This is a genomic window from Pantoea sp. SGAir0184 (genome assembly GCF_043544755.1).
In genome coordinates, this window is record NZ_CP028050.1 from 4,111,948 (window position 1) to 4,167,927 (window position 55,980).

Sequence of the window (55,980 nt, forward strand, 5' to 3'; positions counted from 1 at the left end):
CGTTAAACGCCGGGATCACCAGATATTCGGCGAAGCAGCCCTGACGATTGACCCCGACACCCACGGTATTACGGCATAAATGGGTACGGCCGGCGCGACAGTTGCGGCAGTGGCCACAGGTGATGTGACCTTCGCCTGATACGCGATCGCCGATGGCGAAACCCTTCACTTCCTGACCGATACCGACCACTTCGCCCACGTATTCGTGGCCGGTGATCATTGGCACCGGAATGGTTTTGCGCGACCAGTCATCCCAGTTATAGATATGCACATCGGTGCCACAGATGGCGGTTTTGCGGATTTTAATCAGCAGATCGTTATGACCGGGCTCCGGCACCGGCGCGTCGTGCACCATCCAGATCCCCTCTTCCGCTTTCAGTTTAGCCAGTGCTTTCATCCGTTGGCTCCTGCAGTGATAACCCCTAACTGATGTCCGATGCGCGTGAAGGCCGCCACCGCGTGCTCCAGCTGCGCCTGAGTGTGGCCGGCAGAAATCTGCGTGCGAATTCGCGCCTGGCCCTGCGGCACCACCGGATAGAAGAAGCCGGTAACGTAGATGCCTTCCTGCTGGAGCAGGCTGGCAAACTGCTGCGCCACTTTGGCATCGCCCAGCATCACCGGAATGATGGCGTGATCGGCACCGGCCAACGTAAAGCCAGCGGCGGTCATTTTTTCCCGGAAGAAGCGGGCGTTTTCCCACAGCCGCTGCCGCAGCCCATCGCCTTCGTTCAGCAGATCCAGCACGCGCAGCGACGCGGCCACAATCGCCGGTGCCAGCGAGTTAGAGAACAGATAAGGGCGCGAGCGCTGACGCAGCCATTCAACCACCTCGCGTTTTGCCGCCACGTAACCGCCGGACGCGCCACCCAGCGCTTTACCCAGCGTGCCGGTCAGAATATCCACGCGATCCATCACGCCGCAGTATTCATGCGTGCCGCGTCCGCTTGCGCCGACAAAGCCCACCGCGTGCGAGTCATCCACCATCACCAGCGCATTAAACTCATCGGCCAGGTCGCAAATGCCCTGCAGGTTAGCGATCACGCCATCCATGGAGAACACGCCGTCGGTGGCAATCAGCAGATGGCGCGCCCCCTTGTCGCGGGCCTCCTGCAGGCGCGCGCGCAGCTCAGCCATATCATTGTTGGCGTAACGATAGCGCTGGGCTTTGCACAGGCGGATGCCGTCGATGATCGACGCATGGTTGAGCGCATCCGAGATAATCGCGTCTTCCGCGCCCAGCAGGGTCTCAAACAGCCCGCCGTTGGCGTCGAAGCATGAGGAGAACAGGATAGCCTCTTCCATGCCGAGGAACTCCGCCAGCCGGCGTTCCAGCAGCTGATGGCTGTCCTGCGTGCCGCAGATAAAACGCACCGACGCCATGCCAAAACCATGCGTATCCATACCGTCTTTGGCGGCCTGAATCAGCGCCGGATGGTTCGCAAGGCCGAGATAGTTATTGGCGCAGAAGTTAATCACCGGCGGGCTATTGGCGACGTTGATTTCCGCCTGCTGCGCCGAGGTCAGGGTGCGCTCCTGTTTGAACAATCCGTCCTGCCGCGTTGTCTCAAGCTGTTGCCGGATTTGTGAATAGAACTGATCGGACATGATTCTGCTCCTCAGATAGCAAAATTTTGGCACATATTACTGATCGAAAAGCGAATGGACGACAATTCAGCCAGGGAAATCTCCGTTTTGCAGCATAGTTCACGCGGCGCGCAGGATTTGTGCAGCGCGATCGGCGTCATCTGGCTGTCCGCATCGGGCTGAAATGTTATGATGTTAGGTATTCGTGCGTGAAACCTCCTGTTTCACCCCAACTGTTTAAAGGCAAAGCATATGATTATCGTAACCGGCGGCGCGGGCATGATTGGCAGCAACATTGTGAAAGCGCTCAACGATCGCGGTCATACCGATATCCTGGTAGTGGATAATCTGAAAGATGGCACCAAATTCGTGAACCTCGCGGATCTGGACATCGCGGATTACATGGATAAAGAGGAGTTCCTCACCTACATCATGTCGGGTGAAGATCTGGGTCCGATTGAAGCGGTGTTCCATGAAGGTGCCTGTTCAGCCACCACTGAGTGGGACGGTAAGTACATGATGGAAAATAACTATCAGTACTCAAAAGATCTGCTGCACTTCTGCCTCGAACGTGAAATTCCGTTCCTGTATGCCTCATCGGCCGCCACCTACGGCGGGCGTAACGAGAACTTCATTGAAGAGCGTCAGTACGAGCAGCCGCTCAACGTGTACGGCTACTCAAAAATGCTGTTCGACCACTATGTCCGCCAGATTCTGCCGGAAGCGGATTCGCCGGTGTGCGGCTTCCGCTATTTCAACGTGTACGGGCCGCGTGAAGGCCATAAAGGCAGCATGGCGAGCGTCGCGTTCCACCTCAATACGCAAATCAGCAACGGTGAAAATCCTAAGCTGTTCGAGGGCAGCGACAGCTTCCGTCGTGACTTCATCCACGTCGATGATGTGGTGGCGGTCAATCTGTGGTGCTGGGAAAACGGCGTATCCGGCATCTATAACTGTGGTACCGGCCGCGCCGAATCTTTCCAGGAAGTGGCGGATGCGGTGCTGAAGTTCCACCAGCAAGGCCAGATCGAATACATCCCGTTCCCGGACAAACTGAAAGGGCGCTACCAGGCCTTTACGCAGGCGGATCTCAGCAAACTGCGCGCCGCGGGCTATGACAAACCGTTTAAAACCGTTGCCCAGGGCGTGGGCGAATACATGGCCTGGCTGAACCGTCACGCATAAGGAAACCGGCACCGGCGATGAAAATTCTGGTTATTGGCCCCTCCTGGGTCGGCGATATGATGATGTCGCAAAGTCTCTATCGCACGCTGAAACAGGCGCACCCTGAGGCGGTAATTGATGTGATGGCGCCGGCCTGGTGCCGGCCGCTGCTGTCACGCATGCCGGAAGTGAATCAGGCGCTGGCGATGCCGCTTGGCCACGGTGCGCTGGCGCTGGGTGAGCGCCGTCGGCTGGGCAAAGCGCTGCGGGCCAGCGGTTACGATCGCGCCTATGTGCTGCCAAACTCTTTTAAATCGGCGCTGGTGCCGTTTTTTGCCGGCATCAAACGCCGCATCGGCTGGCGCGGCGAAATGCGCTATGGCGTGCTGAATGACGTGCGGGTGCTGGACAAAGCCGCGTTTCCCTTAATGGTGGAGCGCTATGTGGCGCTGGGCTATGACCAGCCGGTTGCGGCAGCAGCACAGTTGCCGCAGCCGCTGTTGTGGCCGCAGCTGCGCGTCGACGACGATGAAAAATGCATGACCGCGGCGCAGTTTGCGCTGTCGGCCGATCGCCCGGCCATCGGCTTCTGCCCCGGTGCCGAGTTTGGTCCCGCGAAGCGCTGGCCACATTATCACTACGCCGCGCTGGCGGCACAGCTGATTGCTGAAGGCTATCAGGTGCTGCTGTTTGGCTCGGCTAAAGATCGGGAAACCGGCGAGGCGATCCTGCAGGCGCTGCCGGACACGGCGCGCGCGCACTGCCGCAATCTGGCGGGCGAAACGCAGCTGGAGCAGGCGGTGATTCTGATCGCCCACTGTGCTGCGGTTGTCAGCAATGATTCCGGACTGATGCACATTGCCGCCGCGCTCAACCGGCCGCTGGTGGCGCTGTATGGCCCGAGCAGCCCGGATTTCACGCCGCCGCTGTCCCATCAGGCGCGCATCATTCGCCTGATTACCGGCTACCACAAAGTGCGCAAAGGCGATGCCGCAGAAGGCTATCACCAGAGCCTGATTGATATTCAACCGGCACGCGTGCATCAGGAACTCAACGAGTTACTGCATCCGGTGCAGGAGTAACCATGCACGTTTTGATTGTTAAAACCTCGTCGATGGGTGATGTGCTGCACACGTTGCCGGCGCTGACCGACGCGATGCAGGCGATTCCCGGCATTCGCTTCGACTGGGTGGTGGAAGAGAATTTTGCGCAAATTCCTGGCTGGCATCCGGCCGTCGACAAAGTCCTGCCGGTGGCGATTCGTCGCTGGCGCAAACACTGGTTTGGCAGCCAGCAGCGCGAAGAGCGCGTGCAATTCAAACGCGAGCTGCAGTCACGTCAGTACGACGTGGTGATTGATGCCCAGGGGCTGATTAAAAGCGCCGCGCTGGTGACGCGCCTCGCCAAAGGCATCAAACATGGCCAGGACAGCCGCAGCGCACGTGAACCGTTCGCCAGCTGGTGGTATGACAAGCGTCATGAGATTGGTAAGCAGCAGCACGCCGTGGAACGCACGCGCGAACTGTTCGCCAAAAGTCTGGGCTATGAAAAACCGTCCACGCAGGGCGACTATGCCATTGCCGGTCATTTTCTCGCGGCGCAACCGCAGGATAGCCAACCGTACCTGGTGTTTCTGCACGCCACAACGCGCGACAACAAACACTGGCCGGAAAATCACTGGCGTCAGCTCATCGCGCGGGTTCAACCCACTGGCCTGCGCGTCAGGCTGCCGTGGGGCGCCGAACACGAGCACCAGCGCGCGCAGCGGCTGGCAGCAGGGTTTGACCATGCAGAGGTGTTGCCGAAGCTGACGCTGGAGCAGGTGGCGCAGCAGCTGGCGGGCGCCCGTGCGGTGGTCTCGGTGGATACCGGTCTGAGCCATCTGACCGCCGCGCTGGATCGCCCCAACATCACCCTGTTCGGCCCGACTGACCCGGGTCTGATTGGTGGCTATGGCAGGAATCAGCATGCGTTACGGCCCGCGCAGGGCAGCAGCAGCATGGCAGACATTCAGCCTGACGACGTGATGGCCATGCTGGCTGAGATCGCGCTGTAACGCGATTGGGCTGTTTAGCGCTGCTGGTGCTTCAGCTGCGCAAATTCAGTGAGCGTCATGCCCTGCGTCCGGGTCGCCAGCCAGCTGAACAGGCCTTCCAGATCGTCATACAGGCGTTCAATATCAGCCTCCGTTTTAAATGTGGGGCTGCCATCTGGCATAAACTCGGATGAATGCAGCATGAACTCCACATAGTCGTTGCCCTGTGCGAGCGTCTGTTCTGCCACCTGTTTCATCTGGGCCAGATTCCCCCCCACCGGACGCAGCCAGTTCACTGAAGGTCCACGCTGCCTGCCGCGGATGCCATTCCACATTTTTTTAAGCTGATTGGTCAGCGTGCCATAGCGATACTGAATGCTCATCGGAAGTTCCAGCAGCGGGCTGTCGCCCGGCCTGGAAATATCCTGTTCATCAAGGAAATAAGCGCGATCGGGGAAATGGCTGTAATCCGTTCCGCCCTGTCCCTGCGGTGCACCCTGCGCATTACGCCAGCTCACGCGCGGCGTAACCGAGCAGTCAACCAGATAGCCCTGATCGATCAAGGCGCGGGCGTACACTTCATTAAATGCCCAGCGGCCGGCGCGGTGGCTGGTCATTTTACGCTGAAAAGCGTTCTCCAGCAGATCGGTCATAAAGGCGACTTTATCGCGCAGGACGTTTTCCGGATATTCGATCAGATAAGGTTGGTAACGCCACTCATCGTCGGTCAGCGCATATTCAGGTGGACTGTACCAGGCATGTAAATGCATACCGATTTCGCCCTGACCGCGCGCCAGCAGATCGCGCCCGAACTCGACATAAGCCGGGTCACTGGCCATCTCATAGTTGGTCAGCCAGGTCGGTTTAAAAGCGTATTTCTCACACAGCGCCTGGAAGCGCGGTAAAAACCGGACGTTATGGGTAGTGACCTTGCCGCTGCGATTGCGCCACAGGTTATCCCCTTCGGTATCAAGGGTAATTAAAAAGGCAGGTTTTTCCATAACTTATCCGGTGAATTACAGTGTTATAATCGCTATGGTACGCAACGCTCCTGACGGGCGCAAACTTTTCCCATGCGGGTTCAGGGGGAAGTCGATAGCGGTATAAGATTAGTTAAACTAGAATAATTTAAACTCTTCACTGGCCTGAATTTTAGCAATTAACCGAGCGCACGTTCGTGTAAAATTACCTGGCCATAAAAATAATTAATTGAATTTTCTTATATTAAGTCCTGATAGCACCGGGAATGATAGCAGCTAAGTCTTTACAGCAGACTGGCATGTAGGGGTAAAAAATTTTGTCGAAACGCATTTTAATGGTGATTGATGGCCTGCCGGGCGGCGGCGCCGAAAAAGTCGTACTGACTCTGGCGGGGGGCTTCCTCAGTCAGGGACACCAGGTTTCGATCTTCTCATTGCGGAAGGTATGTGATTACCCCATTCCGGCTGGCGTGGATTACCAGGTGATTCTTGATCGCTGTAACCACCCGTGGCGCAAGCTGACAGAAACATGGCGCCGCGCGCGCCTGCTGGATCGTGCGGTGCGCGACAGTGAAGCGCGGCACGGCAAATTTGATCTGATCCTCTCTCATCTGCATAAAACTGACCGCATTGTCAGGCAAACGCCTGCGCTCGACGGAGACAGGACCTGGTTCTGTCTGCACGGCGTGTTTTCTGCTTCGTATCTGGCACGTAAAACCGGCTTCTCGCTGTGGCTGAAGCGGCTGAAAATCCGTCACGTTTATCAGGATCGCCAAATCGTCGGGGTTTCGCAGTACGTCATCGACGATATGGTGCAAAACATTGGCGTACAGCCCCGCCAGGCCAAAGTGATCGCCAATCCTTTCGATTTTGACAGCCTCGCCCGACTGGCGGCTGAACCCTGCCCGTTAGCCGGCACCGATTTCCTGGTGCATGTGGGACGCTTCCATGAAACCAAACGCCATGACCGCCTGCTCGAAGCCTATGCCCTGAGTGGCATCACCGCGCCGCTGGTTTTGCTGGGACAGGGAAGCGAAAAAATAACGCAAAAATTGCGTGAGCAGGCGCAGAATTCTGGCATTGCGGAGCGCGTGCGCTTCGAGGGTTTTCAGCGCAATCCGTACCCCTGGATACGGCACGCGCGCCTGCTGGTGGTCAGTTCCGACAGTGAAGGTTTTGGTAATGTGCTGGTCGAAGCCCTGAGCTGCGGCACCCCGGTGGTCAGTACGCGCTGTCCGGGCGGTCCTGTTTCGATCCTCACCGGCGAACTGTCACGCGGTCTGGCAGAGATGAATGCAACATCGCTGGCAGAAAAAATGCGAGAAATTTATACAACTCCCCCCAGGTTGCAACATCTGGACTTAAGCATTTATAGTTTGAGCGTTGTTTGCCAGCAATACCTGCAGCTTATTCAGGTGGCGGAGACGTCATTTTCAACCACGCAGCACGTTTCAGGTTAACAGGTCCCCCATGACGGTGTGACCGAATCATGGGGATGACTACTTGACGTACGTACTACTGTTTATTCTTTTTTCGCCGGTCAAATGGGTGATGAAGTTTGTTCATGGCCGCACCGGTAAAAATCTGGTGATACAGACCGCTAAAATTGGCGACTATATTAATATCACGCCGTTATTATCCCACCTGGGAAAAAGCGATGCCCTGCTGAGCTTTAGTGTCGCCCCGCTGGCTGAACGTGACGCCACGCTGGAGCACATCTGGTATATCGAAGATCACCGCTCCGGTTTGATGAAAAAAATAAAACTGGTGTGGCAGCTGCTCAATCGCTACGACAATATTTATTTGCTGCATCCCACCAATCTCAATTTATTTATTGCCGCCTGCTGCAATGCCAGCAACAAACAATTTCTTTCCAGCTATCGGCGCAAAGGCTATCAGGGCCTGTTTTATTTAACGGCCAGCGGCGTGGTTTATCACGAGAAAAATACCTTAACGCTGGAAAATTACCTGAAACTGGCCGATCGCTCTTTTACCAAAGAGAGTTATCCCAAACATGCCACTCTGCCACTGTGGCAACCGGAAACCCTGCCCGCGGAAATTACGCAGGCGCCGGGCATCCGCATTGGTATTAGCGTGACGGCAGGGAATCAGGCCAAAACCATTCCGCCGTTAATCTGGTGTCGGCTTTTCGACCACCTGAACGATCTCCCCTGCACTTTTTTTGCTTTCGGCGCACCGAATGAACAATCACGCGTTCAGGAGTTGTTTAAAGTTGCCGGTCAGCGAAACAATCTGGTGAGTCTGGTAGGTAAAATTCCGCTCGAGGCGCTGCCTGCCGCCATTAACGAGATGGATTTCTATATCGCCTCAGATTCCGGCAATGTGTATATTGCCGACGCGCAACAGGTACCGGTGATTTTAATTTATGGTCCCTGCTGCGTAGAGGAGCAAAGGCCGCTGGGTGACGTGCTCTTAATTGGCCCGAACCACATCGCGCCCTCTTCGTTTGTGTTCGCTGCGCAATACAAATTTGCCCATCCGGTTGAACAGCTGTTCGAGCTGGATGAACGCAAGCTAAATGATATCCATGATTTTATCCGCACCCGGCAGCAGCAGCGCCTGGCGCGACGGAACAACGAAGAACATGACAGCGCAGCCCGATAGCTCATCCCCGCTACTCAGTCTCATTATCCCGATGTTTAACGCTGGTGCTGACTTTACCGGCTGTATCAATGCCTTGCTGGCGCAAACCCTGACGTCGCTGGAGATCATCATTGTTGATGATGGCTCCACCGACGGTTCCGGCGAGCGCGCCGACGCGCTGGCGCAGCAGTACCCACATATCCAGGTGATTCATCAGCCGAACGGTGGCGTGTCGCGTGCGCGCAATGCCGGGCTGGCCGTGGCGCGGGGTAAATACGTCAGCTTTCCTGACGCTGACGACACCATGGACCCGGCGATGTACCAGACGCTGGTCGACATGGCGGAGCGCGATCGTCTGGACGCTGCGCAGTGCAACGCCGAGTGGTTTTTCAAGGCCAGCCAGACAATTAAGCCGATGATTCCGCGGGATCGCCTCACCAGCACCGGCGTGTTAAGCGGGCCGGAGTGGCTCGACAAGGCGCTGAAAACCCGGCGTTACCTGCACGTCGTGTGGCTCGGTATCTACCGCCGTGAGCTGATCGAACAGCTTAATCTGCAGTTTGAACCCGGTCTGCATCATCAGGACATCCCGTGGACCACTGAGTTCATGCTCAACGTACAGCGCGTGCGCTACACCGATCGGGTGCTGTATCGCTACTACATGCACGATGCGTCGATCAGCAACCGCAAGCGCACCGGCCAGCACAACGTCGACTATCAGCGTCACTACCTGAAAATCGCGCGCATGCTGGAAGAGATTAATACGCGCTATCGTCACAAGGTGAAGATTTACCCGAGCTTCCACGCGCAGATTACCCGCGAAGCGCTCAGCGTGTGCCACGCTATCCGGCGCGAACCGGACGCCGCAGCGCGCCAGGCAATGATCGCCGATCTGTTTAGCAGCCAGACGCACAAACGCATGCTGCGCAATGCGCGCGGCGCGCGTCAGTGGTATCAGCTGCTGCTGTGGCTGAGCCGCATTTATCGCTGGCGCAATAAATAAGCGCCCGCCGCGGCTTTAACCCCTCCAGGGTTTGCCCTACAATCAGCTCACTGAATTTTGAGATGATTTGAGTATGGCAAGCCCGATTCCAGCCCACTTTGCACCGCAAAATATTTTGCTGATAAAGCTGCGTCATCATGGCGATATGCTGCTGACCACGCCTGCCATCAATGCGCTGCGCCAGCGCTATCCGAAGGCCAACATTGATGTGCTGCTGTATAAAGAGACGCGCCCGATGCTGGAAGCGCATCCGGCGATCCGTCAGCTGCATATCATCGATCGCAACTGGAAAAAGGAAGGCGGCTGGCAGAAGTTTCGCCATGAGGTCGCGCTGGTACGGGCGGTGCGCGACTGCCATTACGATGTGGTGATTAATCTGGCCGATCAGTGGCGCAGCGCCATTATTACTGGCCTGTCTGGTGCGCCGGTGCGTATTGGCTTTGCGTACCGCAAGCGCGACAACGCGTTCTGGCGCTGGTGTCATAACCAGCTGGTTTCCACCGACCGTCACCATCAGCTGCACACCGTGGAACAAAACATGACGGCGCTGCAGCCGCTCGGCATTCCCACCGCCGGGGCGACAGCCTCCATGCATTTCAGCGCCGCCGACCAGCAAAAAGTGCAGGACGTCCTCGCTCAGCAGTCGATTACCGGCCCGTTTGTGGTGCTGCAGCCCACCTCGCGCTGGGTTTTTAAGTGCTGGGAAGATGAAAAGGTGGCGCAGCTGATTGATGCGTTGGCCGCTGATGGTCGCAGCGTGGTACTGACCGCCGCGCCCGATCAGAAAGAGCTGGCGATGATCGCCCATATCCAGTCGCTGTGCCGCACGCCGAACGTGGTGTCGCTGGCAGGCCAGCTCTCGCTGCCGCAGCTGGCGGCGCTGATCGACGCCGCACAGCTGTTTATTGGCGTCGATTCCGCACCGATGCACATGGCCGCGGCGCTACAGACGCCGTGCCTGGCGCTGTTCGGCCCGACCAAGCTGCAGCACTGGCGCCCGTGGGGCGACAATAACCGCGTTATCTGGGCGGGCGACTATGCGCCGCTGCCGTCACCGGATTCGATCAATACCAATACCGAGCAGCGCTATCTGTCTGCCATCCCGGTTGAGGATGTGCTTGCCGCCGCCAGGAGCCTTTTGCATGACTAAGTTACGGCTGGCGATTGTCCGGCAGAAATACCGGCCGGACGGCGGTGCCGAGCGCTTTATCTCACGTGCGCTGGAAGCGCTGGACGGCGAGCAGCTCGATCTCAACATTATTACCCGCAGCTGGCAGGGCACGCCGAACCCGGCCTGGCACCTGCACATCTGCAATCCGGCAAAGTTTGGCCGCATCTCGCGTGAACGCGGCTTTGCCCGCGCGGCGCGCGCCTGCTGGGAGCGGGAAAAGTTCGATATCGTACAGAGCCACGAGCGCATCGCCGGCTGCGATATTTTCCGCGCCGGCGACGGTGTGCATCGCGTATGGCTGGAGCAGCGCGCGCGCATTGTTTCGCCGTGGCAGCGGCTGAGCGCCAGCCTGAGCCCGTACCATCGCTATGTGCTGCAGGCGGAAGCGGAGATGTTCAATGCGCCCTCGCTGAAAGCGGTGATCTGTAATTCGCACATGGTGAAGCAGGATATTTTGCGCCACTTCGCGCTGGATGCCAGCAAAATCCACGTGATTCACAACGCCATTGATAGCCAGCGTTTTCAGCCTGCCAGCGATACGCTGCGTCACGCCGCGCGTCAGCGACTCAACCTGCCGCAGGACGCCACGGTGATGATCTACGTCGGCTCCGGCTTCGAACGCAAAGGGCTAAAGGCCGCTATCGAAGCGGTCGCTAATAGCGATCGCTACCTGGTGGTGGTCGGCCAGGACAAACAGCTGGCGCGCTATCAGCAGCTGGCGAACCAGCTTAACTGTCTTGACCGCCTGCGCTTTGCGGGCGTGCAGCAGGACGTTCAGCCGTTTTATCACGCTGCCGATGCGCTGCTGTTGCCAACGCTGTACGATCCGTTCCCCAATGTGGTGCTGGAGGCGATGGCCTGCGGGCTGGCAATCATTACCAGCACCGGCTGCGGCGGCGCAGAATTTATCACCAACGGTGAGGAAGGTTTTGTCTGCGATGCGTTGGATATCAAAGCGTTAAACGAAGCGGTAATCGCAACGCCCGCACTTTCGCACAATCCGGCGCTGGGCGAAGCCGCACGTCGCAAAATTGAACCTTATGGTCCGCAAAGACTGGCGCAGGCGCTGACTTCGCTTTATCAGCACGTCCTGCAAACCCGTTGACGAAGTGGTATGAGCAGGCGGCCAGTTTCTGTTAACATGCCGCCTTTCCTGTGTTTTTTGACGCGAACTGGTCGTAACCTTAACTATGACGACTCTCTATACAGCCCTGCTTTATCTGATTCAGCCACTGATCTGGCTGCGCCTGTGGCTGCGCGGTCGAAAAGCACCGGCCTATCGCAAACGCTGGGCTGAGCGCTACGGCTACTGCAGCGGTAAAGTGGCGCCGCACGGCATCGTGCTGCACTCGGTTTCGGTCGGTGAAACGCTCGCCGCCGTGCCGCTGGTGCGCGCGTTGCGTCATCGCTATCCGACGCTGCCCATTACCGTGACCACCATGACGCCCACCGGCTCCGAGCGTGCTCAGTCGGCGTTTGGCAAAGACGTGCACCACGTCTATCTGCCGTACGATTTGCCCGGCTCAATTAACCGTTTCCTCGATACCGTCGACCCACGGCTGGTGATTATCATGGAAACCGAGCTGTGGCCGAACATTATTCGCATTCTGCATCAGCGCCAGATTCCGCTGGTGATTGCCAATGCGCGCCTGTCTGAACGCTCCGCCAGAGGTTATAAAAAGCTCGGCGGTTTCATGCGTGACCTGCTGCAGCGCATTACGCTGATCGCAGCGCAGAACGTTGAGGACGGCGATCGTTTCCTCAGCCTTGGCCTGAAGCGCTCGCACCTGGCCGTGACCGGCAGTCTGAAGTTTGATATCTCCGTTACGCCGGAGCTGGCAGCACGCGCGGTGACACTGCGCCGCCAGTGGGCATCGCGCCGGCCGGTGTGGATCGCCACCAGCACGCACGAAGGCGAAGAGGCCATCGTGCTCGACGCCCATCGCCGCCTGCTGCAACAGTTCCCGGATCTGCTGCTGATTCTGGTGCCGCGCCATCCGGAACGCTTTAAAGATGCCTGCAACCTGACGCAAAAACGCGGCTTCAGCTTTACCCTGCGCAGCAGCGGCGAGATTCCTTCCAGCGCCACGCAGGTAGTGATTGGCGATACCATGGGCGAACTGATGCTGCTGTACGGCATCGCCGATCTGGCCTTTGTTGGCGGCAGCCTGGTGGAGCGCGGCGGCCACAATCCGCTCGAGCCCGCTGCGCATGCCATTCCGGTGCTGATGGGCCCGCACATCTGGAACTTCAAAGATATCTGCGCCCGTCTGCAACAGGCGGAAGGGCTGATTACCGTTACTGATGTGGTGTCGCTGGAAAAAGAAGTGGCGAACCTGCTGCAGGATGACGATTATCGCCGCTACTACGGCCGCCACGCGGTAGACGTGCTGCACCAGAATCAGGGCGCACTGCAGCGTCTGCTACAGTTACTCGAACCGCATCTGCCTCCACGAGCTCATTAACGCATGTCGCAACGCCAACGTCTCTCCGTGGTGATGATCGCCAAAAACGAAGCTGAACTCCTTCCGGAGGCGCTGGCTTCCGTCAGCTGGGCAGATGAAATCATTCTGCTGGATTCGGGCAGCAGCGATGCGACCATAGAGGTGGCACGCGCGCACGGTGCGCAGGTCTATCAGGCAGACGGCTGGGCCGGCTTTGGTAAGCAGCGTCAGCGTGCCCAGGCCTTTGCCAGCGGCGATATGATTCTGATGCTGGATGCCGATGAACGGGTTACGCCAGAACTGCGCCGTGCCATTGAGCAGGTGCTGACACAGCCACCCAGCGATAAGGTTTATAGCCTCGGGCGCAGTAATCTGTTTCTCGGCCGCTTTATGCGCCACAGCGGCTGGTATCCCGACCGCGTGCTGCGCCTCTATCCGCGCCATCTGCGCTATAACGACAATCTGGTGCACGAATCGCTGGAGACGCAGGGCACGCCGGTGGTGGCGCTGCCGGGTGATTTGCAACACCTGACCTGCCGCGACCTGATCGCCTTCCAGCGCAAGCAGATGAACTATGCCGAAGCCTGGGCGCAGGAGCGCTTTCAGCGCGGTAAGCGCTGCAGTATTCTCTCTGTTTTCAGCCACACCGCAGGCGCATTTATTAAGACACTGCTGCTGCGCGCCGGTTTTCTCGATGGTAAACAGGGCTGGATTCTGGCGGTGGTCAACGCACAATACACCTTTAACAAATACTCGGCGCTCTGGGCGCTGCATCACACCTCAACACAGGGCCGCGTATGAGCACTAAAGCGATTTATCCCGGCACGTTTGACCCGATGACGCTGGGCCATCTGGATATCGTCACGCGCGCAGCGCAGATGTTTGATCGCATCGTGCTGGCAATTGCCGCCAGCCCGAGTAAGAAGCCGCTGTTTAGCCTTGATGAACGTGTCGATCTGGCGCGCCAGGTTACGGCCCATCTGCCAAATGTTGAGGTGGTTGGCTTTAGCGATTTGATGGCGAATTTTGCCCAGGCGCAGAACGCGAACGTGCTGGTGCGCGGTCTGCGTGCGGTATCGGACTTTGAGTATGAGCTGCAGCTGGCGCACATGAACCGTCATCTGCTGCCCACGCTGGAGAGCGTGTTTCTGATGCCGTCCGAAGGCTTCTCATTTGTCTCGTCGTCGCTGGTCAAGGAAGTGGCGCGCCATCAGGGTGACGTGCAGGCATTTCTGCCTGCCGTGGTGCATCAGGCGCTGCTGGCGAAGCTGGCGCAGCCGTAATCAGTGCTGGCAGCGTGGACACCAGAAGGTGCTGCGCTGACCGTGTTTACCGCTGAGGATCGGCGTACCGCAGGCGCGACAGGGCTCGCCAGTGCGGCCATACACCTGCAGCTGCTGCGCAAAATAGCCTGGCTTACCGTCGGTCTGCAGGAAATCACGCAGCGTGGTGCCGCCCTGCTCAATCGAACGCAGCAGCACGGCTTTGATGGTGTTCGCCAGCAGTTCCGCTTCCGCTTCACTCAGGCTCATCGCCGGACGATCGGGTAAGATCCCGGCGGTAAACAGCGATTCGCTGGCATAGATGTTACCCACGCCCACCACCACTTTGTTATCCATCAGCCACTGCTTGATCACCGTGCGTTTGCCGCGCGACTTTTCATACAGATACTCGCCGCTGAAGGCATCGCTCAGCGGTTCCGGACCGAGGTGCGCCAGCACGCTGCTGCCTTCAGGATCGGTAGTCCACAGCCAGGCGCCAAAACGCCGCGGATCGGTATAGCGCAGCACTTTGCCATTGCTCATCACCAAATCGACGTGGTCGTGCTTCGCAGCCGGCAGTTCGCCGGGCAGGACGCGCAGGCTGCCGGACATGCCAAGATGAATGATGATCCAGCCGTGCGGCAGCTCCAGCAGCAGATACTTGGCGCGGCGCTGTACGCTGAGCACCGGCTGGTCACTCAGCGCGTGGATTTCATGGGAAACCGGCCAGCGCAGACGCGGATTGCGCACAATGGCATGCAGAATGGTTTCTCCCACCAGGTGAGGTTCTATACCGCGTCGGCTGGTTTCTACCTCAGGTAATTCAGGCATCTCATCTCCTCAACGTAGCGCAGAAACAAAAAACCCGGCCGGAGCCGGGTTTTTCGCAAGAACACCAAAATTACTTAATTTTGGCTTCTTTGTAGATCACGTGCTGACGTACAACCGGATCGAACTTTTTCAGTTCCAGTTTCTCAGGTTTAGTACGTTTGTTCTTCGTGGTGGTATAGAAGTGACCTGTACCAGCAGAGGAAACCAGCTTGATCTTCTCACGAATACCTTTAGCCATGATTCAGTTCCTTAGTACTTCTCACCACGGGCGCGGATTTCGGCCAGAACCGTATCGATGCCCTTTTTATCAATAACACGCATACCTTTAGCAGATACACGCAGAGTAACGAAGCGCTTCTCGCTCTCAACCCAGAAACGGTGAGAGTGCAGGTTCGGCAGGAAACGGCGTTTCGTCGCGTTCATTGCGTGGGAACGGTTGTTACCGGTCACCGGACGCTTTCCAGTTACCTGGCAGACTCGTGACATTTCTATTCTCCAAAAATCAAATCAGCTCGAGCTTTAAAAACTAGGTTTTGGCCGCCTCGTCAGGCCTTAGCCCGCCCAGGCGAGTTCCATGTGAACCCGCTAAGCTGGCCCAAACGCCAAACCCGAGATTCTCAAAGGTGGCGTAGTATACGCCGCTAAGCCGAAGTGCTCAAGTCCCGAACAGATAAAGATCCCTCCGGATCGCGCAAAAACGCCGGATTTCTGCCCAGTTGACGCCGCGAATTACAGCCAGCCGCGCTCGGCGAAAGAGGTAAACTCGCCGTGACCAATCACCAGATGATCTAATAAGCGGATATTCAGCAGCGCGCAGGCCTGCGCCACCTTGCTGGTAATCTCGCGATCGGCACGGCTCGGTTCCGCCATGCCGGACGGATGATTATGCGCCAGTATCACCGCCGCCGCGTTGAGCTTTAGCGCCTCACGCACGATTTCACGCGGATGCACTTCCACGCTGGCAATGGAGCCGGAAAACATCTTCTGCGCCTGCAGAACGCGGTGCTGGTTATCCAGAAACAGCGCCATAAAGATTTCACGCTCCTGATGTGCCAGCACGCTTTGCAGGTAGTGGCGCGTGACCTGCGGATTCTCCATCACATTTTCGCGCGCCAGCTGGCTGGCAAAAAAGCGCCGTCCCAGTTCCGCAATGGCATGCAGTTGCGTCATTTTGGCGCTGCCGACGCCCTTTATCTGCCCCAGCTCCTCTTTACTGGCGGTCATGATGCGATACAGCGAACCGAATTCATTCAGCATCAGCCGCGCCAGCCCCATCACGCTGTTGCCGCGCGTGCCGGTACGTAAAAAGATCGCCAGCAGTTCGGCATCGCTTAGCGCCTCGGCGCCCAGCAGCGTCAGTTTTTCCCGTGGTGCCAGTTCCGTCATCGTTCCGCCCTCCCTGCAATGCCGCCATTCTGCGCCGGTGCATTGCAGGCCACCAGCGGCGCGTGACAAATTCCAGAGCCGGCTCGCAAAGGGCGCAGGCAGTGAAAAGGCGGGTCGCCGATTTTGTGATAAAGTTGCCTGCATCTGTCGCGCCAGGCGCGGCACTCTGCGTTGAAGTGAGGCAAACAACATGATGGGATTAGCCGGAAAAAAAATTCTGCTGGGCGTCAGTGGCGGCATCGCGGCCTATAAAGCACCGGAACTGGTGCGCCGTCTGCGCGATCGCGGCGCGGATGTCCGCGTGATGATGACCGATGCGGCCAAAGCCTTTATTACGCCGCTCAGCCTGCAGGCGGTTTCCGGCTATCCGGTGTTTGATGACCTGCTCGACCCGGCGGCCGAAGCGGCAATGGGCCATATCGAACTGGCAAAATGGGCCGATTTGATTGTGCTTGCGCCCGCAACCGCCGATTTGATTGCACGTATTACCGCTGGCATGGCAAACGACCTGGTCACCACCGCCTGCCTGGCCAGCGCGGCACCGGTCGCCATCGTGCCAGCCATGAACCAGCAGATGTACCGCGCGGCAGTCACGCAGGAGAATCTGCAGCGTCTGGCGCAGCGCGGCGTGCTGGTCTGGGGACCGGACAGCGGTAGCCAGGCGTGCGGTGATATCGGCCCGGGCCGTATGCTGGACCCGCTGGCCATCGTTGCGCATGCGCTGGAGTGGGCCGCGCCCGTCAACGATCTGCAACATCTCAACATTATGATCACCGCCGGTCCGACGCGTGAAGCGCTGGATCCGGTGCGCTATATCAGTAATCACAGCTCCGGCAAGATGGGCTATGCGGTTGCGGCGGCGGCGGCAAAGCGCGGCGCAAACGTGACGCTGATTTCCGGTCCGGTGAACTTAGCCACGCCCGCCGGCGTGACGCGCATTGATGTCAACAGCGCACTGGAGATGGAAGCGGCGGTGATGGCGCAAATCAGCCAACAAGATATTTTCATTGCCAGCGCAGCCGTGGCAGACTACCGGGCGGCAAACATTGCCGCAGAGAAAATTAAAAAACAGGGTGGCGATGATAACGTCACGCTGCAGCTGGTGAAGAACCCGGATATTGTCGCAGGCGTCGCGGCGCTCAAAGTGCAGCGCCCTTTCGTGGTGGGATTTGCTGCCGAAACCCAGAATGTGGAAGAATACGCGCGGCAAAAACGGGTGCGGAAAAACCTGGACCTGATTTGCGCCAATGATGTGGCGCAGGCCGGGCAGGGCTTCAATAGCGACACCAATGCTCTTCACCTTTTTTGGCAGGAGGGAGAGAAAGTCTTACCGCTCAGTGATAAGACGCTCCTTGGCCAACAATTAATAGACGAGATTGTCAGCCGTTATGATGAAAAAAATCGACGTAAAAATACTTGATGCGCGCGTAGGCAAGGAATTTCCACTACCCACCTATGCGACCTCTGGCTCCGCGGGTCTCGATCTGCGCGCCTGCCTTGATGACGCACTGGAAATCGCACCGGGCATGACCACGCTGGTGCCGACCGGCCTGGCGATTCACATTGCCGATCCGTCACTGGCCGCCGTCATCCTGCCGCGCTCCGGTCTCGGTCACAAACACGGCATCGTACTGGGTAACCTGGTGGGGCTGATTGACTCCGACTATCAGGGCCAGCTGATGGTTTCAGTGTGGAACCGTGGCCAGGATAGCTTCACGCTGCAGCCTGGCGATCGCCTGGCTCAGCTGGTGTTTGTACCGGTGGTGCAGGCCGAATTTAACCTGGTGGAAGATTTTGACGCCAGCGATCGCGGCGCAGGCGGTTTCGGTCACTCTGGCCGTCAGTAATACGCTCACTTTTCGCATAGCCATCTTTTTATTTCTTGTCGCCACAGGCCGCTTTATCTGTGGCAGATAAGGCAGTATTGCCTGTTTTTGGTGAATTTCAGGGGTGTTGAAGGTCATGGCAGAAAAAAAAGTCGCGAAACGGAATCGTCGCGAAGAGATTTTGCAGGCGCTGGCGCAAATGCTGGAGTCGGGCGATGGCAGTCAGCGTATCACCACCGCCAAGCTGGCCGCCAATGTCGGCGTTTCGGAAGCGGCGTTATATCGCCACTTTCCCAGCAAAACGCGCATGTTTGATAGCCTGATTGAGTTTATTGAAGACAGTCTGATTACCCGCATCAATCTGATCCTGAAAGATGAAAAAGAGACGATGGCGCGTCTGCGCCTGATCGTGCAATTGCTGCTGGGATTTGGTGAGCGTAATCCAGGACTGACGCGCATCCTGACCGGCCACGCGCTGATGTTTGAACAGGATCGCCTGCAGGGGCGCATTAATCAGCTGTTTGAGCGTATCGAAGTTCAGCTGCGCCAGGTGATGAAAGAGAAGAAGATGCGCGACGGCGAAGGTTTCCAGACTGATGAGACGCTGCTCGCTAGCCAGCTGCTGGCGTTCTGCGAAGGTTTGCTGTCACGCTATGTGCGCTCGGAGTTCCGCTATCGCCCGACCGCCGATTTCGACAGCCGCTGGCCGCTGATTGCCGCACAGCTGGTTTAATACGCACAGCGGATTTGTAGCGGCGCGATCCATCGCGCAATAAATTGCGCCGCTACGCTATCGTGCGGCGCTGAATATCGCGCTAAACCTTAAATACCGTACTCTTTGCAATCGCCCCGACCTTCGCCACCAGGTGCGCATCAATGCGCACCCTACGCCCTGGCATCCTGCGACTGTAGGGGCGCCATTCATGGCGACCGCGGCAAACCTTAAATGCCGTACTCTTTGCAATCGCCCCGACCTTCGCCACCAGGTGCGCATTAAGGTACGACCGGGCACATGGGTAACAGATCAGACCGGGCACACAGGTAACACTTTTTGTGGTCAGTCGATCCGGATAATACGCTTTTCTGCCCGGTCATAATACGCAAGGATGAGCCTGTCGAAGAGGATGACGTCAATGCCGTCGTCCACTTCCAGGAACCGCACGTACTCGCCCCGTAACGCTGCGCTCAGGAAGGTCCGCCCGTTCAGCCTCAGGTCGCCTTTTTCACCGACTTTGTACAGCTTCGCCCCCTCCGGATAACCCACCTCCGGCACTTTTCCGTTCCATTTCCGCGGTGAAGGCGTCCATATTTTTGCGGGCGGCTGCTGCCCGTGCGCCTCATGCGGCTTTTCCTGATTGAACTCGTTCCGCCATCCGCTGCACCACGCCTGCTGCTCTGGCAGCGAGCCAAAGACGTCGTGATGGCTCATGGCGACCTTCAGCGACCGGTGCATCCGCTCGTGGCGGGCGTTCTGCCCCGGACAGCCCGGCGCGGTTCTTTCCGGCTGTATCCCCAGTTTTATCAGCCACACGCTCAGCTGCGTCAGCGCGAGGATGCCCGGCGCAACGAAGGGCGAGCCGTTGTCGGTGCGGATAACGTCGGGCAGCCCGCCTTCCAGGAAGGCCTTTTCCATGCAGCCGCGCACGAACACCGTGGTCTCCGACGTGCCCGGCTCGCAGGACAGCAGGTAGCGGCTGTGGTTATCGGTGAGCGTGAAGGGGCGGCACCAGCTGCCGTCTTTCAGGCGGAAGCGCCCTTTAAAATCAGCGCTCCAGACGTGGTTATTCCTCACGGGTGTCGTGAGACTGCGCAGGTTGCCCGGCGTTCGCTTACGCGGCGTCCGCGGCTGCACCATTCCCGCCGCCTTCAGCAGGTCGCCGATGGTGCTGGCGGCGGGCACGATGAAGTCAGCGCCGTTGCTGAGGAACCAGTGGCGGATTTTTTTTGGCCCCCAGTCGGGGTGCTGCTGGCGGAACTGAACAAGGCGCGCGGCGATGTCGGGGGCGATTTTATCGGGCTGGAGATGGCGGGCGCGGGAGAGATTTTCAAGCGAGGAGAGCTCGCCGGGGTTAAAGCGGCTGAGCCACTTGTAGCCGGTTTTGCGGCTGATGCCGTGGCGGTGACACAGCTGCGTCATGGATTCCCCGCCTGCCTGGCAGGCGAGGATGAATTCAAGGCGTTGCATGGTAACAGTCTCAGTCCAGGGCATAGTGAGTCTCCTCTGCTATGCCGTTTATAACTGTTACCCATGTGCCCGGTCTAAAGTGTTACCCATGTGGCCGGTTTGTACCTTAATGCGCACCCTACGCTCAAACATCCTGCTACTGTAGGGGCGCCATTCATGGCGACCGCAGCAAACCTTAAATACCGTACTTTTTACGATACGCCTTCACTTTTGCCACCAGGTGCGCATCAATGCGCACCCTACGCTCAAACATCCTGCTACTGTAGGGTCGCCATTCATGGCGACCGCGGCAAACCTTAGATGCCGTACTCTTTGCGATACGCCTTCACCTTCGCCAGATGGTCGGCCATCTCTGGCTTCTCCGCCAGGTAATCAATCAGCTCGCTCAGCGTAATGATCGCCGTGACCTTGCACTGATAATCGCGCTCCACTTCCTGAATCGCGGAAATCTCGCCACGGCCACGCTCCTGGCGGTCGAGTGAAATCAGCACGCCGGCCAGCGTGGCGTTGTGGGCGTTGATGATGTCCATCGATTCACGAATTGCCGTGCCGGCGGTGATCACATCATCGACCAGCATCACTTTGCCCTGCAGCGGGCTGCCCACCAGTAAACCGCCTTCGCCGTGATCTTTGGCCTCTTTACGGTTAAAACAGTACGGCACATCGCGGTCATGATGATCGGCCAGCGCCACGGCGGTAGTGGTCGCAATCGGAATGCCTTTGTAGGCCGGGCCAAACAGCAGGTCGAAATCGACGCCGCCATCCACCAGCGCCTGCGCATAGAAACGGCCCAGCAGCGCTAAATCGCGCCCGGTATTGAACAGACCGGCATTAAAGAAATAGGGACTTTTGCGGCCGGACTTCAGGGTGAACTCACCAAACTTTAATACCCCTTTGTTCAGGGCGAACTCAATAAACTGACGCTGCCAGGCTTTCATTTCTCACTCCTCAAATAAAGAAAAGGCGACTCTGTGGTCGCCTGTTACATCAATCAATTAACGCCGCTTTCTGCGCCTGAATCAGCTGCTCAATGCCGCCGCGCGCCAGCGCCAGCAGCTGCAACAATTCGTCATGGCTGAACGGCTCGCCTTCTGCGGTGCCCTGCACCTCAATCATGCGGCCATCTTCGGTCATCACCACATTCATATCCGTTTCAGCGGCGGAGTCTTCGACATACTCTAAATCACACACCGCTTCACCGGCCACGATGCCGACCGAGATCGCCGCCACCATGCCTTTCAGCGGGCTGGCTTTCAGTTTACCGGCTGCCACCAGCGCGTTCAGCGCATCCGCCAGCGCCACGCAGGCACCGGTGATCGCCGCGGTACGCGTGCCGCCGTCGGCCTGAATCACGTCGCAGTCCAGCGTGATGGTGAATTCACCCAGCGCCTGCAGATCAACCGCCGCACGCAGCGAGCGGGCGATAAGGCGCTGAATTTCCAGCGTACGTCCACCCTGCTTGCCTTTGGCGGCTTCACGCGCCATACGGCTGTGCGTCGAGCGCGGCAGCATGCCATATTCTGCGGTTACCCAGCCCTGACCTTTGCCTTTGAGAAAACGCGGCACGCCCTCTTCAACGGTCGCGGTGCACAGGACTTTGGTTTCGCCGAACTCGACAAGAACCGAGCCTTCCGCATGTTTGGTAAAGTGACGAGTGAGGGTGACGGGACGCACTTCAGAAGTGCTACGGCCTGCTGGACGCATGGTTTCTCTCCGGCTTGCTTGGGTTTGGCTGCGCATTATACGGACTTCACAGGCGGCTGTCCTGCCCGCGTGCAGGCAGCGCGTGTTACAGCGCCGCGCACACCAGCGAGTCGATACGCGTCACCGGTTGTGTCGCAAAACGATGTTTAAACTTGTCGCGCAGCGCGTTAATGCTTTCGGAGCTGGCCCGATCCGCCGGATGAAGCAGTATCAGTACCTTGCGATTGCCCTGCGGGCCGCGGCCATCGTAAATCGTCAGCGGCGAGGGAAAGTGCTGCGTGATGTCGCGTTCAGCAAACTGCGACCAGGCCGCTGCGCCAGCGGAGGACGGCAGGTCAAACCACAGCGTGGTTTGCATCATCATCTCGCCAGCCCCGCACACGGCCACGGGCGCGGTGTGCGGCGGAATAACCTGCGGGGTGGGCGGAGAAGTCTGACATCCGCTTAACATCATGGCGAAGCCCAGCGGCCTCATCCATTTATTCAACATCTTAGCCTCAGAAGTTGCCTGTCTCATCTGTCACAGCATAGGCCGCCGATGACCATTCCGTCATCATTTTTGCTTTCAGCTGCAGCAGGCTTTCATCTGTTGGATAGAGAGTCAGCGCCTGACGCAGCAGCCTGCGCGAGCGCTGATAGTGACGCAGATGCCACTCAATCATCACCGCATTCCGGAATACGTTGAGGTCGTTATGGCGCTCCAGCCACAGCGACGACTGCTGCACAAAGCGCGCCAGCAGGCGCTCATCCCGCGTCTGGTTGTAGCGCATCAGGCAATGCACCATTTCGCCGAATTCATAGCGCTCGCCCTGAATCCACGGATTCCACAGCTGATCGCGTGAAGGATAGGAGAGGAACTGACCGCGCTCCGCCTGGGTGAGCAGCGCGTTGGTCTGCAGGCCGCTGAAGAAAAACAGCATCAGCGCAATCGCGCCGCCGGCCATGTTCAGGCGCAGCATGCGCGACGGCAGCCCCGGTGTCGCAGGTTCAATCATTGATCGATCTTCGGGCTGGCGTAACGCCAGATGGGTAAGCAGCATCAGCAGCCACAGATGCGGCAGCGATTGATAGAGCGGAAATTCGACCATGGTGTGCAGCATGACGGGCAGCGTCAGACTCCACAGCATCAGGCGCTGCGGCTGACTGCGCCAGCGCCACAGCGGCGTCAGCCATGCCAGCAACACGGCGGTGAAGCCTACCATCGGCAAAACACCGCCTTCCACCCAGCTATACAGCCACTCGTTATGGGGATGGGTGGCGTTGAAATCTTTCAGGTGGATCGCGTCCACCATGCGTATCCGCGAAAAATGATACTCAAACTGGCCAAAGCCCCAGCCGCTGAACGGTTTTTCCATGATCATGCGCAGCGTGTATTCCAGCAGCTGCTGGCGCGCCAGATCGGACGCCGCAAATTCACGCATGCCCGGCGCTAATTCATTGCGCAGCAGCAGGGCGCATAGCACGGCCAGCGCCATCACCATGACAATCCTGATGATTACCGCGCGCTGCCGACGAACGCATACCAGCAGCATCACCAGCAGCGCCAGCGCAAAACCAAACGCACCGGTACGCGACTGCGTCAGAAGCAGTGCCAGGCTGTTGATCAGCACTGCCGGCAGCAGTAAGAAACGGTGCCTGATGTCAGATTGCAGACAGAGCCAGACCGTTGCCGCCAGACCGGTCGCCAGAAAGCTGGCCAGCAAATTGAACTGCTGAAAAATACCGTAAGGGCGAATCTGGCCGGCGTGATAGCGAAACTCCATCAGCGTTTGCAGCTGGGCCGGAAAACAGGTTTGCGCAATCGCCAGCAGCGCCTGCAAGGTGCTGAGCAGCACAATACCGGCAATGATCCGCTGACGCTGCTGCCAGAGCTGCGGCATCAGGCCCAGCAGCAGCCACAAAATGAGTATGGCACTGAGCCCCAGTAGCCGGATAACGCCGGTCAGCAGTCCGTTATCGTTCTCCTGCAGGATCACCGCCAGCGCAAAGCAAAACAGCATCAGCAACAGCGCATGCGTCATGACGTTGTCATCAATTAAATCGCGCGGCTGGCGCCAGTTCTTCAACAGCAGCGTGGCCGCCAGCAGCGCGAGGCAGCCTGCAGTGAGCAAATTCAGCGGCAGATCAAAGCCATTGCCACCACTGTTGGGCAGATAAATCAGCGTGGGGAGGAAACAGATAAGACAGGCCAGCGAAGCGAAAGGGAAAGAGGCGACTTTCTCACCGCACTGTCCCCGACGCCGCCGCTGCAGAAATTGCTGCATCAGCAAAGGTGGCGTGACGCGCGGGTCTCGTCCGGACAGATACCACGACATAAAACAGAGAAAGAGCATAGCAAACCCAATTGCCGAAACAGGCCAAAAACTGTCTCGTTGAATAATGGTTGATAGACTTTGGCTACAGAAAATGTACGGCCAAAAAGCTGTGAATGGTGTGAAAACCCCCGTGAATCATGGTGATTCACACAGCTGTGATGATGAAAAATATTTTCAAACACCGTTAATCTGTATCGCTGCAGGTTAAGCCGATCTCCCTCTGATAAGTGTTTAACTTTAACCATCATAAAAAGATTAATTAACATTAATATCAATAACGCGGATTAAAGCATCATCAAGGCATGCTGATCAGCAATGTTGCTGAAGCATTGAATTCACCACCGCTCAGCGGTTGTCCTTTCTTTTTCACCGGGAACACGGTGATGACCTCTGAAGCCATGCCGTTGATTAACCGGACAGTAGAAGTGCCCATCGGTTTGAGAAATTGTCCTTTATGTTTAACCGCAATCCCCAGATCAGGATAGTTGGTGGCGATGAGTTCATCCGAGAAAGAGGTGGTTCCGGCGACTAAGCGTAAATTGACGTCCTGATTTAATGCAGAACTGCATTTGACTTCTAACGGCACATCTTTGTAGTTGGCGGTATTGGATACTGACTCAGAAACGGAGCTTACCGCGATGCGGTCAAATTCAACGTTAATATCCCTGCCGTTATTGATATCGCAGACAATGGGTACCGGGATGATAATGCCGTGAGGTCCGATAACGATTTTTAGCAAGGGTTTTTCGGGTCTCGGAGGATAAGGCGGGCTCATATAACCAATCGTATAAATGGTCACCATCTCTACATCAGGCGGGACAAAAATCGCTCCACCGATAATATCTTTTGTTATAATAAAATCAGTTAAAAGAAATGAAGAAGCCGAAAAAACATCATGAATCATTCCCAGCCCAGGCTTTATTGTCCCACGACCAGGATTTTTATATCTACGGTCCTCGAAAGTCATTGGATAAGGATACCAGCTTGGAGCATAGCCTTGCACCTTCACATCAACCTCATCAGTGAGTTTATAATAACCGATATTTGTAGATGAAGGGATAAAATGTGCACCCAGATCAGCCTCAATAAGTAAGTTATACCATTCATATTTACCGGGATTATTACATATGCCAGAAAACCCCCCTAATGATTCATCAAAGAATAACCTGCCGTGTACTCCTTTTACAGGAGATATGCTGTGGCTAGCCAAACGGCCTGATGTCAATACCATTACTGCTAAAGGGTCGGTCCAGCAGGCATAATCAAGACCAGCATGAGCCTGATGAGAAAAAATGCTCATAAAAAAAGCCTTAGCAATAAATAATATATATATCCTTCGCAACAAAATAATCATCATAGTCTATTCACGCACAAATAATTTAAAATAATCAAATTAGACCGTTGTTATTTTGCAAAGAATCGCAAAAGATGCCTGCCTCCTGAGAAATCAGAATCGAGCCCGACTCAGAATGTGCAATACAACAACTATCATGCTTTATTTAAACAGAGCTCAGTCTGGCGTCACAATCAAGATCGCAGAAGCAGTAAATTCACCTGATTCTAACTTGGACATTTTATTTTTTACAGGAAATATACTAAAGGCAGCATGACCTAACCCATCATATATATCCATTGGAAAAGAGTCGTACGGCTTTATTATTACCCCATTATGAAGCATGGCAAGACCTAAACTTTGATTACTTGTTGCCACCAGATTACTCGAAAATGGAGAGAACTCTGAAACCAGCTTTATTCCAACCTTTTTTGTGATACTCTCACTACACGACACGTCAATAGGAATGTCTTTGATGAAGGACGGATTTGATTCAGAATCAGAAACAGCTGCAATACTTAAATTACCAAACTCTACCTGAATTAGATTATCCTGATTAATTTTACAGACAACAGGAACTGGGATTATAACTCCTCCGCCCATAATAACACCTTGAAGAAGTGGATCTTCAGGTTTAGGTGGGTATGGAGATATAGTTAAAACTCTATACATATCGTAGAGCTTTACACCAGCCGGTATAATTATAGCCCCACCAATGATATCCCGCCTAAGTACTAAATCTATAAAACCCTCACCTGCGGCTGAAAAATTATTAACGTATATTCTTTCACCCACACCATTTGGCGTGACACCTCCGCTTACAGAATTCGGAGGAAACATAGGAAACTTATAACTTTTATAAATTGTCCCAAGAGATATTCTGATATCAACATCTTCACTTAATTTATAGTACCCTTGATTTAACTCAGAAAGAGAAAATAATGGATTCATATCCCCATAATAATGCATGCCATTCGGTGTTCCCGCAAAACTTTTATTACAATAACCAGGAAATGTTGTTGGCTCCGTCTTAAAGAAAATTCTTTTTTCTGTCCCTTTTCTATTAGAAGGGAAAGAGCCAATTGAAGTTGCTGAAATTGCCGTGATATTTACGGGCTCTCCCCAGCATGCGTTTTCATTCCTTGCATAAGCGACTACCGAATTAATCATCGTGAAAGAAATGAAGATAATAATTAATTTTCCCATTTGTAGCGCCCTTAATTTTAAAGCTTAAAAATAATGTTATTTCTTACAAATCACCGACGGATTCGCATTATTGCCAATCACATAGCGCACATTCTGCAGACGATAAATCCAGCCGTAATTGACATGGCCGGGCGCCAGGCCGGCGGAGATATAGCGTTCAATATTTTGTGGTGAGGCGCGATTGGCAAGATTGTAGGAAATGGCAGTGGTTTCGCTGCGCAGCGCGGCGCCGGAGAAGCTGTGGCGCAGTTCAAAAGAGACATCAACCGGTTCGCGGCGCTGCAGTTGCTGTTGTGGCGAGTAATAACTGATCATGCCGCTGTAATTGCCGGTGGCCTGAAACAGACTGTTTTGCACTTTCCACTGCCCATGCGACACCACCAGCTGTCCCGCCTCTCTGGAAATCAGAATCGAATCCGCTTCACAATGAGGGATACGGCGCGACAGCTGATAAATCAGGATAGCCGCCAGTACCAGCGCCAGCATCAGTAATCCCCCCTGCAACACCCAGGTTACTCGGCGACGAAATATATGGCTGACCGACATAACGCATCCTTCTGCTCGATAGGGTTTTGACAGATAAACCAGCTGTAACGGTCAGCCAGCTTGGTGCGGTTGATATAGATGTGGCGTTCCTCTTCGGCCAGCTGGATAAAGCGCGCCATGCTGTCACTCACCAGCTGCAGGTTTTGATCGATCTCTTCACGCTCGGTGGCGCTGAAGTCGTCCTGGATATACCACTGCCGGCCCTGCACGTGGCGATAGGGTGCATAGGTCACGGTGACCACGTCGCGAATCTCCAGCACCTTAATGCCGAGTAAGGCCAGCACCAGTAACAGCACTGCGCTGATCAACATGCCGATTAATACCAGTCCGGAACGGCTGCGTGGTGCCGCAGCGGGCGTTTCCTCCTCCACGGCGGCGGTGGTCGGCGGCGGCGCTATTACCGGCAGCGGCGCAGTATGCACATGGGTGGTCACCAGCGGCTGAATACGTGCTTCCGACGTAATGCGCGCTTCCTCCACGGCTTCGGCCAGCGGTAAACAGGCTTCCACCCGCACCGACTCATGCAGCCGGTAGCCCTGACGATGAACGGTGACAAAGGTTTCTCCTTCAACCCGCAGTTGCAGAAACTGTTTGCGCAGCATCGATAGCATCTGGCGCAGCGAGTTTTCCGTCACGTGCACCCCCTGGCTACGCCAGCCCTCATCCAGCAGCGTTTCGTGGCTAATGACCTCACCCGGCTTTTGCAGAAACAGCGCCAGGCAGCGTGCGCTGCTCTGGTTGAGCAGCAGCTCGTTATCATGCCGATCGCGCAACAGGCGCCGATCCGGGTCAAACGTGATATGTTGATTTATCAACCACATAACAGGCACTCAGGGATAGTTCAGATAAAAAGTAGCAATCGCCGATACGTTGCCAGGCTCAATGGTGCGCTCGGCAATCGCGCTCGCCGAAGCCTGCAGCCAGGCACTGAACTGCAGCTGGTTGTCGCCCTGCTGCAGCGGAAAATGCATCACGCCGCGGTTAATGGGCACCAGCTTTCCGTCCGCATCACTCAGCCCAATGGCCACGCCTTTGGCACCGGCATCACCGGCCAGCGCCAGCAGATCGGGCTGCTCGACATCGGCAATGCCGTTGAACACTAGCTCGACGTCTTTACCCAGTTCGGTATCACAACCGCTCAGGCGCATCACCAGCTGACGCGCCGGCGTGCGCGGATTCTGATACAGCGATTTCGCGACGATGTCGCCAAAGTTGAGTTCCAGCTGCTGCTGATCCGGTTCCAGCGAACAGGGTTCCGCCACCAGCGTGCCGTGCAGCTGCATCTCTATCGCCTGTGCCTGTGACACCAGCAGCCATCCCAGTACCAGCATTACGCCCGCTCTCATCGCTTCTCCTTACTGATATTCCAGCAGCAGCGCCGCGCTGGCGGTGAACTCCCCACCCTCCAGCGTCACGCCCGGCTGCTGTACCGGCACCGCGCCAAGATCAAGTGTGCCCGGGAAAACAATCGGCAACGTGCTGTTGACCGCCAGCGGCTTGCTGGCCAGATAAAAGCGAATACCCAGCGCACTCACGCTGCTGAGCAGCGCGCTGCTGTCGAATCCGGAAGCGGTCCCGGTCAGACGCACCTGCAATGCCGCACCCGGATCCTCGGTGCACTTGACCGGTATCGCCTTACGCTGCAGATAGTTGACGCCATCGATCTTTTTCACGCTCAGCGCATCGCCAAACTCAATCATCAGGCTCTGGTTGTCATTCAGCGTGCAGGGCGGATTCTCAATCAGCGTACCGTGCAGGCGCAGCTCCACCGCATGCAGCGGCCAGCAGATGCACAGCAGCAGGCTACCGATCAGCAGCCTGCTGTAATACTTCATCAACGGAACAAGTCGATGCTTAGTCATAGTTCACCTGTAACTGACCGCTGGCTGACCAGGCACCCGGCTGCAGCGGCAGCGCGGTGCGTTCCTCTACTGTCAGCCAGCTCAGCACATTGCTTCCGGCGCTGAGCGGCACGCGCAGATTGCGGAAGGTGGGCGGCAGCGGCTGATGGTTCTCATCAAACAATTGCAGGCCCACGCCGTCAGAGCCCTGTACACGAATCAGCTGCGGGTCGGCCAGACTTTGCGGGGCAAAAAAATCGATGCTGATGGACGGCACGTGTTGCAGCCATAGCGGATCGGCGACATTGCGGATACTGTACGGACAGTCCTGCAAATGCAGCGTTAACGCCTGCTTCATCACCTGCTCGCCAACCTGTTGCAGCGCGGCGGTCGGCGTGGTATCGAGGCCAGCCGCCTGATCATTGTTACCGACGTCAAGCCAGCATGGACTCTCCTGCAGCGCGCCATACACATGCACCACGCCGTTGGTTGCCGCCTGCAGAGTCAGGCTCAACAGCGTCAGCACCAGCAACAGCACACGCATCGCTTACTGCTCCACCTTGTTACTGACAACGCTGCAGCTGTCGCCGGCACACTTCAGCGCCAGCGTTGGACGGCCGCCGTAGTCGTTGATGTAGGTTAACAGCGGCGCGCTGCCCAGTTCTGCTGCGTTCACGCCCAGATCGATACTGGTTTTTGGCGCGACCATCACCGGTTCAAAGCTCTTCTTCAGCGACTGGCCTTTGGCCGGCTGCGCATCCACCAGCGTGATGAAGTAAGGCGTCGGATTATTCAGCTGGTAGCGTGCACCCTTGCGCGTCAGCGTCAGTTTTTCCTGCCATGGCGTCACCACTGACGGATTGCTCACCACGATCGCTTCCGGGCGATAGAACAGCTTGATACGCGTCTGCAACGCGATTTGCAGCACGTTGCTCTTCTCGCTGCGCGGCGGGATTTCACGCATGCTGAAATAGAACACCGATTCACGATCCTGCGGCAGTGCCTTGATGGCGGGCAGCGCCTGCACTTTCACTACGCTGCGTTCGCCCGGTTCGACGCGCTGCACCGGCGGCAGCAGCACCAGCGGTGACGTAATTTTTTTACCGCTGCTGTCTTCAATCCAGCCCTGCGCCAGATAAGGCAGCTGCTTGTTTTCATTGCTGATATTCAGTGAGACGTTTTTTTCGTTACCGTTAAAAATGACCCGGGTGCGATCAAGCGCAATCGCCGCGTGAGCCTGCAGCGATAGCATCAGCGTGGAGAGCAGCAAGGCGCTGCTCAGCGTTTTTACCAGCATGATTAACTCTTTCCTTACGTTGAAGAAGCAGGCGCGGCGCGGCGCGTGCAAAGTAATAACAAGTTCTGTCCTTCGTCGAGCAACTGCTGCGGCAGAGGATCGGGTAATGCCAGCTGACACTGGGTTTCGCCGTTCCAGCGCACATCCATGCTGGCACCGGCCTCAATGCCACTCAGCCACACCAGGCCGTCATCATCCAGAATGCCTACTTCGCGTCCGTTACTCTGGACGCTGGCCCCAAAGGGCGGCCAGCTGCCATCTGCCAGCCGGATGGCGGCCATGGCTTTAATGCCTTTAATCACGCCGAAACGCCGGTAACCGATGGCGCCTTCGGTCAGGGTGATCTGGGTTACCGGGCGCGACGCTTCCACGTTGTCGGCCAGTCCGGTGACATCAATACTGGCGGTGTTGCGGTAGTAGCTGTTCACATCCGAAATCACCGCTTTGCCAAAGAAATTGGTATACGTGTTACTGCCGCCACCGTTGACCGGCACGCCGGACACGCCATCGGTATCGACCATCAGACGCGTGCTGCCGGGCATGCCCAGCCGATGCAGCGCCGCGCCCTGCGGCGTGAGCGTTAAACCGCCCTGCAGTGACAGACTGGCGCTGCGGTATTGACCCTGCTGCGCGCTGGCGCTGGCCGTCATGCTGGTCAGACTGCCCTGATGACTGTAAAACCCGCTGAACGACTGACGGCGATCGTTATTGAGGCCGGCGCTCAGGCTGTAGCTGTTGTTACTGTCCAGCCGGTCATAAAAACTGGCCGAGTGGGTGGTTTGCTTACCGCTGGTTTGCTGGCTGTAGCTCAGGCTGCTGTCACCGCCAATCGGCATACTGAAGTTGAGGTAAACGCTGTCATCGTTTTTGCCGTTATATTGCGTCCGGTTGAGCGACAGACTTAAACTCAGATTCTTAAACCGGCCGACATCAAAGTAGCGCGAAGTGGAAAAGCTCCAGCGATCCAGCGGGGCACGATCCCAATAGGTCTGATGGCTGTAGCTGAGGTAACTACTCAGGTTCAGGCTGCGAAAATGCTTGTTGAGCGTAATGGTGTAGAGCTCTTTGCTGTTAGAAACCTGCTGGTTGCGATAACGCGCGTCGAGATACTGCGGCAGACTCATAAAGTTGCGCTGTGAAAAGCGGTAGCCGGCAAACGTCACCTGACCATCAAGTTCCTCGAAGCGTTTGGAATAGCTCAGGCGATAAGAGCCGCCGCTTTTGTTGCCCTGCTGCGGCAAGCCGGCCTGTGACTGGGTGGCATCAAACGAAATGGCGCCCAGCAACAGCAGATCGCGTCCCAGACCCATCGATAACGCTTTGTAATTGCCTGCGGCCAGCCCGCCGCCGTACATCGACCAGCCGTTACTGATCCCCCAGGAGAATTCGCCGGTGGCAAATGTGGGGCCCTGCGTTTTATGCTCTTCGCTGCCTGGTTTGCCGCTGGCGAATTTGTAACGCACGCGGCCCGGACGGGTCAGATACGGGATGGTGGCGGTATCGACGCTAAAGGTCTGCACGCTGCCGTCCTGCTCCTCGACGCGCACGTCAAGCTGGCCAGAGACGGCATCATTGAGATCCTGAATACGAAATGGACCGGCCGCCACCTGCGATTCATAAATCACCCGTCCCTGCTGGCTAATGGTGACTTTGGCGTTGGTTTTGGCGATACCGGTTACTTCCGGCGCATAGCCACGCAGGTTGGGCGGCAGCATGTTGTCATCGCTGGTGATCGCCGCACCAAGATAGCGAAAGCTGTCAAACATGCCGGAATCGAGATAGTTCTCGCCCAGCGTGGCTTTCGCCTGGAGAGAAGGCAGCGGCCGATAGGCGTAAAAGCGTGTCCAGGTGAATTCCTGGCGATGGCTGCCCGTGCCACGATTTTGCTGCATCTGCCAGTCCGCACGCAGGCGCCAGGCACCGGCGTTAACGCCACCGGTGCCGTTGCCGCTCACACTCTGGCTTTTAGCGCCGTATTGCGCACGCGTAGTGGAGGCAAACAGGTTGTAATCCATTAACAGGCCCGGGACGCCGTTATCCCAGCGAGACGGCGGTTCCCAGTTGGCGGCGCTGTACTCCAGCCATGCCTGTGGAATGGTTATGTTGAGGCGAGATTCACCCAGATTGCCGCGCACCTGCATGCCGGAGATGGAATCCACCGCCAGACACTGGCCGTCCTGCAGCCACGACGCGTTTTTCAGCACTTCCGGTTTCAGCGCCAGTTTATCCACCATTTCGGGTGTCAGGCAGGGCAGACTTTCATTCGGCGCATTTTCGGGCGCGTAGTAGCGCACCAGCATTTCCGGAATCTGTGTCTGGTTGACGCGCAGCTCCATCATGTATTCGCCCGGCATGATGTAGCCGGCCTGAGCAAACTGCGACAGATCGATGTTTTGCCGATCGTTGAGATCAAGAATATCGGTGTTGAATGAGACCGCACCGGCAGCGAAGAGCGGAGCACTGTAGCCGAGGGCTAACATTAACGCCACGCTGAGCGGCGTCAGCCTGATACGCTGCCTGCGCACGCATGAGACTGGCGCAGTTAATGAAGCCTTTTTCATGGCAAGCGGTGTCCGTAAACCGTGAAAGATCAGTTGTAATTAATGTGAAAACGAATCGCGGCGGCGTAACTCCCGCTGTGCAGTTGCTGCTGGTTGCTGACCAGCGTGAGCCGATAACGCAGGTCGTGCTGCTGCGTCAGATGCTGATCGATCGGCTGCGCCTCACCGGGAGCAATGGTGTTGCCCTGCGTATCCGTAATCATCAGCTCTACCCCTTTGGCATCGCCATACACAGCAAAACGCTGCTGACCCGGCGGGCCATCGTGGTCAAAGGTGATAGAAAAGGTGCGTGCCACGCCTCCCGACGCGCTGTACTCCACCGGACAATTCACCAGCTGGATAGAGAAGGGAAAACCCGGCCCTTTACCGTCACGTTGCAGGCGCGCCAGCGGCAGCACCCCCATCGCGATGGTTTGTTCAGCATCATCGACCTTAATGGCGCAGGCACCCTGATGAATGGCGCCGCGTAACGCAACGCGGCCGCGGTCGATCAACTGTTCGGCGCGGCAGTCATTGATGAAAAGCACCGATGCCGAAACTATCGCCGCAGGCATAAAACGACTCATCGCCGCAGTTCCTTAAGCGAAAAGATAGAGTGGCGGGCAAGGAAGCCCGCCAGTCTCTGACCATTACTGATAGTTCAGTGCGAAGTCAGCCACGCTCTGGAATTCGCCCGGGACGATAGTCTCAGAAGCACCGCCACCCTGCAGGAAGGCTGCGAAGGAGAGCTGGTTGTTGCCGTCCATCAGTTTTTGCGCTGGTGTGGCGGTACCCAGTTCAATTTCGGTATCGCCGAAGTTGATGCCGATCGCCGCGCCTGATGCAGTACCGGTGATAGCCAGTTTGCCCGGGATAACCTGAGAGCCAGTACCGGCAAAGGTCACGGTCACTTCTTTCTTCGTTGCGGTGTCGCAGTTTTCCAGTTTGATCTGGAATGGACGCGGTGTAGAACGGCCACCGTCTTTCAGCGCCAGGTTGGAAATCTGACCCAGCTCAACCGTCTGATCGACTGAACCTGGTTCGATGGAGCATGGCGCATCAACAATCGCACCTTTAAACGTCACAGTACCGTTACCTTCACCTGCTGCCATCGCAGAACCCGCCACCAGAGACATAGACAGACCTAAAGCCACAACGATTTTGTTCATGTTCATTTGCTGATTTCCATTTAGGTGAATAAAACAAGGAGCGCGTTCTGCGTCGGTCTTATTCAATTTGCTGTGTATAGAAAAATTTAATTACTTATATTTTTCCTGATGGCCGTCCACATCATTTTTGTGGTTGTCGTCCTCAAGTGGTGCCAACGATAGAGATCAATTTTGCCCTGCGCAACGGTATTTTCGTTATATATGATCAAAAACAACACTCACAAATCCATTATGTTTTAACGGTTATTAAAGCCATTAAAATCAATGGATTGACACAATTCACAGCTTTGCATCAGTGTTTTAATGATTTTAATCAAGGTAAAAACCCTGCCCGTTCACAAGCTGGCGATAATTACCGCAGGTCAATTCACGCAGTAGCTATTTTTTCGCCAGATTAAAATGTTATTTATCTCTGCATTCACAACCTTGATATTTTTATCGCCTGAAAACATCGGTAAATAACAATAAACGCGGTTGTCAAAGGCCTGGCACCCTGCTGTGCGTTTACGCCTATCATGCCGGGAGCACCCTCGCTATAATTCGAAGAACATTTCCTGAATGAGTAGAAGCTTATGATCCGCAGTATGACCGCATACGCCCGCCGTGAAGCCAAAGGCAGCTGGGGCAGCGCCGCCTGGGAACTGCGTTCCGTCAACCAGCGTTACCTCGAAACCTACATCCGCCTGCCGGAGCAGTTTCGCAGCCTGGAGCCGGTGATTCGCGAACGCATCCGCAACCGCCTGACGCGCGGCAAAATCGAGTGCAACCTGCGCTTCGACGCCGATGCCAGCGCCCAGGGTGAGCTGCAGCTGAATGAGTCGCTGGCTAAACAGCTGGTGCAGGCGGCGAACTGGGTGAAGATGCAGAGTGATGAAGGCGCAATTAACCCGCTGGATATTCTGCGCTGGCCGGGCGTGATGACCGCGCAGGAGCAGGATCTGGACGCCATCAACGCGGAACTGCTGGCAGCACTGGATGGCGCGCTGGACGATTTCATCATTGCGCGTGAAAGTGAAGGCAACGCGCTGAAAGCGCTCATCGAACAGCGGCTGCAGGGCGTGACCGAGCAGGTCAGTAAAGTACGTGCGCAGATGCCAGAAGTGCTGAAATGGCAGCGCGAGCGTCTGGTGAGCAAGCTGGAAGAAGCTGAGGTACAGCTGGAGAACAATCGCCTTGAGCAGGAACTGGTGATGATGGCCCAGCGTATTGATGTAGCCGAAGAGCTGGATCGCCTCGATGCGCACGTGAAAGAGACTTACAACATTCTGAAGAAGAAAGAAGCCGTCGGCCGCCGCCTCGACTTTATGATGCAGGAGTTCAACCGCGAGTCGAACACGCTGGCATCGAAATCGATCAATGCGGACATCACCGCTTCAGCAATTGAGCTCAAGGTGCTGATCGAGCAGATGCGCGAGCAGATCCAGAACATCGAGTAACGCTTATCTCTGTAAAGCCCTGCTCAGGGCTTTATCTTTCCTTGCTAACAGCAGCCATTACGCCGGTTTGTATAGCGCCTGGTTGCTGGATCCCACGGTTTTACGGCCTGCCGCAGGTATGCGGTGAGATTTTGCTGCACACCGTAGCCATAGGGTAAGCCTGATTGAGCTATAACGCTTCCATATAGACACAATAGTGTCTGAGCATGGCTTTTTTAGCGTCAAATGGACATTACTGTGTCTGGAACTGGCTTGCAGAAGCTACTAGTTGCAGTGGTAGACCAATATTTAATTTTCGCAATGTAAGGATTATTGCCTGAATGATGAACAACTGTGTCTGTTACTGACCGAAAATGACATATAAATTTAGCCAGCCAATCCACCAACCTATTGTTTTTAAGCAGTTTAAACCCAATCCGATTTCATTCTCACGCCAGTTAGTGCACGATCCATCAATCATCTGAATCCTGAAGATTGCAGAGTTTACATATCTTATACGGCACTATTTGCTAAAGTGCCGGTCGTAATAACTACAGTTGTACCGCACCAGGAACCATGGACCGACTTCTTCGCGCGTTACATTCACTCCTGACATGAAGGCGCTATGAAGAAAACCGGGCAGTTCTGTTCCAAACTTTTGCATCCCCGCTACTGGTTTACCTGGTTCGGGCTGGCAGTGCTCTGGCTGCTGGTGCAGCTCCCCTATCCTTTATTAATCCGGCTGGGTGCGACAGCGGGCCGGCTATCACGCCACTTCCTGAAGCGGCGCGAACGCATCACGCGGCGTAACATCGAACTCTGCTTCCCGCACATTAATGAAGACGAGAAAGAGATGATGATTGCCGGCAATTTTGAGTCGCTGGGCATGGCGCTGGCGGAAACCGGCATCGCCTGGTTCTGGTCCGATGCGCGCGTGCGGCAGCTGTTTCAGGTGCACGGCATCGCCAATCTTCAGCATGCGCAGAGCCAGCAGCGCGGCGTGATGGTGATTGGCGTGCACTTTATGTCGCTGGAGCTGGGCGGCCGTATTACCGGACTGTGCCAGCCGATGATGGCGATGTATCGCCCGCACAATAATCAGGCGATGGAGTGGGCGCAAACCAAAGGGCGCATGCGATCCAATAAAGCAATGATTGATCGACGCGATCTGCGCGGCATGGTTCAGGCGCTCAAACAGGGAGAAGCCGTCTGGTTCGCGCCGGATCAGGACTACGGCCCGAAAGGCAGCGTGTTTGCTCCACTGTTCGCGGTCGAGAAAGCGGCCACCACTAATGGCACCTTTGTGCTGTCGCGGCTGGCGAAACCGGCGATGCTGACCATCGTGCTGATTCGTAATGCGCGCAAAGACGGCTATCAGCTGATCATTCAGCCGCAGCTGGAAAACTACCCGCATGATGATGAAGCGGCCGCCGCGGCGTACATGAATCGGGTGATTGAGAAAGAAATTCTGCGCGCGCCTGAGCAATATCTGTGGCTGCATCGCCGCTTTAAAACCCGTCCGCCAGGCGAAGCTTCACTTTACGTCTAACCGGCGCTCGTGAATGATAGTCCGCACCAAGACATAACCTGCGGACTATTATAATGGAACACTCTGAGACAGCAGGCTGGCTGCGACCGCTGCACGCCGACCAGCTTACGCCCTACCTGGAAGTTGATGCTGCGCGCCTGCAGCGTAACCTGCAACTGATGCAACAGAAAGCCGATGCCGCCGGCGTCGCGCTGCGTCCCCATATTAAAACCCATAAAAGCGTCTGGATCGCTGAACAGCAGCGCCAGCTGGGTGCGCGCGGCATTACCGTGTCGAAACCGAGCGAAGGCGTGGCTTTTGTGCTCGGCGGGGCACGCGATGTGCTGCTGGCCTATCCCGTGGTGCACGCCGCCGCGCTGACCGAACTGCTGCAGCTGGCGGCACAGCATCAGGCACGCATTACCTGCATCGCAGATTGCGCGGCGGGCGTGAGCGCCATTGCCGCCGCCCATCAGCAGCAGCCGGACTGCGCGCTGGCGATCGCCATTAAAGTGGATGTGGGTCTGCATCGCGTTGGCGTCGATCCGCATAGCGATAGCGCGCTGACGCTGGCGCAGCAGATTGTCGCCAGCGGATTGCCCTTCGCCGGGCTGATCTCGCATGCGGGTCATGCGTACGCTGCGGGTCATGCCACGGCGATAGCTGAGGTGGCGCAGCAGGAGATCGCGCTGATGCGTGACCTGCAACGGCGGCTGCTGGATGCCGGCTTTGTTCCTTGTCCCATCTCGGTTGGCTCCACGCCCACGGCGCTGGCGGCACCGGTAGCCGCTGGCAGCGATGAAATTCGTCCCGGCAATTATGCCCTGCTGGATCTCACTGCCTGGCGTCTGGGCTTGTGTGAGGCGGATGCGCTGGCGTTAACGGTCGTGACGCGCGTGGTGGCCGTTAATCCTTATTACGCCATCATTGATGCCGGCTCCAAAATGCTGAGCTCGGACAAAGGCCCGCACGGCACCAATGCCAGCGGTTTCGGCATCGCGGTGGACGAGCATGGCCATCAGTATGAAGTGCAGAAGTTGTCGGAAGAGCACGGCTTTTTAACCTATGGCGAACATGCGCCTGCGGTTGGCGCCCTGTTGCGCATCTTCCCTAACCACAGCTGCGCGGTGGTGGCGCAATCCGATCGCTTCGTGCTGCGTCAGCCCGACGGCAGCGCCGGACTGCATGACATTCAGGGCCGCGGTCGTTTTATCTGACAGAAAACGCTGTTGCAGCACACTTCCGTCACCGGGCCATTTGCAGTCCGGTGACCTTCAGTTAAGGTGACAGGCGATGTTTCAGGTTTAATTTGTCGTTTACCTGCCCCGCGGAGGCTCCATGCTGCCATCTCAGACAGTGACGCTCACCATTCCCCGTAACTGGTTAGATCTGTACGAAACCATCTGGAAACCCGAATGTTTTGCGAAGTGGGCCAGCGGCCTGAGCAGCAGAACGCTGACGCAGGAAGGCCAGTACTGGAAAGCGAAAGGCCCGGAAGGCACAGTGAAGATTCGTTTCACTCCCTATAACCCGTTTGGCGTGATGGATCACTGGATCGACACCGGCAGCGGTAAAGAGATTTATATGCCGATGCGGGTCATTGCCAACGAGCAGGGTGCCGAAGTCGTCATGGTGGTTTATCGCCAGCCGCTGATGTCTGACGAGAAGTTCGCCGGGGATGTTGCCTGGGTAAAACGCGATCTTGAGCGCCTCCTTCATCTGTTAACCCATTAGAATCAATGCATTATCCCACCAGCCACCCTTTATCCTCCGCTGGACGTAATCGTTAAAAAGCAGCATTTTTTTCGCGCAGCGGTGTTTAACTGTTTCACCGCGCGCAAAGCGCATTTTCGCACCATTCACCAGTCTGGCTAAAGCGTCGTAACCGGGAAAATTCCTGGTCGTGCCGGACTGGCGAGAGCTGAGTGCTTCTGATTTATCTCTGTTTTTTCCTGTGCGCTGACTTGTTCAACTTTGCAGCGCCATTAAAGGTGGAAAAAAACTAATAAATTGTAAAGATCAGAATTTATATATTCACATCCATATTCTGAAACCATTTATTCCTGCAGTCGATTTATAGGAGTTTTCTTATGGTGTTAATTTAAATAAAACACGGTATAACTCCTTCACACACAGCAGTACTTAATAATAAAAACAGCAGGGACATAACATGGATCGCTCAACCTATCCTTTGTTATCTGAAAAAGAATTTGTTGAGATTGCCAGACGGATACTGGCCGGGAAATATAATAATGCAAAAGGATTTTATAACGATCTCGCGGATTTCCTCCTGACCGGAGGAGATACCGCGCAGACGCCACAACAATTACGCGCCAGGGGCATCATTTTATTATCAGAGCATCACTTAATTAACAGCATCGCGACGTGGCCGGTACTGAAAGGTATCTCAGGACTGCGACAGGAAGCGCTGCATTGATGTGATCTGTACTCTGGGCCGCCGCCCGGGTGAACCCTTAATTGCACTGGTACATGTACCATAATGAGCAGAGTATGGCGATACGCGAAAGAAATCTGGCCAGCGCCAAATGGTCAGTGTTGTCATCCATAAAAATCGTTGGCATTGGGGTATTACAGCTTTCACTGCTGGCGCAAATCCTGCAGGCAAATGAGCTCAATTTGCTCGCGATTGCCGTAGTGATATTATTAGTGATTGATAAACTAGCCGATCGCGGCTTCGGTAACGCACTTATTCGCTATCAAAGTTTAAATAACAGCGAACTCTCGACGCTTTACTGGGGTAATGTATTAAGCGGTTTATTTATTTTTGCCGTGCTGTTTATCGGCAGTGATATTTACAGCCGAGTAATGGGACAGCCGGAACTGGCAATTATGCTGGAGATGATTTCCGTCATCTTTATTATTATTCCGCAGGGGCAGCACTATCGCGCCATCCTGCAACGGGAAAAACAATTTACGCGCATTGCCTTTACGGAAACGTCTTCCGTGCTGGCAGGGCTGGCGGTCACGCTGTTTACCGTGTGGCTGACGCCGTCAGTGCTGTGCGCCATCTGGGGTTACCTAGCGATGGTTTCCATCAGAATGCTGATCTACTGCTACTACGGACGTCCCTGGTTCCAGCCGGAGTACCGTTTTAGCCTGAAAGCTTTCGCCGCAGTGCGAGCAAGAAACGGATAATAACAACAAGTCTGTATGGTGGGCTCTGGGCATCTGCAAGATGCGTTCGCGTGCTGGTTACCAGCACGCTTTTTTCTTTTTATGCTTCCAGTAACTCTTCCAGCGAATGATAAGCCAGCTCGCTCAGCTTGCCATTGCGGTGCAGGCGCAGCCATCCCACCAGCATGCGCAGCTCGTCAATCACCATAAACAGATCGGCCATATCGTTTTTGCTTTTCACCTGCAGGCGGGTAAGCGCATTTAGCTTGTGTGCATTCACCGTTTTATGGCTGATACCGAGCCGGTTACCAATCTGCTCCGTGTTGTAGCCCCACGCCATCATCAGCAGCACCCGTAGCTGCCGGTCCGGTAGCAGAATGTCAGCCCCCTCCTGCAACTGCGGTATCCCGCCGGCGATACAGGCCAGCAGGCAACGACGCAGCGCGGTGTGTGAGGACTTTAAATCGAGGACGCTGAGTCCGGGCAGATAACGACTGAGAGCGTGCATCATCGGCAACAGACGTCGGGTCAGCACCAGCATCTGCATGGCCGGAAACTGCTGCTGCAGCGCATACAGCACTTTGAAGGTGCCAGCCAGCGGCATATTCTCGTGAAAAATAAACACCAGTAACCGCGGCCGCACTCTTTCACACTGCGAGATGACGGTACTGAGCGACCAGAGTTCATGCACCCGGCAGCCCACCGGTAACGCTGATAGCAGGCTTTCCAGCCCGAGTGCCGCCAGCTTATCGGAGGAGTAATAGAGGATGTCTTCGCTGTGTTTTTTCATGCCTGTCCAGAGTTGCTGCACGTCGCGCCCGTAAATGATGAGCCTGAATGAGCAGGCATTAATCAGGTACGACACATCATCGGCGAAACTTAAATCAGGGTCGATCCGCCGTCTCGCATCATTTTTATTGATGCGAAAACACCGGATGACAACCGCAGTTCCTCTGTAACAAGCCCATCAGCAGGCTCGCCATCAGCATGGCTAATCCGAAAACATTTTTTTAGAAAATCTCAGTGGTCTACACTCTGGGAAATCTTTAGCCTTGCCGCCAGTTTACTGGAGTGCTCTATGTTATTAACCGTCCTGTACATCATTGGTATTACCGCCGAAGCAATGACCGGTGCGCTGGCGGCAGGCCGACGCAAAATGGACCTGTTTGGCGTCATTATTATTGCGTCGGTCACGGCGATTGGCGGCGGCTCGGTGCGCGATATTCTGCTGGGCCACTATCCGCTCGGCTGGGTGAAACACCCGGAATACATCATGATCGTCGCGGCGGCGGCCGTGGTCACCACCTTTGTCGCGCCGCTGATGAATCATCTGCGTAAAGTGTTTCTGGTGCTGGATGCGCTGGGTCTGGTGGTGTTCTCGATTATCGGCGCACAGGTTGCGCTGGATTCCGGCCATGCGGCGATCATCGCCGCCATCGCCGCAGTCATAACTGGCGTTTTTGGCGGCGTGCTGCGCGATATGTTCTGCAACCGCATTCCGCTGGTGTTCCAGAAAGAGCTGTACGCCGGCATCGCTTTTGCCTCCGGCTGGATGTATATCCTGCTGCTGAAAACACCGCTGGCGCATGAAGTGGTGGTGATCATCACGCTACTGTTCGGCTTCTTCGCCCGCCTGCTGGCGCTGCGCTTCCGCCTCGGTCTGCCGATTTTCAACTACCCCCACCCCGAGCACTGACGGCTGCGCCGGGATATTCTGCTGCTGCAGAAAGTGAATCAGCGACTGCAGGCGCGCATCCTGCAGCATCGTCACCAGCCGCTGTGCCAGTACGCTGCCGATACCCGGCAGCTGCTGCCAGCTGTCGGCTGAACGCGCCAGCAACTGCGACCACTGCGTATCGGGCAACGCCTGTAGCGCCGTGCGCGGCAGCGGTAAGCCCAGCGCGCTGATCCAGCGGCGCAGCGGCTGCTGGCGCGTCAGGTTAAAACGATGCCAGATCTGCCGGGCGCGTACGGTGGAGATGCCCTGTGCCTGCGCAATCTGCTCTGGCGTGAGCGTCAGCCAGGAGAACAGGTGGCTGACGCTGCCGCCGTCCAGCAGGCGCTGCCAGCTACTGCGCTGCATGCCAGCAATATCCAGTACCGACTTATGACTTAGCCAGCTGAGACGCGACAGAAACTGCGCGCGACACCCTGCGCTGAAGTGCAGGCAGCTCAGCGGATTGAATGCGTCGTCCTGCGGCGGCGACGGATAGTCGCGCTGCGCCACGCGCCAAATCACTCGTTCCAGCCGCGGAATACCCAGCCCGGCCAGCGACAGCGTGACCTGATCGCCGGCGATCACATCCCACTGCTTCCAGCGACGCAGCGAGCCCAGATTGACCCGCCGGACGGTTTTATCCTCCAGCTGCACCGGCTGCAGGTTCAGCACCACGGCAATTTTTCCGGTGCGTCCGACGTCAAAATCCACCGACAGCACCTCGCTGCTGACTTCGGCAGGCTGATATTTCCACGCGGCCGACCAGCTGCCCTGTCCGGGCTGCCAGTCGCGCCCGACGCGCTGCGGTGACTGGTGAATCACCACACCATCAGTGACAAAAGGCAGCGGCTGGCGATACCAGCGCTCACGCCAGGCCGCGACCTCCTCCTCATTGCTGACCTGGCGGCTCCACTGCTGCGTCAGGGCAAAGCCCCACTGCGTAAGCTGCGCCAGCCGCGCCTGCATCATCGGCGGCCCATCCGGCCATGCCCAGATAAACACACCAATGCGCGACAGCAGCGGACTGGCTTCGCGCCGCATCATGGCGCCCGCCACCTGGGCGCGCGCATTCTGACCGCCGTCGCGCGCCTGCTGGTGATCGGTCATCGTCAGAAACAGTTCGCCCTGTAACACCACTTCCGCACGGTCGGTCGCGATATGCCGCGGGATCGCCGCAATGTGCGGTGCTTTCGCCAGCCACTGTTCACCGCGCAGTCCGTCGCCCCGGCTGATCAGGCCAGCCAGTTCGCCGTGGCGATACACCAGCGTCACCGCCACGCCATCGACTTTCGGCTGCACCCACAGTGCCGGTTTATCCTGCATCCAGTAGGCCACCGCCAGCTTGTCACGCAGCTTGCGCACGCCGGTATGCGCCACCGGGTGCAGCGTGCTGCCGTCGGTGCTGAGCTGTGCCGCATAGCCGGGCAACGCCGGCGTGAAGCAGCGCTGCCACTGCTGTAAGCGCTGCTGCAGGCTGTCGTAGTCGGCATCGCTTACCGGGCTTTGCCCCTGACGGTAGTAGGCATCATCCCAGTGGCGCAGCTGGTTGTGCAGCACGCCCATCTCCTGTTCAGCGCGCACCGGTGACCAGTTGGGACAGACCGCCATCCCATTCGCACATCCCGCCAGCAACATCGCACCCAGCCATCTCCATCCTTTCATCGTCGCCTCCTTTTTTGCTGATTGCAGCGTGCCGCGGTGAGTGACACCAGCGTTAAAAAGCCGATTGTGGAGCGAGGCTGACGGGTTTTTGTGCGAATTGCAGAAAGTTGCGCTACCGCTGGAGGGCGCGCACAGAAAAAGAATTGCCGCGTGCGGGCGGCAAACGCTGCGTGCTGCGCTTAAGCCGTGTATACTGTGCAGGAAATCGACTCCGCTCTTTACTCAATTCAAGATAACCATGGCTCAAGGCACGCTCTATATTGTTTCCGCCCCCAGCGGCGCAGGTAAATCCAGCCTGATTCAGGCGCTGTTAAAGACACAACCGCTGTACGATACGCAGGTGTCTGTTTCTCATACCACCCGCGGCGTGCGCCCCGGCGAAGCGCATGGTGAACACTACTTTTTCGTCTCAAAGCCTGAATTCGAACGCATGATCGCCGAGGATGCTTTCCTTGAGCATGCGGAAGTGTTTGGCAATTATTACGGCACCTCACGCGCGGCGATTGAGCAGGTGCTGGCGACCGGCGTTGACGTGTTTCTCGACATTGACTGGCAGGGCGCGCAGCAGATTCGCCAGAGAATGCCGGCCGCCCGCAGCATCTTTGTTCTGCCGCCGTCCACCGAAGAGCTGGATCGCCGCCTGCGCGGCCGCGGTCAGGACAGCGAAGAGGTGATCGCCCGCCGCATGGCGCAGGCAGTGGCAGAAATGAGCCACTATGCCGAATACGATTATTTGATTGTTAATGATGATTTCGATCTGGCGCTGTCGGATCTGAAAACCATTATTCGCGCAGAACGTCTGCGTATGGGTCGCCAGAAAGCGCGACATGATGCTTTAATCAGCAAACTATTGGCAGTCTGAAGTCACTTTCAGTATTATGCCCAGTCATTTCTTCATCATCTGTGGAGTAGCACACCTATGGCACGCGTAACCGTTCAGGACGCAGTAGAGAAAGTTGGTAACCGTTTTGACCTGGTGTTGGTCGCTGCACGTCGTGCACGTCAGATGCAGGTAGGCGGCAAAGATCCGCTGGTTCCGGAAGAGAACGATAAAGCCACCGTTATCGCCCTGCGCGAAATCGAAGAAGGCCTGATCACCAACCAGATTCTGGATGTCCGTGATCGTCAGGAACAGCAAGAGCAGGAAGCCGCTGAGTTACAAGCCGTTACCGCTATCGCTGAAGGTCGTCGTTAACAGCACTCTGCAGGTCAACCTTGTATCTGTTTGAAAGCCTCAATCAGCTGATTGAAAAATACTTGCCTGAGGAGCAAATCAAGCGCCTCAAGCAAGCTTACCTTGTCGCACGTGATGCCCACGAGGGACAGACACGCTCCAGCGGCGAACCCTATATCACCCATCCCGTTGCGGTTGCCTGCATTCTGGCCGAGATGAAGCTCGACCACGAAACGCTGATGGCGGCGCTGCTGCATGATGTGATTGAGGATACGCCCGCCACCTATCAGGACATGGAACAGCTGTTCGGAAAAAGCGTGGCCGAGCTGGTGGAAGGCGTTTCCAAGCTCGATAAGCTGAAATTCCGCGACAAGAAAGAAGCGCAGGCTGAAAACTTCCGCAAAATGATCATGGCGATGGTGCAGGACATTCGCGTCATCCTGATCAAACTGGCTGACCGCACGCACAACATGCGCACGCTGGGCGCGCTGCGTCCGGATAAAAAACGGCGCATCGCGCTGGAAACGCTGGAGATTTACAGTCCTCTGGCGCACCGCCTTGGTATTCATCACCTGAAAACGGAACTGGAAGAGCTCGGCTTTGAAGCGCTCTACCCAAACCGTTTCCGCGTAATTAAAGAGGTGGTGAAAGCGGCGCGCGGTAACCGTAAAGAGATGATTCAGAAGATCCTGTCGGAAATCGACGGGCGTCTGCAGGAAGCCGGCATTCCGTGCCGCGTCAGCGGACGGGAAAAGCATCTCTATTCGATCTACCGCAAAATGCACCTGAAAGAGCAGCGATTTCACTCGATCATGGATATCTATGCCTTTCGCGTCATCGTGAAAGACCTTGATACCTGCTATCGCGTGCTCGGTCAGATGCACAGCCTGTACAAACCGCGTCCCGGACGCGTGAAAGATTACATCGCCATTCCCAAAGCCAACGGCTATCAGTCACTGCACACTTCGATGATCGGCCCGCACGGCGTGCCGGTTGAGGTGCAAATCCGTACCGAAGATATGGATCAGATGGCGGAGATGGGGGTGGCGGCCCACTGGGCTTATAAAGAAGCTGGCGAAAGCGGTACCACCGCGCAAATTCGCGCCCAGCGCTGGCTGCAAAGCCTGCTGGAGCTGCAGCAGAGCGCTGGCAGCTCGTTTGAATTCATCGAAAGCGTAAAATCCGATCTGTTCCCGGATGAGATCTACGTGTTTACGCCGGAAGGCCGTATCGTCGAACTGCCCGCGGGCGCCACGCCGGTGGATTTCGCCTATGCGGTGCACACCGATATCGGTCACGCCTGCGTCGGTGCGCGCGTCGATCGCCAGCCGTATCCGCTGTCGCAGGCGCTGACCAGCGGCCAGACGATTGAAATCATTACCGCACCTGGCGCCCGGCCAAATGCCGCGTGGCTCAACTTTGTGGTGAGCTCAAAAGCGCGTGCCAAAATTCGCCAGCTGCTGAAAAACCTCAAGCGCGAAGATTCCGTTAACCTCGGTCGTCGTCTGCTGAGCCACGCGCTCGGCGGCAGCAAAAAGCTGGCCGAAATTCCGGCGGAGAATATTCAGCAGGAGCTGGAGCGTATGAAGCTCTCCAGCATCGACGATCTGCTGGCGGAGATTGGCCTCGGCAATGCCATGAGCGTGGTGGTGGCGAAGAACCTGCTGCAATCCGGTAACGAACCGTCATCTGGCAGCAGCAAGCGCAGCAAAAAGCTGCCAATCAAGGGCGCTGATGGCGTGCTGATTACCTTCGCCAAGTGCTGCCGTCCAATCCCTGGCGACCCGATTGTCGCGCACGTCAGTCCCGGTAAAGGGCTGGTGGTGCATCACGAATCCTGCCGTAACATTCGCGGCTACCAGAAAGAACCGGAAAAATTCATGCCGGTTGAATGGGATAAAGTGACCGATCAGGAGTTTGTCGCCGAGATTAAGGTGGATATGTTTAACCACCAGGGCGCGCTGGCCAACCTGACCGCGGCAATCAATACCGCAGGTTCGAATATTCAAAGCCTCAATACCGAAGAGCGTGACGGCCGCGTTTACAGCGCCTTCATCCGCCTCACCGCGAACGATCGCGTCCATCTGGCCAATATCATGCGTAAAATCCGCGTGATGCCGGACGTGATTAAAGTTCACCGTAACCGTAATTAGTGCATGAACGCTCAACGTTTTGCTCGTATCCAGGAGATGCTGGCCATGCGCCAGCACGATCTCACCGTCTGCATGGAGCAGGTGCATAAGCCGCACAATGTCTCTGCGGTGATTCGCACCGCCGACGCCGTCGGCATCCACGAAGTTCATGCGGTATGGCCCAGCGTGCGTATGCGCACCATGGTGTCCGCGTCGGCGGGCAGTAACAGTTGGGTGAAGGTGAAAACCCATCGCCACATTGCTGATGCGGTGCGCCATCTGAAAGATCGCGGCATGCAGGTGCTGGCGACCCATCTGTCTGACAAAGCGGTCGATTTCCGCGAGATCGATTACACCAAACCGACCTGTATTTTGATGGGCCAGGAGAAAACCGGCATCACCGCTGAAGCGCTGGCGCTAGCCGACCGCGATATTATCATTCCGATGGTCGGTATGGTGCAGTCGCTGAATGTCTCCGTGGCCTCCGCGCTGATTCTGTATGAAGCCCAGCGCCAGCGGCAAAACGCCGGCATGTATCGCCGCCAGCACAGCCTGCTGGACGAGGATGAGCAGCAGCGCCTGCTGTTTGAGGGCGGTTATCCGGTGCTGGCGCGCGTAGCGAAGCAGAAAGGCCTGCCCTATCCGCACATCAACGCGCAGGGCGAAGTCGAAGCCGATGCCGCCTGGTGGTCCACCATGCAAGCGACGGGTAAAAAATGAAAGGCCGTCTGCTGGATGCCATTCCGCTCAGTACCCTGACCGGCGTCGGCGCCAGTCAGGCGGGTAAGCTGGCGAAACTCGGCCTGTTTACCATTCAGGATCTGCTGCTGCACCTGCCGCTGCGCTACGAAGACCGCACCCAGCTGTACAAAATTAACGATCTGCTGCCCGGCATCTGGGCGACGGTGGAAGGTGAAGTGCTGCACAGCGAAATCACCTTTGGCCGCCGTCGCATGCTGGTATGCCAGATCAGCGACGGCAGCGGCGTGCTGACGATGCGCTTCTTCAACTTCAACGCCGGCATGAAAAACAGCCTGGCACCGGGCCGTCGCGTTACCGCTTATGGCGAGATCAAACGCGGCCAGCGCGGCGCTGAAATCATTCATCCGGAGTATCGCGTCCAGGGCGAGTTGGGTGGCGTTGAGCTGCAGGAAACTCTGACGCCGGTTTATCCCACCACCGAAGGTATTCGCCAGGCCACGCTGCGCAATCTCACCGATCAGGCACTGACGCTGCTGGAGAGCTGCCCGATTGCCGAGCTGCTGCCGCCGGAATTGAGCGGCGGTTTGATCAGCCTGCCGGAGGCGCTGCGCACCCTGCACCGGCCGCCGCCGGACCTGCGCCTGAGCGAGCTGGAAACCGGCCGTCATCCGGCGCAGAAGCGTCTGATTCTCGAAGAGCTGCTGGCGCACAATCTCAGCATGCTGGCGGTACGCGCCGGCGCGCAGCGCCATCACGCCCTGCCCATGCCGGCACGCCACCAACTGGTGGATAAACTGCTGGCCGCGCTGCCATTCTCGCCCACCGCGGCGCAGCGGCGCGTGGTCGCAGAGATTGAGCGCGATCTGGCGCATGACTTCCCGATGATGCGCCTGGTGCAGGGTGATGTCGGCTCCGGTAAAACGCTGGTAGCTGCCCTGGCGGCGCTGAACGTGATCGCCCATGGCAAGCAGGTAGCGCTGATGGCCCCCACCGAGCTGCTGGCAGAACAGCACGCCAGTAATTTCCGCCAGTGGTTTGCGCCGCTTGGCGTGGAAGTTGGCTGGCTGGCCGGAAAGCAGAAAGGCAAAGCGCGCGAAGCGCAGCAGGAGGCGATTGCCAGCGGTCAGGTGGCGATGGTGGTGGGCACGCACGCGCTGTTCCAGGAACAGGTGAAGTTCAACGGCATGGCGCTGGTGATCATTGATGAGCAGCACCGTTTCGGCGTGCATCAGCGGCTGGCGCTGTGGGAAAAAGGCGAAGAGCAGGGTTTCCATCCGCATCAGCTGATCATGACCGCCACCCCGATTCCACGCACCCTGGCGATGACGGCCTACGCCGATCTCGATACCTCAACCATTGACGAACTGCCGCCGGGCCGTACGCCGGTGACCACGGTGGCGATTCCCGATACCCGCCGCAGCGACATCATCACCCGGGTGCAAAGCGCCTGCCACGAGGGCCGTCAGGCCTATTGGGTGTGTACGCTGATCGATGAATCCGACGTGCTGGAAGCGCAGGCGGCGGAAGCCACCTGGCAGGAGCTGAAAGTGGCGCTGCCGGACCTGCAGGTTGGTCTGGTACACGGGCGCATGAAGCCGGCGGAGAAACAGGCGGTAATGGCGGCGTTCAAGGCCAACGAAATCCAGCTGCTGGTGGCCACCACGGTGATTGAGGTCGGCGTGGATGTGCCCAACGCCAGCCTGATGATCATCGAAAACCCGGAACGACTTGGTCTGGCGCAGCTGCATCAGCTGCGCGGACGCGTTGGCCGCGGTGCCGTCGCCTCACACTGCGTGCTGCTGTATAAAGCGCCGCTGAGTAAAACCGCGCAGAAACGCCTGCAGGTGCTGCGCGACAGCAACGACGGTTTTGTCATCGCCCAGCACGATCTGGAAATTCGCGGTCCGGGTGAACTGCTCGGCACGCGCCAGACCGGCAACGCCGAGTTTAAAGTCGCCGATTTACTGCGCGATCAAAGCATGATTCCGGAAGTTCAGCGCGTGGCGCGCCATATCCACCAGCATTATCCCGAACAGGCTCAGGCGCTGATCGAGCGCTGGCTGCCGGAAACCGAGCGCTACAGCCACGCTTAATCCAGCTGCGGCTGTCGATCCACCGCCATAAAATCCCCGACGAAGCGCTGTAACAGGCGCGTTAACTCAGCGCGCTCTTCAGCTGGCCAGCCAGCGAACAGCTGCTGATAGATCTGGGTGCGCGCCGCGTCGATTTTGTCCGTCATCGCTTTTCCCGCCGCCGTGATCACCGCCTCATTAATCCGCTTGTCTCTGGCATTTTTCTGCCGCTGCGCCAGCCCCAGCTCTTCCAGCTTCGCCACCTGGCGGCTGACAGTGGTGTAATCGCGCCCGGCGCGATCGGCCAGCTCGACCACGCCGAGGGGACCAAAGCGGCCAATCTGGATCAATAGCGGAAACAGGGCACGATCCAGCTGGATACCGGACTCTTTTATTAATAATTCATCGCGTTGCGGACGATTAAAGGTGCCGACGATCATCAGCAGCGCGTTGTGCAAATCATCGAAGCCGGCATTATTATGTGTATTTTGCACGCTTTTCATTGACGTCATCCCAGAGCAGGCCTAATGTGTGCATATTACACATATTATCCGATGAACTGAAGGTGAAACATGAAAGCAGCTATTGTCAGTGCCGCAGGTGAGAAACCGATATGGGGCGATTTCCCGGCACCGCAGGCCGATGAACAGCATGTGGTGGTGACGGTGAAGGCCGCCGCCATTAGCCAGCTGGCGAAAGCGCGGGCCGCCGGTGCCCATTACAGCGCCGGTAGCCACTATCCGTTTATCGCCGGTATTGATGGCACCGGCACGTTGAGCAACGGCGATCCGGTCTATTTTCTCGCCTTTAGCGCGCCGTGGGGCAGTATGGCGCAGCAGACCCGGGTGCCGGCTGCGGCGGTGGTTGCGCTGCCGCCGACGCTTGATCCGCTGCTGGCTGCGGCAATCGCCAATCCCGGCATGTCCTCGTGGGCCGCACTGACGCGTCGCGCGCAGTTTCAGGCGGGTGAAACCGTGCTGATCAACGGTGCAACCGGCACCTCCGGCGGGCTGGCGGTGCGCATTGCGCGTCACCTCGGTGCCGGGAAAATCATCGCCACCGGCCGTAACCGCGCGGTGCTGGAGCAGTTGCGCACGCAGGGCGCGGATATCATCCTGACGCTGGATGAACTGCCCGGCGCGCTGCCAGCACTGATGCAGCAGGGCATTGATGTGGTGCTGGATTATCTGTGGGGCCAGAGTGCGCTCGACATCATGCACGCGGCCGTGGCCGGCGGTGAGAAAACGGTGCGCTTTGTGCAGATTGGCTCGCTCAGCGGGCAGGAGATCGCGCTGCACAGTAAACTGCTGCGCTCATCCGGGCTGACGCTGATGGGCAGCGGACTGGGCAGCGTCTCTGACAGCGAACTGACCGCCTGTATTGGTGAGATGCTGAACGCCGCCGCTGAAAGTGATTTCTCCATCGCTTTTCAGCAGCGTCCGCTGAGTGAGGTAGAGCAGGCGTGGCAGCAGGATGACAGCCGCTGCCGCACGGTGTTTACGCTCTAGATCAATCGCAACTAAAAGGGGTATTGCAAACGATTGCTTTCACAACGCAACCGTTTAAAATCGCCCCTTTGTTGTTATTGAGAAGCCACCATGTCCGTCAATACTGCTGAATCCCGCCAGCCTGCCACTGCGCCAGGCGAGAGCAAAAGTGAACTGATTTACCGTCTTGAAGATCGTCCGCCGCTGCCGCAAACGCTGTTTGCCGCCTGCCAGCATCTGCTGGCGATGTTTGTGGCGGTGATTACCCCGGCACTGCTTATCTGCCAGGCGCTCGGCTTACCGGCGCAGGACACGCAGCACATCATCAGCATGTCGCTGTTTGCTTCGGGCGTGGCGTCCATTCTGCAAATTAAAACCTGGGGACCGGTGGGTTCTGGCCTGCTGTCGATTCAGGGCACCAGCTTTAACTTTGTCACGCCGCTGATCATGGGCGGTATGGCGCTGAAAAACGGCGGTGCCGATGTGCCAACCATGATGGCAGCGCTGTTTGGTACCCTGATGGTGGCTTCCTGTACTGAGATGTTGCTGTCACGCGTGCTGCACCTCGCGCGCCGCATCATCACGCCGCTGGTGTCCGGCATTGTGGTGATGATTATCGGTCTGTCGCTGATTCAGGTCGGACTGACCTCGATTGGCGGTGGCTTCGCCGCCATGAACGATCACAGCTTTGGGGCGCCGAAAAATCTGCTGCTGGCCGGTGCCGTGCTGGTGGTTATCATCCTGCTCAACCGCCAGCGCAACCCTTATCTGCGCGTCGCGTCGCTGGTGATCGCCATGGCGGTGGGTTATGCGCTGGCCTGGGCGCTGGATATGCTGCCCGCTACCTCTGCACCCACCAACCAGGCGCTGCTGGCCGTGCCATCGCCGCTCTATTACGGCCTGGGTTTTGACTGGAATCTGCTGATCCCGCTGATGCTGGTGTTTATGGTGACCTCGCTGGAAACCATCGGTGATATTACCGCCACCTCCGATGTCTCCGAACAGCCGGTCAGTGGTCCGCTGTATATGAAGCGTCTGAAAGGCGGCGTGCTCGCCAATGGTCTCAACTCGTTTGTGTCGGCGCTGTTCAACACCTTCCCTAACTCCTGCTTTGGTCAGAACAACGGGGTGATTCAGCTGACCGGCGTGGCCAGCCGCTACGTGGGCTTTGTGGTGGCGCTGATGCTGATCGTACTCGGCCTGTTCCCGGCGGTGAGCGGCTTTGTGCAGCATATTCCGGAACCGGTACTGGGCGGTGCCACCATCGTGATGTTTGGTACCATTGCCGCTTCTGGCGTGCGTATCGTGTCGCGCGAGCCGCTCAATCGCCGCGCCATTATGATCATCGCGCTGTCGCTGGCGGTGGGCCTCGGCGTATCGCAACAGCCGCTGATTCTGCAATTTGCCCCGGACTGGCTGAAAACCCTGCTGTCATCCGGCATCGCCGCCGGGGGTATCACTGCTATCGTGCTTAACCTCGTCTTTCCGCAGGAAAAGTAATGCTGCTGGCAGGCTACGGCCTGCCTGTTATTTATCCGCTTTTTCATCCAGGCTGTTGAGCTGTAACGGTAATTCAGGCATAACAACCACTCACCGGATAAATATCGGGATGGATGGATGCGATGAAATTTTTAGGCAAGTTTTTCCTTACCTTGTTACTGCTGATTCTGCTGGCGCTGGTGGTTCTCTATGTGCTGCTGCAAACCCAGTGGGGCGCAGGCTGGTTTAGCCGTTGGGTAAGCGATAAAACCGCCTGGCATTTGTCGCTGAGTAAGATTGAGCACAACTTCTCCTCGCCTTCCCACATCATCCTGGATGACTTCAGCTTCGGCCACGACGGCCAGCCGGCGGTGCTGGTGGCGAAGCGCGTCGATCTCGGTCTGGCACTGGTGCAGTTCAGCGATCCGCTGCATTTCGACAGCATTGAAGTGCGCGACGGCGACATCAACCTCGCTAACCAGTCACCACAAACCACGCTGCCGATCCAGGCCAACCGGCTGCAGCTCAATAATGTGCAGATCGAAAGCCCGCACAGCGCCCTGCCGCTGGCGGCGCAGCGGGTCAACGGCGGCATTGTGCCGTGGAAGCCCACGCCTGACGATATGCTGGGCAGCGATGCGCAGTTCCAGATGAGCGCAGGTGCCATGACGCTGGACGGCGTCGCCGGTAATAACGTGCTGCTGCAGGGCAATATCGCCAAACGCCGGCTGGTGCTGAGCAATATCGGCGCTGATCTGGCGCGCGGCTCAATGACCGGACGTGCCGAGCGCGACGCGCAGGGTAACTGGCAAATCAACCAGCTGCGTCTTAACGATATCCGCCTGCAAACCCAGCAGAGCCTGAGCGAGTTCCTCAGTCCGCTGCGTGACGTGCCTTCGGTGAGCATTAACCGGCTGGATATGACCGATGCGCGCCTGCAGGGCCCGGACTGGGCGGTGACCGATCTCGATCTGACCCTGAAGAACATTACGCTGCGCGGCGATGACTGGCAGAGCGACGACGGTTCGCTGGCCATGAACGCCGGCAACTTTATTAACGGCAGCTTTGAACTCAACGATCCGATCGTCAATGCCGAATTCTCACCGCAGGGCATTCAGCTGACGCAGTTCAGCTCACGCTGGGTCAACGGCGTGATTCGCGCCAGCGGCAGCTGGACGCGCAGCGACAAGCGCCTGACGCTTGACGATTTAGCCATTGCCGGCCTGGAATACACGCTGCCGCAAAACTGGCGCGATCGCTGGCAGCAGACGCTGCCGGGCTGGCTGGATAGCGTGCTGGTGAAGCGTGCAACGGCTAACCGTAACCTGGTGATTGATATCAATCCGGCCTTCCCGTTCCAGATGACCGCGCTCGACGGTAATGCAGAGAATCTGCTGCTGGCGCGCCAGCATCAATGGGGCATCTGGGCGGGCAAAGCCAGCTTTAACGCGGCGGAAGCCACCTTTAACCGCACCGATTTGCGCCATCCGTCGATTAGCCTGAACGCCAGCGATCGGCAGATTGAGGTCAGCGAGATGAGCGCCTTCAACGGTAGCGGATTACTGGAAGGCACGGCAACCGCAGGACAGGAAGCACAGCGTCCGTTTACGCTGAACCTGAAAGGCCAGGCGGTGCCGGCAAACGTGCTGCAAAACTGGGGCTGGCCTGCGCTGCCGCTGAGCGGCAGCAGTAATTTGCAGCTGCAGCTGAAGGGCTCGCTCAGCGCGGACGCACCGTTGCGTGCCAGCGCAGAAGGCAGTTTGTCGGTGACGACGGATACGCAGTCGGTGCAGCAGACGATGCGTGGCGGGCAGGTGCAGTGATGATTGCATGACCGATCGCGCTGAAAAGCGCGATGCGGGCGCGTCAGGTCATCGCCAATCGCACAATATTTGTAGCGGCGCGATTTATCGCGCAATAAATTGCGCCGCTACCAAAAATGCAACTGTTGTTGAATGCAGTCGAATCTTGACTGACAAACATTACGCCATGCAGAGTGACCCTGTGATTTTGTTGCGCGCTGCGGTCATTAATTAATACGCGCGCCTGAACCGCCCTCTTCCAGCGGTCCGTCGGGATCGGCGGGTAACACGATGTAGACACCTTCAAACACCGCACCCAGTTCATCATCCCCAAACAACTCCACCTCCATCTGTACGCGTGCTTTTCGTCCGCGCGCCAGCCGGTCGAGATCGCCGCTCAGCGAGCCGAGATCGGCGATGGCGCCGGGCCGTCCGCTGATCGGTTTGCTATAGCGAATATGTGCATCGGCCAGAATGATGGTGCCGCCAAGATGGCGTTCACGCAGCAGCAGCCAGATCAATCCCCAGCCGGTAAGCGTGGCGAGTGAAAACAGACTGCCGGCAAACAGCGTGTGGTGCGGGTTCTGGTTGCCGGCTTCCGGCATGGTGGTAACAAACTTCTGCCCGGTATACTGCAGAATGCGCACGCCCATCTTTTCGCTCAGCGGGATGTGTTCGTACCACGCCTGCTGCAGCTGTCCGCACCAGTCGGCGCGATGCAGAATATCATCCAGCGTCACCACCGGTTTAATCATCAGGAAGTGACGCACCGGCGTGGTTTGCGGTGCAGTAATTTCGCCCTGATTAACAAAGCCGAGCTTGGCAAAGAACTCCACCGCATCCTCGCGCGCGCTACAGGTGACGCGTTTGGCCCCTTCCTGGCGCGCCACCGACTCCAGCGTCATCGCCACCAGCGTACCCAGCCCTTTGCCCTGCACCGACGGATGCACCGCCAGAAAGCGGATCGCCGCTTCATTTTCCGCATTGATATACAGCCGGCCCACCGCTACCGGTTTGCCGTGCTCATCCACCACCATCTGGTGATGCGCCAGCGCATCCCAGGCATCACGTTCTGAGCCCTGCGGCTGGCGCAGCGGCTTCCGTAACATTTCCCAGCGGAACTGGTAATACATATCCAGCTCTTCCGCCGTTTGCGGTACGCGAAGATGATACATAAAGTGATTCTCTCGTTCGGAGCTTGCGTGGCTGATCCCTTGCCGCTCGGCTAAAAATCTCACACCTGTAACCA

General features: G+C 57.1%; 59 protein-coding genes (2 of these 59 cut by a window edge). 31 read left to right on the forward strand and 28 right to left on the reverse strand.

The features are described from left to right. Together tdh and C1N60_RS19420 are read right to left on the reverse strand one after the other, a co-directional pair. Positions 1-397, reverse strand: partial view of an L-threonine 3-dehydrogenase gene (tdh, locus tag C1N60_RS19415; RefSeq protein WP_394521211.1) — the start only. It extends 632 nt beyond the left edge of the window; 397 of the gene's 1,029 nt are visible here — the first part of the coding sequence; the start codon lies at positions 395-397; its stop codon lies off the left edge, out of view. Further along, positions 394-1,605, reverse strand: a complete 1,212-nt coding sequence (locus C1N60_RS19420; protein ID WP_159377802.1) for a glycine C-acetyltransferase — start codon at positions 1,603-1,605, stop codon at positions 394-396. The genes tdh and C1N60_RS19420 overlap by 4 nt, the downstream gene beginning before the upstream one ends. Before the next feature lie 231 nt (positions 1,606-1,836). Here C1N60_RS19420 and rfaD point away from each other — a divergent pair, with 231 nt between their 5' ends. From rfaD to rfaC, 3 genes are read left to right on the forward strand one after another with little or no spacing between them, the layout of a single operon-like run. Then, positions 1,837-2,769: an ADP-glyceromanno-heptose 6-epimerase gene (gene rfaD, locus C1N60_RS19425; protein ID WP_238561302.1), complete on the forward strand. Its 933-nt coding sequence runs from the start codon at positions 1,837-1,839 to the stop codon at positions 2,767-2,769. A 17-nt stretch (positions 2,770-2,786) separates the two neighbouring features. Next, the gene (gene rfaF / locus C1N60_RS19430; protein ID WP_262264920.1) at positions 2,787-3,830 is read left to right on the forward strand and encodes an ADP-heptose--LPS heptosyltransferase RfaF; all 1,044 of its coding nucleotides are present in this window, start codon (positions 2,787-2,789) and stop codon (positions 3,828-3,830) included. A 2-nt stretch (positions 3,831-3,832) separates the two neighbouring features. Then, positions 3,833-4,804, forward strand: a complete 972-nt coding sequence (gene rfaC / locus C1N60_RS19435; RefSeq protein WP_394521212.1) for a lipopolysaccharide heptosyltransferase RfaC — start codon at positions 3,833-3,835, stop codon at positions 4,802-4,804. Positions 4,805-4,818: 14 nt separating this feature from the next. Here rfaC and C1N60_RS19440 read toward each other — a convergent pair whose 3' ends face one another. After that, complete coding sequence (locus C1N60_RS19440) at positions 4,819-5,784, reverse strand: polysaccharide deacetylase family protein (protein WP_394521213.1); 966 nt, start codon at positions 5,782-5,784, stop codon at positions 4,819-4,821. Positions 5,785-6,098: 314 nt separating this feature from the next. On the opposite strand from C1N60_RS19440, the gene C1N60_RS19445 reads away from it, so the two are divergent. From C1N60_RS19445 to coaD, 8 genes are all read left to right on the forward strand, one after another. Further along, on the forward strand, positions 6,099-7,223 hold the full coding sequence (locus tag C1N60_RS19445) for a glycosyltransferase (RefSeq protein WP_058759422.1): 1,125 nt from the start codon (positions 6,099-6,101) through the stop codon (positions 7,221-7,223). A gap of 43 nt (positions 7,224-7,266) precedes the next feature. Continuing rightward, on the forward strand, positions 7,267-8,388 hold the full coding sequence (locus C1N60_RS19450; RefSeq protein WP_394521214.1) for a glycosyltransferase family 9 protein: 1,122 nt from the start codon (positions 7,267-7,269) through the stop codon (positions 8,386-8,388). Between the two features lie 31 nt (positions 8,389-8,419). Continuing rightward, on the forward strand, positions 8,420-9,370 hold the full coding sequence (locus C1N60_RS19455; RefSeq protein WP_058771085.1) for a glycosyltransferase: 951 nt from the start codon (positions 8,420-8,422) through the stop codon (positions 9,368-9,370). 73 nt (positions 9,371-9,443) lie between these two features. Further along, positions 9,444-10,520 (forward strand): putative lipopolysaccharide heptosyltransferase III, encoded by a 1,077-nt coding sequence (gene rfaQ / locus C1N60_RS19460; protein ID WP_394521215.1) that lies wholly within the window; start codon positions 9,444-9,446, stop codon positions 10,518-10,520. Next, positions 10,513-11,646 carry a glycosyltransferase family 4 protein gene (locus C1N60_RS19465; RefSeq protein WP_059010935.1) on the forward strand — a complete coding sequence of 378 codons (1,134 nt, stop codon included), beginning with the start codon at positions 10,513-10,515 and terminating at the stop codon, positions 11,644-11,646. Before rfaQ ends, C1N60_RS19465 begins: the two co-directional genes overlap by 8 nt. 85 nt (positions 11,647-11,731) lie before the next feature. After that, on the forward strand, positions 11,732-13,006 hold the full coding sequence (gene waaA, locus C1N60_RS19470) for a lipid IV(A) 3-deoxy-D-manno-octulosonic acid transferase (protein WP_021507071.1): 1,275 nt from the start codon (positions 11,732-11,734) through the stop codon (positions 13,004-13,006). Between the two features lie 3 nt (positions 13,007-13,009). Beyond that, on the forward strand, positions 13,010-13,786 hold the full coding sequence (locus tag C1N60_RS19475; RefSeq protein WP_010616498.1) for a glycosyltransferase family 2 protein: 777 nt from the start codon (positions 13,010-13,012) through the stop codon (positions 13,784-13,786). Continuing rightward, a complete protein-coding gene (gene coaD, locus C1N60_RS19480) occupies positions 13,783-14,268 on the forward strand; it encodes a pantetheine-phosphate adenylyltransferase (RefSeq protein WP_021507073.1) in 486 nt (161 codons plus the stop codon). Before C1N60_RS19475 ends, coaD begins: the two co-directional genes overlap by 4 nt. Here the strand turns inward: coaD and mutM are convergent, their stop codons facing one another. From mutM to radC, 4 genes are all read right to left on the reverse strand, one after another. Then, entirely contained in the window at positions 14,269-15,078 is an 810-nt protein-coding gene (gene mutM / locus C1N60_RS19485; protein WP_394521216.1) for a bifunctional DNA-formamidopyrimidine glycosylase/DNA-(apurinic or apyrimidinic site) lyase, read from the reverse strand. A gap of 70 nt (positions 15,079-15,148) precedes the next feature. Continuing rightward, positions 15,149-15,316, reverse strand: coding sequence for a 50S ribosomal protein L33 (gene rpmG / locus C1N60_RS19490; protein ID WP_001051798.1), 168 nt, complete (start codon positions 15,314-15,316; stop codon positions 15,149-15,151). Between the two features lie 11 nt (positions 15,317-15,327). Then, positions 15,328-15,564: a 50S ribosomal protein L28 gene (rpmB, locus tag C1N60_RS19495; protein WP_010616494.1), complete on the reverse strand. Its 237-nt coding sequence runs from the start codon at positions 15,562-15,564 to the stop codon at positions 15,328-15,330. A 243-nt stretch (positions 15,565-15,807) separates the two neighbouring features. Continuing rightward, positions 15,808-16,464, reverse strand: coding sequence for a RadC family protein (gene radC, locus C1N60_RS19500; RefSeq protein ID WP_021507076.1), 657 nt, complete (start codon positions 16,462-16,464; stop codon positions 15,808-15,810). 190 nt (positions 16,465-16,654) lie between these two features. Here radC and coaBC point away from each other — a divergent pair, with 190 nt between their 5' ends. The 3 genes from coaBC to slmA all read left to right on the forward strand — a co-directional run bounded on the left by coaBC (position 16,655) and on the right by slmA (position 19,023). Continuing rightward, positions 16,655-17,884, forward strand: a complete 1,230-nt coding sequence (gene coaBC / locus C1N60_RS19505) for a bifunctional phosphopantothenoylcysteine decarboxylase/phosphopantothenate--cysteine ligase CoaBC (protein WP_058759428.1) — start codon at positions 16,655-16,657, stop codon at positions 17,882-17,884. After that, a complete protein-coding gene (gene dut / locus C1N60_RS19510; protein ID WP_031279631.1) occupies positions 17,853-18,311 on the forward strand; it encodes a dUTP diphosphatase in 459 nt (152 codons plus the stop codon). The genes coaBC and dut overlap by 32 nt, the downstream gene beginning before the upstream one ends. 115 nt (positions 18,312-18,426) lie before the next feature. Further along, on the forward strand, positions 18,427-19,023 hold the full coding sequence (gene slmA, locus C1N60_RS19515; RefSeq protein WP_021507079.1) for a nucleoid occlusion factor SlmA: 597 nt from the start codon (positions 18,427-18,429) through the stop codon (positions 19,021-19,023). 324 nt (positions 19,024-19,347) lie between these two features. On the opposite strand, the gene C1N60_RS19520 is transcribed toward slmA, so the two are convergent. From C1N60_RS19520 to C1N60_RS19595, 16 genes are all read right to left on the reverse strand, one after another. After that, positions 19,348-20,475 carry a DDE-type integrase/transposase/recombinase gene (locus tag C1N60_RS19520; RefSeq protein WP_196368259.1) on the reverse strand — a complete coding sequence of 376 codons (1,128 nt, stop codon included), beginning with the start codon at positions 20,473-20,475 and terminating at the stop codon, positions 19,348-19,350. A 296-nt stretch (positions 20,476-20,771) separates the two neighbouring features. Then, the gene (pyrE, locus tag C1N60_RS19525) at positions 20,772-21,413 is read right to left on the reverse strand and encodes an orotate phosphoribosyltransferase (protein WP_021507081.1); all 642 of its coding nucleotides are present in this window, start codon (positions 21,411-21,413) and stop codon (positions 20,772-20,774) included. 49 nt (positions 21,414-21,462) lie between these two features. Further along, positions 21,463-22,179, reverse strand: coding sequence for a ribonuclease PH (gene rph, locus C1N60_RS19530; protein WP_021507082.1), 717 nt, complete (start codon positions 22,177-22,179; stop codon positions 21,463-21,465). A gap of 85 nt (positions 22,180-22,264) precedes the next feature. After that, entirely contained in the window at positions 22,265-22,669 is a 405-nt protein-coding gene (locus tag C1N60_RS19535; RefSeq protein WP_278426843.1) for a DUF3574 domain-containing protein, read from the reverse strand. 7 nt (positions 22,670-22,676) lie between these two features. Then, positions 22,677-24,512: a PglL family O-oligosaccharyltransferase gene (locus C1N60_RS19540; RefSeq protein WP_394521217.1), complete on the reverse strand. Its 1,836-nt coding sequence runs from the start codon at positions 24,510-24,512 to the stop codon at positions 22,677-22,679. A 277-nt stretch (positions 24,513-24,789) separates the two neighbouring features. Further along, the gene (locus C1N60_RS19545) at positions 24,790-25,851 is read right to left on the reverse strand and encodes a fimbrial protein (RefSeq protein WP_394521218.1); all 1,062 of its coding nucleotides are present in this window, start codon (positions 25,849-25,851) and stop codon (positions 24,790-24,792) included. A 153-nt stretch (positions 25,852-26,004) separates the two neighbouring features. Beyond that, positions 26,005-27,033: a fimbrial protein gene (locus tag C1N60_RS19550; protein WP_394521219.1), complete on the reverse strand. Its 1,029-nt coding sequence runs from the start codon at positions 27,031-27,033 to the stop codon at positions 26,005-26,007. A 36-nt stretch (positions 27,034-27,069) separates the two neighbouring features. Then, positions 27,070-27,579, reverse strand: coding sequence for a hypothetical protein (locus C1N60_RS19555; protein ID WP_127833493.1), 510 nt, complete (start codon positions 27,577-27,579; stop codon positions 27,070-27,072). Continuing rightward, complete coding sequence (locus C1N60_RS19560; RefSeq protein ID WP_394521220.1) at positions 27,546-28,400, reverse strand: winged helix-turn-helix domain-containing protein; 855 nt, start codon at positions 28,398-28,400, stop codon at positions 27,546-27,548. Before C1N60_RS19560 ends, C1N60_RS19555 begins: the two co-directional genes overlap by 34 nt. Positions 28,401-28,409: 9 nt before the next feature. Continuing rightward, positions 28,410-28,925, reverse strand: coding sequence for a fimbrial protein (locus tag C1N60_RS19565; RefSeq protein ID WP_394521221.1), 516 nt, complete (start codon positions 28,923-28,925; stop codon positions 28,410-28,412). A gap of 9 nt (positions 28,926-28,934) precedes the next feature. After that, entirely contained in the window at positions 28,935-29,441 is a 507-nt protein-coding gene (locus tag C1N60_RS19570; RefSeq protein WP_081035969.1) for a fimbrial protein, read from the reverse strand. Next, a complete protein-coding gene (locus C1N60_RS19575; protein ID WP_132466155.1) occupies positions 29,434-29,964 on the reverse strand; it encodes a fimbrial protein in 531 nt (176 codons plus the stop codon). The genes C1N60_RS19570 and C1N60_RS19575 overlap by 8 nt, the downstream gene beginning before the upstream one ends. Before the next feature lie 3 nt (positions 29,965-29,967). Continuing rightward, positions 29,968-30,717: a fimbria/pilus periplasmic chaperone gene (locus C1N60_RS19580; RefSeq protein ID WP_394521222.1), complete on the reverse strand. Its 750-nt coding sequence runs from the start codon at positions 30,715-30,717 to the stop codon at positions 29,968-29,970. Positions 30,718-30,731: 14 nt separating this feature from the next. After that, entirely contained in the window at positions 30,732-33,278 is a 2,547-nt protein-coding gene (locus tag C1N60_RS19585) for an outer membrane usher protein (RefSeq protein WP_394521223.1), read from the reverse strand. Between the two features lie 29 nt (positions 33,279-33,307). Further along, complete coding sequence (locus C1N60_RS19590) at positions 33,308-33,844, reverse strand: fimbrial protein (protein WP_021507094.1); 537 nt, start codon at positions 33,842-33,844, stop codon at positions 33,308-33,310. A 63-nt stretch (positions 33,845-33,907) separates the two neighbouring features. Further along, positions 33,908-34,432, reverse strand: a complete 525-nt coding sequence (locus tag C1N60_RS19595) for a fimbrial protein (protein ID WP_021507095.1) — start codon at positions 34,430-34,432, stop codon at positions 33,908-33,910. A gap of 140 nt (positions 34,433-34,572) precedes the next feature. On the opposite strand from C1N60_RS19595, the gene C1N60_RS19600 reads away from it, so the two are divergent. The 7 genes from C1N60_RS19600 to C1N60_RS19630 all read left to right on the forward strand — a co-directional run bounded on the left by C1N60_RS19600 (position 34,573) and on the right by C1N60_RS19630 (position 40,525). Beyond that, positions 34,573-34,824, forward strand: coding sequence for a hypothetical protein (locus C1N60_RS19600; protein WP_125311832.1), 252 nt, complete (start codon positions 34,573-34,575; stop codon positions 34,822-34,824). 174 nt (positions 34,825-34,998) lie between these two features. Further along, positions 34,999-35,862, forward strand: a complete 864-nt coding sequence (locus C1N60_RS19605; protein WP_021507096.1) for a YicC/YloC family endoribonuclease — start codon at positions 34,999-35,001, stop codon at positions 35,860-35,862. 604 nt (positions 35,863-36,466) lie between these two features. After that, complete coding sequence (lpxP, locus tag C1N60_RS19610; RefSeq protein ID WP_021507097.1) at positions 36,467-37,390, forward strand: kdo(2)-lipid IV(A) palmitoleoyltransferase; 924 nt, start codon at positions 36,467-36,469, stop codon at positions 37,388-37,390. 53 nt (positions 37,391-37,443) lie between these two features. Beyond that, a complete protein-coding gene (locus C1N60_RS19615; RefSeq protein ID WP_394521224.1) occupies positions 37,444-38,586 on the forward strand; it encodes an alanine racemase in 1,143 nt (380 codons plus the stop codon). A 121-nt stretch (positions 38,587-38,707) separates the two neighbouring features. Continuing rightward, positions 38,708-39,103 (forward strand): hypothetical protein, encoded by a 396-nt coding sequence (locus C1N60_RS19620; protein WP_058771009.1) that lies wholly within the window; start codon positions 38,708-38,710, stop codon positions 39,101-39,103. Positions 39,104-39,539: 436 nt separating this feature from the next. Then, positions 39,540-39,806: a hypothetical protein gene (locus C1N60_RS19625; protein WP_058771008.1), complete on the forward strand. Its 267-nt coding sequence runs from the start codon at positions 39,540-39,542 to the stop codon at positions 39,804-39,806. A gap of 74 nt (positions 39,807-39,880) precedes the next feature. After that, positions 39,881-40,525, forward strand: a complete 645-nt coding sequence (locus C1N60_RS19630) for an oligosaccharide flippase family protein (RefSeq protein WP_394521225.1) — start codon at positions 39,881-39,883, stop codon at positions 40,523-40,525. Positions 40,526-40,604: 79 nt separating this feature from the next. Here the strand turns inward: C1N60_RS19630 and C1N60_RS19635 are convergent, their stop codons facing one another. Further along, positions 40,605-41,294 (reverse strand): response regulator transcription factor, encoded by a 690-nt coding sequence (locus C1N60_RS19635; RefSeq protein ID WP_058771006.1) that lies wholly within the window; start codon positions 41,292-41,294, stop codon positions 40,605-40,607. A gap of 288 nt (positions 41,295-41,582) precedes the next feature. On the opposite strand from C1N60_RS19635, the gene C1N60_RS19640 reads away from it, so the two are divergent. Further along, positions 41,583-42,200, forward strand: a complete 618-nt coding sequence (locus C1N60_RS19640) for a trimeric intracellular cation channel family protein (protein ID WP_031279636.1) — start codon at positions 41,583-41,585, stop codon at positions 42,198-42,200. On the opposite strand, the gene ligB is transcribed toward C1N60_RS19640, so the two are convergent. Next, on the reverse strand, positions 42,114-43,883 hold the full coding sequence (ligB, locus tag C1N60_RS19645; RefSeq protein WP_394521226.1) for an NAD-dependent DNA ligase LigB: 1,770 nt from the start codon (positions 43,881-43,883) through the stop codon (positions 42,114-42,116). The two genes, C1N60_RS19640 and ligB, sit on opposite strands and share 87 nt — an antisense overlap. Positions 43,884-44,121: 238 nt before the next feature. On the opposite strand from ligB, the gene gmk reads away from it, so the two are divergent. From gmk to recG, 5 genes are read left to right on the forward strand one after another with little or no spacing between them, the layout of a single operon-like run. Next, complete coding sequence (gene gmk, locus C1N60_RS19650) at positions 44,122-44,745, forward strand: guanylate kinase (protein WP_021507104.1); 624 nt, start codon at positions 44,122-44,124, stop codon at positions 44,743-44,745. A 57-nt stretch (positions 44,746-44,802) separates the two neighbouring features. Further along, positions 44,803-45,078, forward strand: a complete 276-nt coding sequence (rpoZ, locus tag C1N60_RS19655; RefSeq protein WP_021314198.1) for a DNA-directed RNA polymerase subunit omega — start codon at positions 44,803-44,805, stop codon at positions 45,076-45,078. 20 nt (positions 45,079-45,098) lie between these two features. Then, positions 45,099-47,210 carry a bifunctional GTP diphosphokinase/guanosine-3',5'-bis pyrophosphate 3'-pyrophosphohydrolase gene (gene spoT / locus C1N60_RS19660; RefSeq protein WP_394521227.1) on the forward strand — a complete coding sequence of 704 codons (2,112 nt, stop codon included), beginning with the start codon at positions 45,099-45,101 and terminating at the stop codon, positions 47,208-47,210. A gap of 3 nt (positions 47,211-47,213) precedes the next feature. Continuing rightward, a complete protein-coding gene (gene trmH, locus C1N60_RS19665) occupies positions 47,214-47,909 on the forward strand; it encodes a tRNA (guanosine(18)-2'-O)-methyltransferase TrmH (protein WP_031279638.1) in 696 nt (231 codons plus the stop codon). Continuing rightward, positions 47,906-49,984, forward strand: a complete 2,079-nt coding sequence (gene recG / locus C1N60_RS19670; RefSeq protein WP_021507107.1) for an ATP-dependent DNA helicase RecG — start codon at positions 47,906-47,908, stop codon at positions 49,982-49,984. The genes trmH and recG overlap by 4 nt, the downstream gene beginning before the upstream one ends. Here recG and C1N60_RS19675 read toward each other — a convergent pair. Further along, positions 49,981-50,466, reverse strand: a complete 486-nt coding sequence (locus tag C1N60_RS19675) for a MarR family winged helix-turn-helix transcriptional regulator (RefSeq protein ID WP_058780488.1) — start codon at positions 50,464-50,466, stop codon at positions 49,981-49,983. The two genes, recG and C1N60_RS19675, sit on opposite strands and share 4 nt — an antisense overlap. 69 nt (positions 50,467-50,535) lie before the next feature. On the opposite strand from C1N60_RS19675, the gene C1N60_RS19680 reads away from it, so the two are divergent. From C1N60_RS19680 to C1N60_RS19695, 4 genes are all read left to right on the forward strand, one after another. Beyond that, positions 50,536-51,471 (forward strand): quinone oxidoreductase family protein, encoded by a 936-nt coding sequence (locus tag C1N60_RS19680; protein ID WP_394521228.1) that lies wholly within the window; start codon positions 50,536-50,538, stop codon positions 51,469-51,471. Positions 51,472-51,561: 90 nt separating this feature from the next. Next, positions 51,562-52,950 (forward strand): nucleobase:cation symporter-2 family protein, encoded by a 1,389-nt coding sequence (locus C1N60_RS19685; protein ID WP_021507110.1) that lies wholly within the window; start codon positions 51,562-51,564, stop codon positions 52,948-52,950. A 122-nt stretch (positions 52,951-53,072) separates the two neighbouring features. Next, on the forward strand, positions 53,073-54,752 hold the full coding sequence (locus tag C1N60_RS19690) for an AsmA family protein (RefSeq protein WP_338670610.1): 1,680 nt from the start codon (positions 53,073-53,075) through the stop codon (positions 54,750-54,752). A gap of 7 nt (positions 54,753-54,759) precedes the next feature. After that, on the forward strand, positions 54,760-54,966 hold the full coding sequence (locus C1N60_RS19695) for a hypothetical protein (protein ID WP_136547139.1): 207 nt from the start codon (positions 54,760-54,762) through the stop codon (positions 54,964-54,966). Here C1N60_RS19695 and fabY read toward each other — a convergent pair. Continuing rightward, on the reverse strand, positions 54,959-55,906 hold the full coding sequence (fabY, locus tag C1N60_RS19700) for a fatty acid biosynthesis protein FabY (protein WP_021507112.1): 948 nt from the start codon (positions 55,904-55,906) through the stop codon (positions 54,959-54,961). The genes C1N60_RS19695 and fabY overlap by 8 nt on opposite strands. A 59-nt stretch (positions 55,907-55,965) precedes the next feature. Further along, on the reverse strand, positions 55,966-55,980 hold the final stretch of the coding sequence (gene dtd, locus C1N60_RS19705) for a D-aminoacyl-tRNA deacylase (RefSeq protein WP_021507113.1). It continues 423 nt past the right edge of the window; only the last 15 of its 438 coding nucleotides appear in the window; its start codon lies beyond the right edge, outside the window; the stop codon is at positions 55,966-55,968.

Excerpts from the sequence above, each read along its gene's own strand:
- C1N60_RS19520 (WP_196368259.1), bottom strand. The coding sequence starts at position 20,475 with ATGCAACGCCTTGAATTCATCCTCGCCTGCCAGGCAGGCGGGGAATCC.
- rfaF (WP_262264920.1), top strand. The coding sequence starts at position 2,787 with ATGAAAATTCTGGTTATTGGCCCCTCCTGGGTCGGCGATATGATGATG.
- gmk (WP_021507104.1), top strand. The coding sequence starts at position 44,122 with ATGGCTCAAGGCACGCTCTATATTGTTTCCGCCCCCAGCGGCGCAGGT.
- rfaD (WP_238561302.1), top strand. The coding sequence starts at position 1,837 with ATGATTATCGTAACCGGCGGCGCGGGCATGATTGGCAGCAACATTGTG.
- rpmG (WP_001051798.1), bottom strand. The coding sequence starts at position 15,316 with ATGGCTAAAGGTATTCGTGAGAAGATCAAGCTGGTTTCCTCTGCTGGT.
- ligB (WP_394521226.1), bottom strand. The coding sequence starts at position 43,883 with ATGAAAGGATGGAGATGGCTGGGTGCGATGTTGCTGGCGGGATGTGCG.
- C1N60_RS19620 (WP_058771009.1), top strand. The coding sequence starts at position 38,708 with ATGCTGCCATCTCAGACAGTGACGCTCACCATTCCCCGTAACTGGTTA.
- C1N60_RS19605 (WP_021507096.1), top strand. The coding sequence starts at position 34,999 with ATGATCCGCAGTATGACCGCATACGCCCGCCGTGAAGCCAAAGGCAGC.
- C1N60_RS19680 (WP_394521228.1), top strand. The coding sequence starts at position 50,536 with ATGAAAGCAGCTATTGTCAGTGCCGCAGGTGAGAAACCGATATGGGGC.
- C1N60_RS19560 (WP_394521220.1), bottom strand. The coding sequence starts at position 28,400 with ATGTGGTTGATAAATCAACATATCACGTTTGACCCGGATCGGCGCCTG.
- C1N60_RS19465 (WP_059010935.1), top strand. The coding sequence starts at position 10,513 with ATGACTAAGTTACGGCTGGCGATTGTCCGGCAGAAATACCGGCCGGAC.
- rfaQ (WP_394521215.1), top strand. The coding sequence starts at position 9,444 with ATGGCAAGCCCGATTCCAGCCCACTTTGCACCGCAAAATATTTTGCTG.
- radC (WP_021507076.1), bottom strand. The coding sequence starts at position 16,464 with ATGACGGAACTGGCACCACGGGAAAAACTGACGCTGCTGGGCGCCGAG.
- C1N60_RS19550 (WP_394521219.1), bottom strand. The coding sequence starts at position 27,033 with ATGGGAAAATTAATTATTATCTTCATTTCTTTCACGATGATTAATTCG.
- rpmB (WP_010616494.1), bottom strand. The coding sequence starts at position 15,564 with ATGTCACGAGTCTGCCAGGTAACTGGAAAGCGTCCGGTGACCGGTAAC.
- C1N60_RS19445 (WP_058759422.1), top strand. The coding sequence starts at position 6,099 with ATGGTGATTGATGGCCTGCCGGGCGGCGGCGCCGAAAAAGTCGTACTG.
- C1N60_RS19565 (WP_394521221.1), bottom strand. The coding sequence starts at position 28,925 with ATGAGAGCGGGCGTAATGCTGGTACTGGGATGGCTGCTGGTGTCACAG.
- C1N60_RS19630 (WP_394521225.1), top strand. The coding sequence starts at position 39,881 with ATGGCGATACGCGAAAGAAATCTGGCCAGCGCCAAATGGTCAGTGTTG.
- C1N60_RS19455 (WP_058771085.1), top strand. The coding sequence starts at position 8,420 with ATGTTTAACGCTGGTGCTGACTTTACCGGCTGTATCAATGCCTTGCTG.
- C1N60_RS19635 (WP_058771006.1), bottom strand. The coding sequence starts at position 41,294 with ATGAAAAAACACAGCGAAGACATCCTCTATTACTCCTCCGATAAGCTG.
- C1N60_RS19690 (WP_338670610.1), top strand. The coding sequence starts at position 53,073 with ATGAAATTTTTAGGCAAGTTTTTCCTTACCTTGTTACTGCTGATTCTG.
- dut (WP_031279631.1), top strand. The coding sequence starts at position 17,853 with ATGATGAAAAAAATCGACGTAAAAATACTTGATGCGCGCGTAGGCAAG.
- waaA (WP_021507071.1), top strand. The coding sequence starts at position 11,732 with ATGACGACTCTCTATACAGCCCTGCTTTATCTGATTCAGCCACTGATC.
- lpxP (WP_021507097.1), top strand. The coding sequence starts at position 36,467 with ATGAAGAAAACCGGGCAGTTCTGTTCCAAACTTTTGCATCCCCGCTAC.
- coaBC (WP_058759428.1), top strand. The coding sequence starts at position 16,655 with ATGATGGGATTAGCCGGAAAAAAAATTCTGCTGGGCGTCAGTGGCGGC.
- C1N60_RS19575 (WP_132466155.1), bottom strand. The coding sequence starts at position 29,964 with ATGCGTGTGCTGTTGCTGGTGCTGACGCTGTTGAGCCTGACTCTGCAG.
- C1N60_RS19540 (WP_394521217.1), bottom strand. The coding sequence starts at position 24,512 with ATGCTCTTTCTCTGTTTTATGTCGTGGTATCTGTCCGGACGAGACCCG.
- trmH (WP_031279638.1), top strand. The coding sequence starts at position 47,214 with ATGAACGCTCAACGTTTTGCTCGTATCCAGGAGATGCTGGCCATGCGC.
- C1N60_RS19640 (WP_031279636.1), top strand. The coding sequence starts at position 41,583 with ATGTTATTAACCGTCCTGTACATCATTGGTATTACCGCCGAAGCAATG.
- C1N60_RS19570 (WP_081035969.1), bottom strand. The coding sequence starts at position 29,441 with ATGACTAAGCATCGACTTGTTCCGTTGATGAAGTATTACAGCAGGCTG.
- C1N60_RS19590 (WP_021507094.1), bottom strand. The coding sequence starts at position 33,844 with ATGAGTCGTTTTATGCCTGCGGCGATAGTTTCGGCATCGGTGCTTTTC.
- C1N60_RS19595 (WP_021507095.1), bottom strand. The coding sequence starts at position 34,432 with ATGAACATGAACAAAATCGTTGTGGCTTTAGGTCTGTCTATGTCTCTG.
- C1N60_RS19615 (WP_394521224.1), top strand. The coding sequence starts at position 37,444 with ATGGAACACTCTGAGACAGCAGGCTGGCTGCGACCGCTGCACGCCGAC.
- C1N60_RS19625 (WP_058771008.1), top strand. The coding sequence starts at position 39,540 with ATGGATCGCTCAACCTATCCTTTGTTATCTGAAAAAGAATTTGTTGAG.
- C1N60_RS19585 (WP_394521223.1), bottom strand. The coding sequence starts at position 33,278 with ATGAAAAAGGCTTCATTAACTGCGCCAGTCTCATGCGTGCGCAGGCAG.
- C1N60_RS19420 (WP_159377802.1), bottom strand. The coding sequence starts at position 1,605 with ATGTCCGATCAGTTCTATTCACAAATCCGGCAACAGCTTGAGACAACG.
- C1N60_RS19535 (WP_278426843.1), bottom strand. The coding sequence starts at position 22,669 with ATGTTGAATAAATGGATGAGGCCGCTGGGCTTCGCCATGATGTTAAGC.
- C1N60_RS19580 (WP_394521222.1), bottom strand. The coding sequence starts at position 30,717 with ATGCTGGTAAAAACGCTGAGCAGCGCCTTGCTGCTCTCCACGCTGATG.
- C1N60_RS19685 (WP_021507110.1), top strand. The coding sequence starts at position 51,562 with ATGTCCGTCAATACTGCTGAATCCCGCCAGCCTGCCACTGCGCCAGGC.
- C1N60_RS19555 (WP_127833493.1), bottom strand. The coding sequence starts at position 27,579 with ATGTCGGTCAGCCATATATTTCGTCGCCGAGTAACCTGGGTGTTGCAG.
- fabY (WP_021507112.1), bottom strand. The coding sequence starts at position 55,906 with ATGTATCATCTTCGCGTACCGCAAACGGCGGAAGAGCTGGATATGTAT.
- C1N60_RS19475 (WP_010616498.1), top strand. The coding sequence starts at position 13,010 with ATGTCGCAACGCCAACGTCTCTCCGTGGTGATGATCGCCAAAAACGAA.
- C1N60_RS19695 (WP_136547139.1), top strand. The coding sequence starts at position 54,760 with ATGACCGATCGCGCTGAAAAGCGCGATGCGGGCGCGTCAGGTCATCGC.
- C1N60_RS19440 (WP_394521213.1), bottom strand. The coding sequence starts at position 5,784 with ATGGAAAAACCTGCCTTTTTAATTACCCTTGATACCGAAGGGGATAAC.
- mutM (WP_394521216.1), bottom strand. The coding sequence starts at position 15,078 with ATGCCTGAATTACCTGAGGTAGAAACCAGCCGACGCGGTATAGAACCT.
- C1N60_RS19545 (WP_394521218.1), bottom strand. The coding sequence starts at position 25,851 with ATGATGATTATTTTGTTGCGAAGGATATATATATTATTTATTGCTAAG.
- rph (WP_021507082.1), bottom strand. The coding sequence starts at position 22,179 with ATGCGTCCAGCAGGCCGTAGCACTTCTGAAGTGCGTCCCGTCACCCTC.
- coaD (WP_021507073.1), top strand. The coding sequence starts at position 13,783 with ATGAGCACTAAAGCGATTTATCCCGGCACGTTTGACCCGATGACGCTG.
- slmA (WP_021507079.1), top strand. The coding sequence starts at position 18,427 with ATGGCAGAAAAAAAAGTCGCGAAACGGAATCGTCGCGAAGAGATTTTG.
- rpoZ (WP_021314198.1), top strand. The coding sequence starts at position 44,803 with ATGGCACGCGTAACCGTTCAGGACGCAGTAGAGAAAGTTGGTAACCGT.
- pyrE (WP_021507081.1), bottom strand. The coding sequence starts at position 21,413 with ATGAAAGCCTGGCAGCGTCAGTTTATTGAGTTCGCCCTGAACAAAGGG.
- C1N60_RS19675 (WP_058780488.1), bottom strand. The coding sequence starts at position 50,466 with ATGAAAAGCGTGCAAAATACACATAATAATGCCGGCTTCGATGATTTG.
- recG (WP_021507107.1), top strand. The coding sequence starts at position 47,906 with ATGAAAGGCCGTCTGCTGGATGCCATTCCGCTCAGTACCCTGACCGGC.
- rfaC (WP_394521212.1), top strand. The coding sequence starts at position 3,833 with ATGCACGTTTTGATTGTTAAAACCTCGTCGATGGGTGATGTGCTGCAC.